The following is a 43,793-nucleotide window of genomic DNA, read 5'->3' as shown; positions in this document are numbered from 1 at the left end:
CACTCAAAGCTGACAGGAATATGAATCACTTCATAAACCTGACTTACTTTAGTGTGAGACTCTTGATACTTTTGCTATCTGATCCGAAGATCAGCTCGCTTCCATCAAGCGCCCACACTTATCGGCTGTTAATTTTTAAAGAGCAATCTGCGAGGAACTTCGCGTTTCTCAGCAGCGCTGCGTTTTCAGCAGCAGAGAAGCGAGATTATGAACCGTGTTTCGCAGCTCGTCAACAACTTTTTACACTACATCGTTGCGACTGCGGGGTCCAACTTCTAGGCCAGCCGCGCGCCCAAGACTGCAGCACACCACCAGCTTTGCTTCCCCTTCCGCGCCGCGTTTCCGTTAGCGCGAAAGAGGCGTGATTCTAAGCAACCTCTTCCAACTGCGCAAGGGGTTTCTCAAAAAATATAAGACCCCGCACGCTGTCGCGTGCGGGGTCTTATATAGAAGCAACTCAACCGGTCAGCCTGCGCGCACCTGGCGCGCGACGATCGCCATATAGTGATCGAGATCAGGCGTCACCTTGCCCTCTTCCTTTGCCGTATCGTCCCAGCGGCGCAGACGCAGCGCATCCTCCGCGAACGGACGCAGCAGGAACGCCGCCGTCTCCTCTTCACTGAAGATGCCGCCCTGCAGCGCGAGACTGCGCACCGAGTCCGGCGACAGGCTCTCGAAGTAGCCGGCGTCCGTGCGGCACAGGCAACGCTTTGCGTCGACGTGCAGCCGGATCGGCTCCAGCACCGCGTCGGAAAACAGCGGACGCAGGAACGGCAGCACGTAATACTGGTGCAGATCGTCGATCCCGCGCGCACTCGGCGTCTCGCCCTGACGATTCAGCAAATGCCCGAGATCGTGCAGGAACGCCGCCGCGACCAGCGTCTCATCAGCCCCCGCCTCTTCCGCCAGCAATCCGCTCTGCAATGCATGCTCGAGCTGCGTGACCGGTTCACCGCTATAGGCCACATGGCCATGCTCGCGATACAGCCCGTGGATATCTTCCACCGTCAATGCCATTCATTCACTCCCAAGGCAGCGAAAACGTCTTCAGGTTCGTGAAGCTCTTCATCGCCTCCTGAACGCCTTCCTTGTATCCGAGCCCCGAATCCTTGATCCCGCCGAACGGCGACAACTCGATCCTGTATCCGGGCACTTCCCATACATTCACCGTGCCGACGTTCAGCTCGTTCACGAACCGCACGACCGCCGCCGTGCTGTCCGTACAGACACCCGACGACAGCCCGAACGCCGTCCCGTTGCTGATCCGGATCGCGTCGTCGATCGTGTCGAACGCAATCACCGGCGATACCGGGCCGAAGGTCTCCTCGCGCACGATCGTCATCGACGGATCGACGTTGTCGAGCACGGTCGGCGCATACAGCGCGCCGCGCCGCACGTTGCCCGTCAACAGCCGCGCGCCCTGCGCGACCGCCTCCCCGACCCGCGCCTCGAACAGCCGCGCCGCTTGCTCGTCGATCACCGTGCCCATTTCGTTCGCGGGATCGAACGGATCGCCGTACTTCCATGCGCGCGTCTTCTCGACGAGCAATTCGGTGAAGGCGGGCGCGATCGAGCGCTGCACCAGCAGCCGCTTGACGGCCGTGCAACGCTGGCCCGAATTCCGATACGACCCGAGCACCGCCAGCGACGCCGCGCGTTCGAGATCGGCATCGTAGAGGACGATCAGCGGATCGTTGCCGCCCAGTTCCAGCACGATGCGGCGGTAGCCGGCCCGCGCGGCAATCGCCTTGCCGATCGCCACGCCGCCCGTGAAGGTGATCAGCGACGCATGCGGGTGCGTGACGAGCTCGTCCGCGATCTCGCGCGGATCGCCGGTCAGCACCTGCAGCATCGGCTCCGGAAGACCGGCTTCAACCAGCAGGTCGGCCAGATAGAGCGCCGACAGCGGCACCTTCTCCGACGGCTTCACGATCACGCGGTTGTTGGTCGCGATCGCCGGCGCGATCTTGTGCGCCACTTGGTTCATCGGATGATTGAACGGCGTGATCGCGACGATCACGCCGTCGAGCGGCTGCCGCTGCGAAAACACGCGGCGCGCCTTGCCATGGGGCGTCAGGTCGCACGAGAAACTCTGCGCGTCGTCGCGCAGCGCCTCGACCGCCGCGAACTTCAACACGTCGGCCACACGGCCGATCTCGTAGCGGGAGTCCTGTTTCGACAGCCCCGACTCGAGCGTGATCAGGTCGGACGCTTCCTCGGTACGCTCGCGCAGCAGCGCAGCCGCGCGTTCGAGGATCTCCGAACGCGCGTAACGCGTGAGCGTCGGCCGGTACGCCATCGCGTAGTCGAATGCCGCGCGCACGTCGTCGACGCTCGCGAGCGGCACCGTACCGACGCGCGTGCCCGTGTAAGGGTCCATGACGTCGAGCGTGCGTTCGCGCGTCGCGCGCGTGCCGCACCAGCGCAGCGCCTCCGCGCGAAACGCCGGGTGATCGTGTCGGGGGTGAGCCATCATGTCGCGACCCGGTTCAGCACGTAATCGAACACGTCGAAATTGCGCGGGCGACGCGCAGGATCGACCGGCTCGATACGGCGATTGAACAGCAGCGGTACTTCCTGCTCCGACACGCCGCCATGCGAACGCAGCGGCACCGTGAGGCCCGACAGATCGTGTTCGCGCTCGCGCGTGCCGAGCGTCATGTCGCGGCGGCCGATCACGACGAGATCGCCGATCCGGTCGGCCGGCAGCTCGAAACGTGCCGCGGCTTCCGCGTTGTCGAGCACGAGCTCGACGCCGTCGAGGCCGCCGACGCGCCACATCGCCTCGGCCCGGTCGACGCCCGGCGCCAGATAGACCGTGGCAAACGAGCCGAGCGCGCCGTGGTGCACGACATAAGGATCCGTGATCGGCAGGATCACGCGCGCAGCCTGCGCGCCGTACCACCCGTCGAAGGCATCCTGCAGATAGATGACGTTCGGCCGGCCCGTCGCAGGATCGTGCTTCGCGTTCATCCCGTGGTCGGCCGTCAGCCCGATCGCCCAGCCGAGCGCGTCGAGCTGCGCGAGATAACCGTCCATCATCGCGTAGAACGCGTTCGCGCCGGCACTGCCCGGCGCGCACTTGTGCTGCACGTAATCGGTGGTCGACAGGTACATCAGGTCGACCTGGCGCGTCTGCGCAAGCCGCACGCCGGCCGCGAACACGAATTCGGACAGCGCCGCGCTGTAGACGTCCGGCGACGGCAGGCCCACCCAGTCGAGCACGTCGACGATCCCGTTTTCGGCGAGATTCGCCTGCGCGGCCTTCTCGGCCGAAAAGCAGATGCCGTTCATCTGCCAGCCGAGCAGCCGGCGCAGCTTGTCCTTCGCCGTCACGACGGCCACCCGCGCACCGGCGTCGGACGCCGCCGCGAGCAGCGTGCCGGCCCGCAGGTAGGCCGGGTCGTTCATCATGACTTCGGCGCCACGCCCGCCGTCGGCGGCCGGGTCCCAGAAATAGTTGCCGCAGATTCCGTGGACCGACGGCGGCACGCCGCAGACGATCGACAGGTTGTTCGGGTTGGTGAAGGTCGGCACGACGCAATCGGCGCGCCAGGCCGTGCCTTCCGCGATCATCCGGCCGATGAACGGCGCGACACCCGCTTCCACCGCCCGTTCGAGATAGTCGTACTCGCAGCCGTCGACGCAGACGACGACGGTCGGCTCGACCGGCAGCCGGTAGTGCCGGCCGTTGACGTCGACCGAGCGACCCGCAAGCTCCGTCGAGATGCCGGCCGCCGACGCGTCGCCAGGTTGGCGCAATGCAAACGCGGCGTTCATGATGCCGCCCGCTTGCCGCGCGGCACGCGCGCGGCGATCAGCAGCAGCGCCGCGAGCGACGCGCCCAGCATCAGCAGCGACAGCGCCGACGCCGGAAGGTAATACCCCCGCTCCACCTGGCCGATCACGACGATCGGCACCGTCGCGAAGCCGGGCGGATAAACCGTCAGCGTCGCACCGAGCTCGCCGAGCGACAGCGCGAAGCCGAGTGCGAGGCTCGCGCGCAGCGCCGGCACCAGCTGCGGCAGCAGCACGCGGCGCAGCACCATCGCGGGCGGCGCGCCGAGGCTCGCCGCCGCTTCGCGCAGCACGGTCAGCTCCGGACGCAGCGCCGCGGCCGCGCAGCGATAGCAGAACGGCAAGATCAGCGCGAGCTGCACGAGCACGACGATCGCCGCCGAGCTCGACAGGTCGACCGGCTTCTGGTGATACGCGATCAGCACCGCGAGCCCGAGCACGACGCTCGGCACGCCGTTCGGCACCATCACGAGGGCATCGACCACCGCGCCGAGGCCGCGCCGGTCGCGCCCTTCGAGCGCCAGCGCGAGCCACAGCCCGAGGACCGTGCCGACCGCCGACACGCCGAAGCCGATTTCGAGGCTCGTCAGCAGCGCGTCGTATTCCGGCGACCCGAGCCGCTCGAACCAGCGCAGGCTGTAACCGGCCGGCAAGATCGTGCCCGACCACTGCGTCGACACGCTCGACAGCGCGACGACGATGACCGGCAACACGAACAACCAGAAGCACGCGAACGCGGCCAGCGCGAGCGCCGCGCGCGATGCATGCTTGAGCACCGTGTCGCCCCAGCCGATCTGGCGGCGCGGCACGGCTTGCCCGATACGGAATTCAGCGGACATCGTTCCCTCCCGTCGCGCGCCGGTTCACCCGGCGATAAACCGCATACAGCGCCAGCGACAACGCGAGCATCACCACCGCGCCGGCCGACGCGGTCGGCAGGTCGAGGTCGACGGTCGCGCTGCTGTAGATCGCGACCGGCAGCGTGACGAGCCGCGCGCTGCCGAGCACGAGCAGAATCCCGAATTCGTTCAGCGTCAGCAGGAAGCACAGCACGGTGCCGGCGGCGATGCCCGGCCACGCGATCGGCAGCACGACGCGGCGGGCGAGCATCCAGCCGGAAGCGCCGAGGCTGCGCGCGGCTTCGATCAGCCGCAAATCGAGCGTCGCGAACGATGCGAGCGTCGGCCGCACGACGAACGGCGTATAGAACACGGTCTGCGCGAGAATCACGCCGCCGATGCCGAACAGGAAATCGAGCGGCGCATTTTCGAGATGAAACAGGTGCTGCAGCGCGATGCTGATCGAGCCTTGCGAGCCGTACAGGAAGATCAGCGTGAACGCGACGAGGAACGACGGAAACGCGACGTACAGCTCCAGGAAGCGCGTGACGAGCGACGCGCCCGGAAACGGCTTGAAGAACAGCAGCGCGGCCAGCAGCACACCGAGCACCGACGCGGTGCCGGCGCTCGCGAACAGCACGCCGAGCGTGGTCAGCAGCACGTTGCGGGTGTCGGGGTTGCCGAAGAACGTCCGGTACGCGGCGAAACCCAGCCCGTGGTCGCCCGACACGCTCAGCAGCACGAGCCGCACCAGCGGGTAGACGACGAGCGGGCCCAGCACGACGATCGCGAGCGCGGCCAGGTGCAGGTCGCCCATGCGCTTGCGGCGCCGCGCGGCGGCGGCGTGCGCGGCGGCCGACGCGAGCACGTGCGGCGGCAGGCCGGCTTCAGGGCTCGATAAGGACGACATCGTCTGCCTCGCAATGCAGGGAAACGCGCGCACCGCGCTCGGGAGCCGCACCGCGGCCGCGTTGCATCGTGACGCGCACGGGCTCGTCGGGCGCCGCATCGATCGTGACCGCGATCGACAGGTCCGCGCCCTGCCATTCGACGGACGACACCGTGCCGTGCAGCCCGCCCGCGGCGGGCGGCATCATGGTCAGGCGCTCGGGGCGCACGCACGCCACCTTGCCACGCACTTCATGGCGGGGATCGCCGAGCGGAAAGATCACGTGCGGCGGCAGCAGGTTCGCCGGGCCGAGATAACGCGCGACGTAGCCGTCCTGCGGCGCGTCGTACAGCTGCTGCGGCGTGCCGAGCTGCGCGATGTGGCCGTCGCGCATCAGCAGCGCGCGGTCGGACAGCACGAGCGCGTCGTCGCGGTCGTGGGTCACGCAGACGACGGTCAGGTTCGGCAGGCGCTCGTGCAGCGCCTTCAGTTCGCTGCGCACCGACGCGCGCAGGTTGGCGTCGAGCGCCGACAGCGGCTCGTCGAGCAGCAGCACGTCCGGCTCGATCACGAGCGCGCGCGCCAGCGCGACGCGCTGCTGCATTCCGCCCGACAACTGCGCGGGCAGGTGGTGGCCCGCATCGCCGAGCTGCACGAGCTTCAGCGCATCGGCGACACGGCGCGTCACTTCCGACGACGCCATGCCGCGCGCGCGCAGCCCGAAGGCGACGTTCTCGAACACCGACAGGTGCGGGAACAGCGCGTAATTCTGGAACAGCAGACCGAGATTGCGCTTGTGCGGCGGCGCGTAGGTCAGGTCGCGTCCGGCGACGGTCAGCGTGCCGGTCAGGCCGTCGGCCTTCACGAACCCGGCGATGAAGCGCAGCAGCGTGGTCTTGCCGCAGCCGCTCTTGCCGAGCACGGTCAGAAATTCACCGGCACCGATCGACAGCGACAGATCTTCCAGCACCGTGCGCGCGCCGTAGCGCACGCTCAGGTGTTCGATCTGCACGCCGCCCGGCGCGCCGGACCGCAGCATTGCTCGCGGTTCGGCGGCGCCGAATGCGCCGGGATGGGTCAGGGTGGTTTCCACCGGGTTCATCCTCTTGCTCACGAATACAGGCGGCGGGCGCCGATCACTTCGGCTTGACGACGTCGAGCTGCTTGCCCGAGCTGCCGATCACGTCCTTCTTCCAGCGCTCGATCCACACCGGCTTCTTCGCCATCACCTGGGTCCAGTCGACCGGGATCAGCTTCACGCCCGCGATCGCCTTCTTGACCGCTTCGCCGTTCTTGCCGGCCAGCGGCACGTCCGTGCGGCCCGGAATGCCGTACATGTCCGGCACCTTCGACTGCACTTCCGTCGACATCAGGTAGTCGATCAGCTTCTTGCCGGCGTCCTGGTTCGGGCCGCTCTTGATCAGGCCGATGCCGTACGGGAGCTGGAACGTGGTCGGCTGGTCGCCGTCCTTCGCGGCCAGGAAGATCGGCTTGACGGACAGCGCGCCGTGTTCGGCATCGTCGAGGTCCATCTGCAGGTCGCCGTTCGCGACGCTGATCTCGTTACGCGACAGCAGCACGTTCAGGTAGCCCGTACCCTTCGTGTGGAACTTCACGCTCTGCGACAGTTTCGCGAGGTAGTCGAACGCCTTGTCCTCGCCCATCAGCGACGTCGTCAGGATCAGCACGGCCATCCCGTCGCCGGCCGTGGCCGGGTTCGAGTACGCGACCTTGCCGGCATAGGCCGGCGACAGCAGGTCGGCGAACGTCTTCGGCTGGCTCTTCACGACGTCCGGGTTGATCGCGAACGAGAAGTAGTTGTTCACGAACGTCGCCCACGTGCCGTCTTCCGCCTTCGCGATCGTCGGCACGTTCTTGTAGTTCACGCTCTGGTACGCCTGCAGCAGGCCCATCTGGCCGGCTTGCTGAATGAAAGGCGGCAGCGTGACGATCACGTCGGCCTTCGGGGAATTCTTCTCGATGTTCGCGCGGTTGACGACTTCGCCGCTGCCCGCCGTCACGATGTTGACCTTGACGCCTTCCTTCTTCTCGAACGCCGGCAGCACATCGCGATAGAGGTTCTCGAGACCGTCTGCCGTGTACAGCACGACCGCGCTCGCCGCATGCACGGGCAACGCGGCGCCCATCAGACCGGCGACGGCGGCGGCCAGTGCAAGCTTGCGGAACGCGCCGGCAGCGGCGCGCGAGGAATTCTGCAGTGTCATCTCACTTCTCCGTAGGCGGAACACCAAATGGCCGGGGCACGATCCGGCTCTCCTGTTATCTCCGGGCAAGGCCGATCAACGGCCTGCCTCGCCGCCGCGCCGAGGTCAGGTTTCTCGCGGCAAGCGAAGGATCACAGCGTTCGATGACAAACCCGTGACGAATGCCACAATTTCCAAAAAATGACACATTTTGCCAATATCATGCAAGTCATTCAGAAATGCCACCCGGCGTTTCTTTCCGACCTTTGCAAGGGAAAACCATGTCCGATCCGATTCTTCTTACGCCCGGCCCGCTCACCACGTCCGCCACAACCCGCCACGCAATGCAACATGACTGGGGCTCGTGGGATGCCGCTTTCAATCAACTGACGGCCAGCGTCTGCGCGGACCTCGTCGCCATTGCGCATGGCGGCGACGAGTACGTGTGCGTACCGATGCAGGGCAGCGGCACGTTCTCGGTCGAAGCCGCGCTCGGTACGCTGGTGCCGCGCGACGGCGTCGTGCTGGTGCCCGACAACGGCGCGTATTGCGCGCGCATCCTGAAGATCCTCGGCCGGCTCGGTATCGAAGCGATCGCTTTGCCGTTCGGCGAGGATGCGGCCGTCGATCCGGCCGCGATCGAAGCCGCGTTCGCGCGCGAGCCGCGCATCACGCACGTCGCGCAGGTGCATCTGGAAACGAGCGCCGGCATCCTGAACCCGCTCGACGACATCGCCGCCGTGTGCCGACGCCACGGCAAGCGGCTGATCGTCGACGCGATGAGCTCGTTCGGCGCGCTGCCGATCGCGCTGGCGGGCAGCGGCATCGATGCGCTGATCTCGGCAAGCGGCAAATGTCTCGAAGGCGTGCCGGGGATGGGGTTCGCGATCGTGCGGCGCGATGCGCTCGAGGCCGGCGAAGGCAATTCGCCGTCGCTCGCGCTCGATCTCCACGATCAGTACGCATACCTGCGCAAGACGGGCCAGTGGCGCTTCACGCCGCCGACGCACGTGATCGCCGCGCTGCGCGCCGCACTCGACCAGTATCTCGCCGAAGGCGGCCAGCCGGCGCGCGGTGCGCGCTACGCGGACAACTGCCGGGCGCTGGTCGAATCGATGCGCGCGCTCGGCTTCACGCCGTTCCTCGATGCGAACGTGCAGGCGCCGGTGATCGTCACGTTCCATGCGCCCGACCACCCGGCCTACGATTTCCGCCGCTTCTACGACGCCGTGCGCGATGCCGGCTTCATCCTGTACCCGGGCAAGCTCACGCAGCTGGAGACGTTCCGCGTCGGCTGCATCGGTGCGATCGACGCCAACGATATCCGGCGCGCGGTCGCGGCGATCGCGCAGGCGGTCGAATCGCTCGGTATCGCGGTGCAGCACGCATAAGGGTGCACGCAGCGCGTCGCGCCAACAAAAAAGCCCGGCGGCCTACCGGCCGCCGGGCGAACGCACAGGATGCGCGTGGAGGCGATGCTTACAGTTCGATCCGCTTGATGTCGCCGACGACGAAGATGTAAGACAGCGCACCGATCAGCGCGATCACGCCGATGAACACGAGCGCGCCGACGAACGAGCCGGTCGACGCGACGATGAAGCCGACGACGAGCGGCGTGATGATGCCGGCCAGGTTCGCCGCGAAGTTGAAGATGCCGCCGGTCACGCCGAGCAGGCCGTCCGGCGCGATGTCGGACACGAGCGTCCAGCCGAGCGCGGCCATCCCCTGCGCGAAGAATGCGACCGACATGATCGCGATCACGGCTTCGTTGCTCTGCACGTAGTTCGCGAGAATGATCGTCGACGCGAGCAGCAGGCCCGCGATGATCGGCAGCTTGCGCGCGAGGTTCGCGGACTTGCCGCGGCGCAGCAGCCAGTCGGAGAAGATCCCGCCGAACATCACGCCGACCGAAGCGGCGATGAACGGCATCACCGCGAAGAAGCCGATCTTCAGCCAGCCCATGTGGCGCTCGGTGGCGAGGTAGGTCGGGAACCAGGTCAGGAAGAACACCAGCGTCGAGTTGCCGGCGAACTGGCCGAGACAGATGCCCGCGAGCTGGCGCTTCTTCAGCAGCTTGCCGGCCATCGCCCAGCTGAACTTCTTCTGCGCGCCCTTGCCGCCTTTGTCGCCGTCCTTGCGTGCACTGTGCACGAGACCGCCGCCCGCCTCGATATACGCAAGTTCCTCGGAGTTGGCGCCCGGATGGTTGCGCGGCTCATGATAGAACTTCCACCAGACCAGGCCGAACGCGATGCCGATCGCGCCGACGACCCAGAACAGCGAGCGCCAGCCGAACGCGCCCATCAGCGCGAACAGCACCGGGCTGAAGAACGCGAGGCCGATGTACTCGCCGACCGTATACGTACCGGTCGCCATCGCGCGCTCGTTCTGCGGGAACCACGTCGCGACGACCCGGCTGTTGGTCGGGAAGCACGGCGCCTCCGTCACGCCGAGCCCGAGCCGGCATGCGAGCAGCGTCGCGATGCCCGGCACGAAGCCCTGCAGGAACGTGCACAGCGACCACAGCGTCATCGACCAGTAATAGGTGATCTTGCTGCCGAAGCGGTCGAGGAACAGGCCGCCGGGCACCTGCATCGCGACGTACGTCCACGAAAACGCGGAGAACATGATGCCCATCACGGCCGCATTGATGCCGAGCTCCTTGGTGAGCTGCGGTGCAGCCACCCCCAGCACGGTGCGGTCGAGATAGTTGATCATCGTGCCGATCGCGAGCAGCGCGAGAATCTTGTAGCGCGCCGAGGTGCGCCGGACCGTGCCGGCCGCCGCGGGCGCGGCGTTCGAGTGGGTGGTGTGCTGCATGATTGTCTCCTGATCTCTTTTTTCAGCTAGTCGGTAGAAGGGTCAGCGTGCGACCAGCGACTGAAAGTGTTCGAACATCCGTTCGTCGTCCGGCGTTCGTCCGGTGAAGATCTCGAACGCATCGACGGCCTGGTACACGGCCATCCCGCCTCCCGGCAGCGTCGCGCAGCCGGCCGCGCGCGCGGCGCGGACCAGTTCGGTTTCGAGCGGGAAATACACGATGTCGGCCACCCACATGCCCGCGTGGAGCAGCTCGGCCGGCAGCGGCAGGCCCGGATGCTTGGCCATGCCTGTCGGCGTTGCGTGGATCAGGCCCGTCGCGGTGCGCATCGCGTCCGCGAGATCACCGCCCTGCACAACCCGTGCCGCGGGGAAGCGTTGCTGCAGTTCAGCCGCGAGGGCGGCGGCTCGCGTGCCGTCGACATCGAAAATCGTCAGTTCGGCCGCGCCCATCTGCAGCGCGGCGTGCGCCACGGCCGCGCCCGCGCCGCCCGCGCCAAGCTGGACGACGCGTTCGAGCGACGCGTCGGGCAACCCGCGGCGGAACGATTTCGCGAAGCCCGACCAGTCGGTGTTGTGGCCGATCCGCTTGCCGTCCTTGAACAACACGGTGTTCACCGCGCCGAGCGCACGCGCATCGTCCGACAGCGCGTCGAGGTGCTCGATCACGCGCTGCTTGCACGGGTGCGTGATGTTCAGGCCGTTGTAGCCCATCCGCTGCGCGGCATCGAGCAGTTGCGGCAGTGCGTCGACGGTCACGCCGAGCACGTCGAGGTCGATCCGCCGGTAGACATAGCCGAACCCCTGGCGGAAACCTTCTTCCTCGTGCATCGCAGGCGACAGCGAACCGCCGATGCCCTGGCCGATCAGGCCGATCAGAAACGACGGGCGGCTCATCGTGCGGCTCCCTGCGCGAACAGCGTCGCCAGACGCTGCAGCGCGAACACGTAGCCTTCGGTGCCGCAGCCGCAGATCACGGCTTCGGCAATCGCCGACACATAGGAATGGTGACGGAACGCCTCGCGACGATGCACGTTCGAGATATGAACTTCGATCACCGGCTTCGCGATCGCGGAAAGCGCGTCGGCCAGCGCCACCGACGTATGCGTATAGGCAGCCGGGTTGATCACGATGCCGTGCGTGTCGTGACGCGCGGCGTGCAGCCAGTCGATCAGCTGATGCTCGGCGTTCGACTGGCGGAAGTCGATTTCCAGCCCGAGCGCTTCAGCGGCCGTTCGGCAGCGCTGCTCGACGTCGGCGAGCGTTTCCGCGCCGTAGATATGGGGCTCGCGCGTCCCCAGCAGATTCAGGTTCGGGCCGTTCAGCACCAGCACCTTGGGCTTGCTCATGGTGTTTCTGCTCCTAAAACGGGGGCGCATCGCTAGCCGACGTCGCCCCCTGACGTCAAGATTTGGCGCTAGTGTGCGCTTGCGAAAGCGCAATGTCTTTTCGGGTTTTCGCTAATTTGTACCACCTAGTTAGTTTGTACAATACGCAGCACTAACCCAGTAAATTCGGGATATGGCGTTCGTCGTTAATTCAACGACTGGTTCATTCAGGGTCGATTCGATCGGCGCCGTGCCCCGCTCATCCGCAGGATTCGCCCATGAAGCGCTCGATCGCCACCGTGTCACTGTCCGGCACGCTCGCCGGGAAGCTCGCCGCCATCAAGGCCGCCGGCTTCGACGGCGTCGAAATCTTCGAAAACGACCTCGTCTACTTCGACGGATCGCCGGCCGACGTCCGGCGCATGGCCGCCGATCTCGGCCTCGACATCGTGCTGTTCCAGCCGTTTCGTGACTTCGAGGGCGTGAGCGCAGCCCAGCTCGCCCGCAACCTCGATCGCATCAAGCGCAAGTTCGACGTCATGCATGCGCTCGGCACCGACCGCATCCTGGTGTGCAGCAACGTGTCGGCCGACACGATCGCCGACGACGGGCTGCTCGTCGACCAGCTCGGCGCGCTCGCGGAAGCCGCGCGGCAAGCCGGCGTGGTCGCCGCGTACGAAGCGCTCGCGTGGGGCCGAGTCGTGAAGCGGTACGGCCATGCGTGGAAACTCGTGAATGCCGTGAACAGCCCGCACCTCGGCCTTGCGCTCGACAGCTTCCATACGCTGTCGCTCGACGATTCTCCGGACGCGATCGCCGACATCCCCGGCGACCGGATCGCGTTCGTGCAGATCGCCGATGCGCCGAAGCTCGCGATGGACGTACTCGAATGGAGCCGCCACTTCCGCTCGTTCCCGGGCCAGGGCGACTTCGACCTCGCGCGCTTCACCGCGCGCGTGATCGAATCGGGCTACACGGGGCCGCTGTCGCTCGAGATCTTCAACGACGGCTTCCGCGCGGCGCCGACCGCGATCACGGCCGCCGACGGCCATCGCTCGCTGCTCTACCTGGAAGAACTGACACGCGAGCAGCTCGCGCGGGACGGCCGCGCGCCGGCCGCCAGCCAGCCGCTGTTCGCGCCGCCGGCGCCGCCCGCGCATGTCGGGTTCCAGTTCATCGAATTCGCGGTCGACGCACAGGCCGCGGCAACCGTCGGCGAATGGCTCGGCCGGATGCGCTTCCGGCTCGCGGGCCGGCATCGGTCGAAGGACGTGACGCTGTTCCAGCACGGCGCCGCGTCGATCGTGCTGAACGCGGAACGCGACTCGTTCGCCGATGCGTTCTTCCAGCAGCACGGGCTGTCGCTGTGCGCTTCGGCATTCCGCGTCGACGACGCGAAAGTGGCGTTCGAACGCGCGGCCGGTTTCGGCTACGCGCCGTTCTCCGGCCGCGTCGGGCCGAACGAACGCGTGCTGCCGAGCGTGCAGGCGCCGGACGGCAGCCTCGAGTATTTCGTCGACGAAGCGCCGAACGCGCCGACGCTGTATGAATCGGATTTCGTGCTGACCGACATCGACGGCCCGAGCGAGGTCGGCCCGCTGACGGGTATCGATCACGTGTGCCTGGCGCTGCCGGCCGACGCACTCGATACGTGGATCCTGTTCTTCAAGACGGCATTCGGCTTCGAGGCCGAACGCAGCTGGCTCGTGCCCGACCCGTACGGGCTGATGCGCAGCCGCGCGGTGCGCAGCGCCGACGGTTCGGTGCGGATCGCGCTGAACGCGTCGGTCGACCGGCACACGGCGGTCGCCGAATCGCTCGACCGCTACCACGGCACGGGGCTGAACCACGTCGCGTTCCGCACGGACGACATCGTGAAGACGATCGCCGCGTTCGCGGCCGACGGCATTCCGTTCCTGCGCATTCCGCCGAACTACTACGACGATCTCGCCGCACGCTACGCGCTGCCGGACGAGTTGATCGACACACTGAGCACGCATCACCTGCTGTACGACCGCGACGAGCACGGCGGCGAATTCCTGCACGCGTATACAGAACTGGTCGACAACCGCTTCTCGCTCGAGATCGTCGAGCGGCGCGGCGGATACGACGGCTACGGGGCGGCAAACGCAGCCGTGCGCCTGGCCGCGCAGGCGCAGCACAGGAAATAAGCGAAGGAGACGAATCTGGATTTCGGGGCCGAATCACATTCGCTGCCCCGCAGCTGACTCAAAGGGCCTCATCCCGCGCGCACCATCGCGGTGAATCGCGCGGCAGCGCACCCGCCCGCGCGGCTTGCCGCGATCGGGCCGGAAACCGCGCCCGTCTCACGTTACATCCGGTAACCCGTACCGCAGCGCAGCATACGGTCCGCGGCCGCAGTTTTAAGAATCGCTTAAGTCTTCGACGGCACCATCCGCAACCAGTACCCGATAGTTATCTCGAAAAGGAGGAAAGCGATGAGCGCCGTAGAAGCACCCGCGGGCCGCCCGGCCGCGCCCCCTGCAAAGAAGACGATGCTGCGCCGCCTGCTCAGTCATCATGAAATCGCGACGCTGCTCGTGCTGCTGCACGCACCGATCGGCGCGAACGCCAAACCCGAACTGCCTGCGCTGCAGGAAGCCGGCCTCGTCGAGATGGTCAAGCTCGACGCCGATACGGCCCCCAGCTTCCGGCTGACCGAAAACGGCACCGCCGTCCTGAAAGGGCTCGGCTACCGCTGAGCCGCGGTTTTCACCGCTTCACCGTTTCCCCGTATCGCCCCGATCCCTGCGACTCGCCGGCCCGTTCGACGTGTCGCGTCACCCCGCCCGCTCCTGCAGCATCAACCGGTATTCCGTCGGCGTCACGCCGACCGTCGCCTTGAACTGGCGCGTGAACGCGCTGTGATCCGTATAGCCGCATAGCGCCGCGACGTCGGTCACCTTGTCGTGCGTGACGAGCAGCGCGGTGGCCGCATCCAGCCGCGTCTTCAGCAGCACCTGGCGCGGCGTCAGGTGGAACACCTTGTGGAAGTAGCGCTCGAGCTGCGCGACCGACATCCCGGCCATCTGCGCGAGCTGCTTCAGGTTCAGCGGCTGTACGTAGTGATCCTGGATGTGCTGGACCACGTCGGCGAGCCGGCTGTACGCCGGGTGCGATCCCTCGTGTGCCTTCAGGTCGCGCGAGATGCCCGCGAGACCGACCACCCTGCCTGCGGCATCGCGCAGCGGCTCCTTGCAGGTCAGGCACCAGCCCGGCTGGCGGCCCGGATACAGGTGCAGCTCGAGCTGGTCCATCAGTTGCTGGCCTGCGTTGATCGTCGCCATGTCCTGCTCGAAATAGCTGCGGCCGAAGCGGCGCGGAAACACTTCGTCGGCCGTCTTGCCGAGCAGGTCACGCTTGTCCTTGTAGCCGCAGCGCATCGCCAGCGTGCGGTTGACGAGCGCGTAGCGGCCGTTTGAGTCCTTCACGAAGAACGCGACGTCCGGCAGCGCATCGAACACCGGTTCGAGCAGGCGGAAGTGCGCGAGCATCGCGCCGAGATCGGCGTTGTCGGGCTGGTGGCGCAACGTATCGGACAGGCTCATGGGCGGTACGGCTGGCAAGGTCGTCATCCCGGCAACCGCAATGCGAGTGGCAGATGGCGTCGATTATAGAAGCGCCCCTCCGATCGCGTCGCGCCGATCGCAAGGGCGGGCAAGTTGGCGGCAGCCGTCACGTCGCGCCGTCGCGCCGACCGGCTTCGACACGCAACATACGTTGCATGCACAACCACTGCGCCGCGCATGCAGCGGCCGGCCGCAAATCCGCATGCGCCGATGCCGACCTGCCGTGAGTGCACGGGCTCACCGGCGCACCGACACGGCGTGCTCGAACTCGCCAGCATAAAAATGCAACCGTACAGCGTCTTGGCGCGTTTGCGCATTCGGCATGACGATTTCGGCATATATCAGGGTTATCGACGATATGCCGATATCGTCGCCGGCCGCGCACCGAACGCGCAAGACGCACGCATTTTCGCTGTCTAGACTTCGCTTCACGGTCACGAGACGACCTTCCGCCGCGGCAGCGACCGGCGTGCAGGGCCTGCGGCATCGGCCACCACACGCGCCGATTCCGGCACAGCCCGGGCAGCACGCGGCACGCACGCACGGCCCTCGCATCGGCCTGCCGACCGAACCGTCTCGCCCGGTTTACCGGTGCCGGCCCGCCAGCCGGCGGCGGCCCAACCACGCCATCAAGGGGAAGTGAAAGTGAAGCTGAAGGTATCGCACGTCGCGCTGGCCGCTGCCTGCGCACTGTCGGGCGCGCACGCCATTGCCGCCGACGTCGTCAAGATCGGTTTCGCCGCACCGCTGACCGGCCCGCAGTCGAACTACGGCACGGACATGCAGAAGGGCGTGCAGCTCGCGATCGCCGATTTCAACGCGACGCGTCCGACGATCGGCGGCAAGCCCGTCACGTTCCAGCTCGATTCGCAGGACGACCAGGCCGACCCGCGCACGGGCACGACCGTCGCTCAGCGGCTGATCGACGACAACGTCCGCGGGATCATCGGGCACTTCAACTCGGGCACGAGCATTCCCGCGTCCGACCTGTACGATCGCGCGGGGCTGCCGCAGATCTCGATGGCCACGTCGCCGCAATACACCGCGCGCGGCTACAAGACGACCTACCGGCTGCTGACGAGCGATGCTCAAGCGGGCCGCATCGTCGGCACGTACGCGGTGAAGACGCTGCGCTTCAAGCGCATCGCGATCATCGACGACCGCACGGCCTACGGCCAGGGCATCGCCGACGAATTCGCGAAAGCCGTCGAGGCGGCGGGCGGCACGATCATCAAGCGCGACTTCACGAACGACAAGGCGCTCGATTTCTCCGCGATCCTGACCAACCTCAAGGGGATGAACCCGGACGCGATCTTCTACGGCGGCGGCGACGCGCAATCGTCGCCGATGATCCGCAAGATGCGCCAGCTCGGGATGAAGTCGGCGTTCGTGACGGGCGAGATGTCGCGCTCGCCGACGTTCCTGAAGGTCGGCGGCGACGCGGCCGAAGGCGCGATCGTCTACATGGGCGGGCTGCCGAAGGAGAAGATGCCGGGCTTCGCCGGCTACGCGGCACGCTACAAGGCCCGCTTCAACGAAGACGTGATCACCTACTCGCCGTACTCGTACGACGGCACGATCGCGCTGCTCACCGCGATGAAGGACGCGAACTCGACCGACCCGAAGGTGTACACGCCGTATCTCGGCAAGGTGTCGGTCAAGGGCGTGTCGGCCCCGAGCATCGCGTACGACGCGAAAGGCGACCTGAAGGATGCGCCGGTGACGATCTACAAGGTCGAGCGCGGCACGTTCAAGCCGGTCGATACGATCGCCGGCAACTGATACGCAACCCGGCCCCGCGCGGCGCGTCGGCGGCTCACCGGCCGCCCGCGCCGCGCGCGCTTTTGCCCCGGCCCCGGCCGCACGCTCCGAAGCCTTCCCCGTCGCCCACCCGCGCACGCATTTCGCGCTCCTGTAGAATCCTCCCACCCGCTTTGACGCTTCGTCCCTGCCGTGCCCCATCCCGGTGCGGCGGCGCGTGTTGCGCGCCTCACCCGGCACACGACACGCTTCGACGATGCAAGCCGCGCCTTGTCAGTCCATGCCGATAGCGGGCCCTGGAGACGCAGCACCGACAACAACATTCGAAAACCGATCGTCCTGACCATGCAAGCTTCCGAATTGAGCGGCGTGCCTCGCGCCGCCGAACGCGCGCTCACGCGCAGCGACTACAAGACCCTTGGCCTTGCCGCACTCGGCGGCGCCCTCGAGTTCTACGACTTCATCATCTTCGTGTTCTTCGCGCCGGCGATTGGGCAACTGTTCTTCCCGCACGACATTCCCGACTGGCTGCGCCAGTTGCAGACGTTCGGCATCTTCGCGGCCGGCTATCTCGCCCGCCCGCTCGGCGGCGTGATCATGGCGCACTTCGGCGACCTGTTCGGCCGCAAGCGGATGTTCACGCTGAGCGTGCTGATGATGTCCGTGCCGACGCTGCTGATGGGCCTGCTGCCGACCTACGACACGATCGGCATCCTCGCGCCGGTGTTGCTGCTGCTGTTCCGCGTGCTGCAGGGCGCGGCAGTCGGCGGCGAGGTGCCGGGCGCGTGGGTGTTCGTGTCCGAGCACGTGCCGTCGCGTCATATCGGCTATGCATGCGGCACGCTGACCGCGGGCCTGACGGCCGGCATTCTGCTCGGCTCGCTCGTCGCCGCCGGCATCAACAGCCGTTACTCGACCGCCGAAGTCGCCGCGTTCGCGTGGCGCATCCCGTTCCTGCTCGGCGGCGTGTTCGGCCTGTTCTCCGTGTACCTGCGCCGCTGGCTGCATGAAACGCCGGTGTTCGCCGAGATGAAGGCGAAGAAGGCGCTCGCGGCCGAGATTCCGCTGAAGGCCGTGCTGCGCGACCACGGCCGCGCGGTGATCGTGTCGATGCTGCTCACGTGGATGCTGTCGGCCGCGATCGTCGTCGTGATCCTGATGACGCCCGCGCTGCTGCAGAAGCAGTTTCACCTGACGCCCGCGACGACGCTGTTCGCGAACAGCGTCGCGACGCTGTGCCTGACCGCCGGCTGCATCACCGCGGGTTCGCTCGCGGGCTGGATCGGCGCGAAGCGCGTGCTCGGCATCGGCGGCATCGGGCTGGCCGCGTGCTACTACCTGCTGTTCGTGCAGGTCGCGGCCGATGCGTCGACGCTGCCGCTCTACTACGGGATCGCGGGCTTCATGGTCGGCACGATCGGCGCGGTGCCGTTCGTGATGGTCAAGAGCTTCCCGGCCGTCGTGCGCTTCTCGGGCATCTCGTTCTCGTACAACGTCGCGTATGCGATCTTCGGCGGCCTCACGCCGGTGATCGTGTCGCTGATGATGAAATCGAATCCGCTCGCGCCGGTCGTGTACGTCGCGGCGATCTGCGTGCTCGGCGCGATCGCCGTGCAGTTCTCGAAGGATGCGAAGGACGTGAAGGGCACGCACTGAACGCCGGCGCCCGCTTGATGAACGAAGGGCCGAATCCCGCGGCGTGCGGGATTCGGCCCTTTTGCCTTGCCTCGGCCTGGCGGCGCGAGTCAGCCCGGTTCAGCGCAGCACGCCGTACGACGAACTCGGCCGGCGCAGCGCGTCGATACTCGCGCCGCCGGCGCCGGTGACGAACAGCAGCAGGAACCCGCCGGCGATCGCGACGTTCTTCCAGAAGTGAATCACCATGTCGTGCTGGACGGCGGCGCTCGTCGCGTCCCAGAAATTGTGCCCGACCATCGCGGTCGCGATCGTGTAGACGGCCATCAGCAGCGCGAGCGGCCGCACCTTGTAGCCGACGATCAGCAGCAGGCCGCCGAGCCCCTCGATCGCGACGACGATCGGCGCGACGACCTGTTGATAGGGCACGTTCATTCCGTGCAGATACGCGATGAAATCGCTGTAGCCGAGCAGCTTCATGATGCCGCCCCACAAGAACAACGCCGCCAGCGCCAGGCGTGCGAAAAAAATGACGCCGGAATCGACGGTACGCGTCATGCCTCTCTCCTCGTATGCAATTCGGCCGCTTGCCCCGGGCGCGCCCGGGCGGTTCGACGCCGCGCGGCCCGGGAGGGGGCGCGGCAAATGGGCCAGCATAGAGGGTCTTTTCGCCGTGTCCAAGAAAAAGGTTGTAGCAAATCTTTACACTGCGGCGGCCGCGCCGGCGGCTCGACGCACTGAAAAACGCGTTTAGCCCGCGTCGCTCAACAACACGCCTTTCTTGAAGATGAAGCAGCCATAGCCGCGCAGTTCGCCGGTGACGATCACCGCGTAGGCCTGCTGCGCACGCTCGTAGAACGCGAAACGGTCGATGCCCGCGAGCGGCACCGCGCGCCCTTCCGCGCGGTCGATCTCGGCCTGCACCTCGCGCTGCACGGGCGGCACCGCGGCGGCGTCGCCGACGACTTCCATCCGCCATGCGGGCGTGTCGACGAACGTGTCGAGCGGCAGCACGGACAGCACCGCGCGCACGACGCGCGCCGAATCGGCGCCGTCGATGCGCAACGCGCGGCCGACCACCGTGTGCTCCGCGACGGATTCCGCCGGGAAATTCGCGTCGCAGATCGCGATTTCGTCACCGTGCCCCATCGCACGCAGCGTGTGCAGGATGTCGGCGTGCAGCAGCGGGTCGAGATTCTTCAGCATGTCGGCTAGTCTCCGGGATCAGGAACGAATCGCATAACGTTACCCGATCCCGTTGGCCGTTGCGCATGCATCGCTCGCGTCACGGCGCCGCGGCCGGCATCTCGTCGATGAAACCGGTGACCGTCGCGAGGCGGCCCGACGCGTCGACCGTGCCGAAGTCCGAACCCTTCACGATCGCCGCGCCGTCGGGCGACACGAGCGCCCACGAGAACCGCAGGTGCTGGCCGAACGCGTCGACGTCGGTCGTGCGGCGAAAGCGGAACGCGGGGAAACGCGCCTGCACGGCCGCGATCATCGCGTCGATGCCCGCGTGGCCGTCGCCGGCCATCAACGGATCGCGATAGGCCGCGTCGCTCGCGTAGGTCGCATCGATCAGCGCGCGGCGACGCGCGACGTCGGGTTCGTTCCATGCGTCGAAGTAGCGGTCGATCAGGTCGGCGTGAATGGACGAGGCGGACGAAGCGGATTGAGCAGTGTTCATGGCGAGGCTCCTGGTGTCGACGAGGGGACGAGGTCGCGAACGTTGCGTGTTTCGTATTCGCGTGCCGTCATCGTCGCCGGCCTCGCGCGGGCGGTCGATTACGTACGAGGTAAGGAAATCGCGCCCGCGCCGCCGCGATCAGCCGGCCGCGTAGTTGGCCGCGTAGTCGACCGCCAGGCTCCACGCCGGATCCTCGTGCTTCGCCCAGTACGCGTCGAACAGCCGGCGCGTCATCGGGCCCGGCCGGCCGTCGCCGATCGGTGCGCCGTTCAGCCGCGTGACGGGCATGATCCCGCCGGCCGTCGACGTGATGAACACCTCGTCGGCTTCGCGCAGTTGCGCATCGTCGACGCAGCCGGCCTGCGCGTCGATGCCCATCGACGCCGCCAGCTCGAACACGGTCTGCCGCGTGATGCCGTGCAGCACGCCGCGCTCGGGCGTCCGAAGCCGGCCGTCGCGCACGATGAAGACGTTGAACCCGGGCCCTTCGGCGATGCTGCCGTCCGTGCACTTCAGCACAACCGACTCCGCACCCGCGTCATACCCCTTCAGCAGCCCGGCGACGAGGTCGAGCCAGTGGTAGTTCTTGATCTGCGGATCGACCGATTCGGGCGGAATCCGCCGCACGTCGTCGACCAGATGCAGGTGCAGGCCCTCGCGCAACTGCCGCTCGTTCGCGACCGAGCCGTACGGCACCGCGAACGCGATGAACTGGTTCACCGCGTCGCGCGGGTCGCGGCTGAAGGTGGGCGATACGCCGCGCGTGCACAGCATTTCGACGTACGCGTTGCGCAGGCCCGAGCGGCGCACGCATTCGACGAGGATGTCGCGCAACGCGTCGTCGCCCAACGGCACGTCCAGCCGCAGCCTCGCCAGCGAGCGCCTGAACCGCGCGATGTGCCGGTCGAGGCGGAAGAAGCGGCCGTTCCACACGTGCACGGTGTCGTACGTGACGTCCGAATGCAGGAAACCCCAGTCGAGCACCGACACGCGCGCGTCGGCGATCGGAACGAAGCGGCCATTCATGTACGCGGCGCCCGGCGGATACGCGGATGCATCGGCGGACTGAATGCTCTCCGGCGCCGTACGTTTCACGTCGGGCGCGTGCGGCGCGTAGTCGACCTGCGCGACAAACGACGCGCGATCGGCGTCGAACACGCTGCGATGCACGACCGCATTCGGCCCCGCCGCGCGATCGAACGACAGCTTGCCGTCGAGATGGTCGATCTCGTGCTGCATCAGCTCCGACACATCGGGCGACAGCGCGTCGCGCCGATGCAGCTCGCCGTCGAGCGTCGTGTACTGCACGCTCACCGACGCGTGGCGCTCGACACGCACGAACAGGTCGGGAAAGCACATGCAGTCGTCCCACAGCGTCATCCGCGCGTCGCTGCGCCACACGATTTCGGGGTTCACGATCACGTCGGGCCAGCCGTCCAGCGCGAGCGCGATCATCCGTTGCCCGACGCCGATCTGCGGCGCGGCGACCGCGCGGCCGAAACCGTGTTCGTCGCGAAACGCGCGCAGCGCGGCGCGCAGTGCGCCGGCGGCTTCGCGCACGGCGGGATCGGTAACGTCGCCGACCGGCCGCGCGACGTCGCGCAGCGATGCGGTGCCCACCGGAAGAATCCGCGTATTCATTTCACTACCTCCGACAAAGTCACCTTGTTGCCTCCCTTGAACGTCGAAATCGTTGCCGCCGGATTGCGCAGCTCGCCGTTCGCGTCGAACGCGATCCGGCCGGTCACGCCCTGGAAGTCGACGCGATGCAGCGCGTCGACAATCTTTGCCGGATCGGTGGACTGCGCGAGCATCACCGCGTGGTAGACGGCCATCATCGCGTCGTAGGCGTACGGTGCGTAGAGCTGCACGGGGGCGCCGTACTTCCGCATGAAGCGCGCCGCGAACGCGGGGCCGCCCGGCATCTTCGCGAGGCTTCGGCCGCCGTCTGCGCACACGAGGTTGCCGTCGAGCGCATCGCCGGCCAGTTTCAGGATCTCGTGCGTGCACAGGCCGTCGCCGCCCAGCAGCGGCACGGCGATCCGCAGCTTCTTCATCTGCCTGAGCATCGGCCCGCCCTGCGTGTCCATGCCGCCGAAGAAGATCGCGTCGGGCGCACGGCCCTTGAGCAGCGTCAGCGGCGCGCCGAAGTCGAACGCCTTGTCGGTCGTGTATTCGCGTGCGACCACGGCGGCGCCCGTGTTCCCGAGCCCGCCGGCGAACACGTCCGCGATGCCCTGCCCGTAGGCCGTGCGATCGTCGACGACACCGATGCGGCGCGCGTGCAACTGCTCGACCGCATAACGCGCGACTGCCTGCCCGAGAAAGTCGTCGTTCGCGAGCATCCGGAACGTGGTGCGATAGCCGAGACGCGTGAACGCCGGATTGGTGGCCGACGGCGTCAGCTCCGCGATGTTCGCCGTCGCGTAGAGCCGCGCGACGGCGATCGACGTCCCCGAATTCTGGTGGCCGATCACGGCGCTGACGTGCGTATCGACGAAGCGCTGCGCGACCGTCGTCGCGACCTTCGGGTCGGCCTGGTCGTCTTGCGCGTCGAGCGCGAACGTGACCGGATGCCCGGCGACGCCTGGATGCGCCGCGTTGATTTCGTCGATCGCGAGCCGAATGCCGCGCGCGCTGTCCTCGCCGAAATGCGCCTGCGCACCCGTGAGCGCGCCGGCAAAACCCACGACGACCGTATCCGCGCCGAACGCGGGAACGGCCGGTACAAGCGACACAAGTGGCACCAGCAGCACGAGCGGCGCCAGCAGCAGATGTCGGAAACGCATGATGTTTTCCTCGCGGCTTCATCGTTGACGGGTGCTACGATTATCGGCAGCCGTCGCGAAATCCGATAAACATCGGGCGGCATCATTCGCGAGTTTGTTTCGTTTTTTCTCTCCGAAGGAAATCCGATGAATCCCGCCGCCACACCGCTCGACGATTTCGACCTGCGGATCCTCGCCCGCCTCCAGCACGACAACCAGATCACCAACCAGGCGCTCGCCGCCGAGATCGGCCTGAGCCCGCCCGCATGCCTGCGCCGCGTGAAGCGGCTGCGCGACGAGCGCTATATCCAGCAGGACGTTTCCGTCGTCGATCCGGCCAAGGTCGGCCTCCCGTTGACGATGCTCGTCCTCGTGCAGGTCGAGCGCGAACGGGTCGACCTGCTCGACGAATTCAAGCGGTTCCTGAAGTCGCTGCCGGAAGTCATGCAGTGTTATGTGGTGACGGGGCGCGCCGATTTCGTGCTGATGATCGCGATGCGCGACATCGACCACTACGAGGAGTTTTCCACGCGCGTATTCCGGCAGCACCACAACATTCGTCACTTCGAAACGATGGTCGTGATGTCGCGCGTCAAGGTCGGGCTGTCGCTGCCGATCGACATCGCATAACGATCGCCCGTCGCGGCCACGCGCGCCGCAATGAAAACGGGCGCCGTCGGGCGCCCGCATCGTCCGGCGGCATCAGCCGCTTGCGTCAGGTCACCGGCGCCGGATTGAACAGCGTCAGCGCATTCGCGAGCTTCCACTGCTCGGCCCACGTGCGGCGCTTGCCGCTCGCGACGTCGAGCATCAGCCGGAACAGTTCCCAGCCGGTGTCCTCGATCGTCGCCGCGCCGGTCGCGATCCGCCCCGCGTCGAGATCCATCAGGTCGTGCCAGCGGCGCGCGAGATCGCTGCGCGTCGCGACCTTGATCACCGGCACCTGCGCGAGGCCGTACGGCGTGCCGCGGCCGGTCGTGAAAACGTGCAGGTTCATCCCGGCCGCGAGCTGCAGCGTGCCGCAGATGAAGTCGCTCGCGGGCGTCGCCGCATAAAGCAGCCCCTTCTGCTTCGCGCGATCGCCGGGACGCACGACACCGGCGATCGGCGCGCTGCCCGACTTCACGATCGAGCCCATCGCCTTCTCGACGATGTTCGACAGGCCGCCCTTCTTGTTGCCGGGCGTCGTGTTCGCGCTGCGGTCGACGCGGCCGCGCTGCAGGTAACGGTCGTACCAGTCCATCTCGCGAATGATCTCGCGCGCAACGTCCTCGTTCGCCGCACGCGACGTGAGCTGCGCGACACCGTCACGCACTTCCGTCACCTCGGAGAACATGATCGTCGCGCCCGCGCGCACCAGCAGGTCGGCCGCGAAGCCGACGGCCGGATTCGCGGTGAGCCCCGAGAACGCGTCGCTGCCGCCGCACTGCACGCCGACGACGAGATCCGACGCGGGGCACGTCTCGCGGCGGCGGCGGTTCAGCCGCTCGAGATGCGATTCGGCCATCGTCATGATCGAGTCGATCATCGAGTTGAAGCCGACGTGCGCGGCGTCCTGCAGGCACACGACCCCGCCGTTGTCGCCGGCGCCGTCGGCCGCCACCGGAATCGCGCCGGGCGGCAGCAGGCGCTCGGGCTGAAGCTTCTCGCAGCCGAGGCTCACGGTCATCACCTCGCCGCCGAAGTTCGGATTCAGGCTGATGTTGCGCAGCGTGCGGATCGGGATGTCGGCGTCGGGCGCGTCGATCGCGACGCCGCAGCCGTAGGTGTGCTCGAGCCCGACCACGTCGTCGACGTTCGGGTAGCGCGGCAGCAGCTCGGCCTTGATCCGCCGCACCGCATGCTCGACGACGCCCGACACGCACTGCACGGTCGTCGTGATCGCGAGGATGTTGCGCGTGCCGACCGAGCCGTCGGCATTGCGGAAGCCCTCGAACGTATAGCCTTCGAGCGGCGGCAGCGGCGGCGCGGCACGCGTCGCGAGCGGCAGGTTGTCGAGCCCCGGCGGCTCGGGCATGCGCATCGTGCGCTCGTTGACCCAGCTGCCGCGTCGCAGCTCGGCCAGCGCATAACCGATCACCACGTTGTAGCGGACGATCGGGTCGCCGGCCGCGAGATCGACCAGCGCGACCTTGTGCCCCTGCGGCACGCCTTCGCGCAGCGTCAGCCCGTCGGCGAACGTCGCGCCCTCGGGCAGGCCGCCGTCGTTGACGACGATCGCGACGTTGTCGTCCGGATGCACGCGGATGTAGAGCGGGGAAGCAGTCATCGGAAATCCTGGAGGCTGTCGGCCATATTGTTAGTCATCATACGACATTCAACTCTGGCCGGCGATGCTGCGTAAACCCTTATCCGGAAAGACCCTATCATTTACCCGCCAGCAAACCGCTTGCGTGGCCCTTTCCCTCGTTGTACGATGACATACAACGACATCGCCAATTTGGCTCGTATGCCGTTCCCGACGAACCAGCACTCGCGCTAGACGGACGACCCAACCATGACTTCACCGCAAGAACTCAAACAGATCATCTCCCACGGCCTGCTGTCCTTTCCGCTGACGGACTTCGACGCCGACGGCAGCTTCCGCCCGTCCACCTATGCCGAGCGCCTGGAATGGCTCGCGCCGTACGGTGCGAGCGCGCTGTTCGCGGCCGGCGGCACCGGTGAATTCTTCTCGCTCACGCAGCGCGAGTATTCGGACGTGATCCGCGTCGCGACGGAAACCTGCAAGGGCAAGGTGCCGATCCTCGCCGGCGCGGGCGGCGCGACGCGCGTCGCGATCGAATATGCACAGGAGGCCGAGCGCCTCGGCGCGAGCGGCGTGCTGCTGATGCCGCATTACCTGACCGAAGCCAGCCAGGAAGGGATCGCCGAGCACGTCGAGCAGGTGTGCCGCGCACTGAAGATCGGCGTCGTGGTGTACAACCGTGCGAATTCGAAGCTGAACGCCGACATGCTCGAGCGCCTCGCCGATCGTTGCCCGAACCTGATCGGCTTCAAGGACGGCGTCGGCGAAATCGAAAGCATGGTGACGATCCGCCGCCGCCTCGGCGACCGCTTCGCGTATCTCGGCGGCCTGCCGACGGCCGAAGTCTATGCCGCCGCGTACAAGGCGCTCGGCGTGCCGGTGTATTCGTCGGCCGTGTTCAACTTCATCCCGAAGACGGCGATGGAGTTCTACGAAGCGATCGCGAAGGACGACCACGCAACGGTCGGTCGCCTGCTCGACACGTTCTTCCTGCCGTACCTGAAGATCCGCAACCGCCGCGCGGGTTATGCGGTCAGCATCGTGAAGGCGGGCGCGAAGCTCGTCGGCCACGACGCGGGCCCCGTGCGGGCGCCGCTCGTCGACCTCACCGAGGCCGAAGCGGCCGAACTCGACGTGCTGATCAAGAAGATGGGCCCGCAGTAAGCGGGTACGGCCTGCGCGGCGCCTTGATCGGCGCCGCAGGCCGGTTGTCGCGTCGCGTGCCGGTTCGACGGTATCGCGACCGTTCGCAGCAGTATCCGCGCCCGCATCCGCCGCGACGGGTGCCGCCTCCGGCGCGGCGCCTCGCGTGACGCCACCCCGCCTCGCAGGCCGTCCGGCCGCGTCACATCTGCGCGATGATTCCGACGATCCGGTGGCGCACGTTCGCGAGCCTGACCCGCGTCGCCTCGATCTGCCCCTGTGTGCCCGCCCGCGCGCGTGCATTCGATTCGCCGTCGAGGATCTGCCCGAGCACGTCGCGGTCGACGACCGCATCGAAGAACCGGCCGACCGTGATCGTCGCCGACTGCTTCGCGGTCGCGAGCTGGCTGTTCGCCTGCAGCAGCGCTTCGGTGCGCAGGCCCGGGTCGCGTTCGTCGATGCCGCGCCGGTACTGGAGCGCGAACACCAGCGCTTCCATGTCCTGCCGGAAACGGCGCACGGCTTGCCCGAACACGAGCGAATGCGCGTCGGCGCCCGTGACGACGCGCCCCTGGTTGATCGTCACGTCGAATTCGCTGCCGCCCAGGTCGCGCTGGAATTCCAGCAGCGCGTTCGCGAGCACGCGCCCTTCGCTGTACTGGCCGACCTGGGTGCGCACGGATTTCGCGACGTCGCCGATCGCTTTCCACAATCCGGCCGCGAACAGGTGATCGCCACGCTTGTTGATGTTCATCGGGGGTTCCCTCGTTGTCTTTTGTCGGTCTCTCAGGCTTGCCTGCGGGCCGGCTGGCCCGAGGCTTCGCTACTGTAGGAGAAAACCGGGTGACGGGGAAGACGGCAAGATCCACGGCAGTCACGTACCCCGAGGCCGCTGCTCCGACCGCCGACTTCCATGCTGCCCCGACATGATTCTTGTCGACACTTCGAACAAACCCGTCAGCACCGAAACCCGCCATGCAAAAAAGGCGGACGCGGCCCACCGGCCACATCCGCCTTTTGGTTTCCGCGTGCCGGCACCGACCCCAACGCACCGGCCGCCGGAAATCACACGCTCAATCGTCGCCGCCCGTCACTCCGCCTTCCCGTCCCGCAGCCGCGGAATCGCGAGCGGATTCTTCTCCTGCAGCCCTTCCGGCAGCAGATCGTCCGGGAAATCCTGGTAGCACACCGGACGCAGGAAACGCTCGATCGCCGTCGCGCCGACCGACGTGACGGACGGGTTCGACGTCGCGGGGAACGGCCCGCCGTGCACCATCGCGTCACACACCTCGACGCCGGTCGGGTAACCGTTCACGAGCAGGCGCCCGGCCTTGCGTTCGAGGATCGGCAGCAGCCGGCGGGCCAGCGGCTTGTCGTCGGCGTCCATCTGCAGCGTCGCCGTGAGCTGGCCCTCGAGCGCGTCGAGCACGCGCGCGACTTCGTCGAGATCGCGGCAGCGCACGATCAGCGACGCCGGCCCGAACACTTCGTGGCTGAACGCCGGCTCGGACAGGAACGCCTGCGCGCCGACTTCGTACAACGCGCCGCCGGCCTGGCAGTCGGTCTGCGCAGTCTCGCCCGCGCCGATTTCGCGCACGCCCGGCAGTTCGGCCAGCTTGCCGCGGCCATGGCGATACGCATCGGCGATCCCGGGCGTGAGCATCACGCCGGCCGGCTTCTTCGCGAGCGCCTGCGCGGCGACGGATTCGAAGCGGTCGAGATCGGGGCCGTCGATCGCGAGCACGAGGCCCGGATTGGTACAGAACTGGCCGACGCCGAGCGTCAGCGAATCGACGAAACCCGTCGCGATCGCGTCGCCGCGCGCGGCGAGCGCCGCCGGGAACAGCACGACGGGGTTGATGCTGCTCATTTCCGCGTAGACGGGAATCGGCTGCGGGCGGGCATTCGCGATCTGCACGAGCGCCATGCCGCCCTGCCGCGACCCCGTGAAGCCGACGGCCTGGACCGCCGGATGGCCGACGAGCGCCGCGCCGATCACGCGGCCGGGGCCGATCAGCAGCGAGAACACGCCGGCCGGCATCCCGGTTTTCGCGACGGCGGCGCGAATCGCGCGGCCGACCAGTTCGGACGTGCCGAGGTGCGCCTCGTGCGCCTTCACGATCACCGGGCAGCCGGCCGCGAGCGCCGACGCCGTATCGCCGCCGGCCACCGAGAACGCGAGCGGGAAATTGCTCGCACCGAACACGACGACCGGCCCGAGCCCGACTTTCTGCAGCCGCAGGTCCGAGCGCGGCAGCGGCGTGCGGGCAGGCTGCGCGGGATCGATCGACGCGGCGAGGAAGCGGCCGTCGCGCACGACACGCGCGAACAGCCGGAGCTGGCCGACGGTGCGGCCGCGCTCACCCTGCAGCCGCGCGACGGGCAGGCCCGTTTCAGCGTGCGCGCGCTCGATCAGCGCGTCGCCGAGCGCGACGATTTCATCCGCGATCGCGTCGAGAAACGCCGCGCGGGCCGCGAGCGGCTGCGCGCGGTACGCGTCGAACGCGTCGCGCGCGAGTTCGCATGCACGCTCGATGTCGGCCTGCGCCGCGACGCCGAATGCCGGCGCATCGATCGGTGCGCCCTTCGACGGGTCGAACGCGCGCAAGGTACCGGCCGAGCCGGCGACCGCTTCGGCGCCGATCAGCATCTCTCCTGTCAGTTGCATGGGTGTGCTCCGTGGTTCGGGAATGATGGGCTCATTGTAGCCCAACAGATACGATGTCTGCCGACATGATTTTGCGATTCACGCGGGTCGTCGATCTTGCCACACAATGCGCGAATCCCTTATTTATTCGGCCCATGCCCAAATGGTGGACGTTTTGCGTCGTACCCAACGGGAAAACCCGAGGTTTCCGGGGTCGACCAACCCACATAAACTCCACACGATGTCATACGACGACGTACATTAAAGTGCCGAATCAGACCACCCCTCGCGATCTTCCGCTCGACCTCGCGCACACCGCGCGCCGGACCGTCGTGCGCTACTGGATCCTGGCGATGCTGTTCGTCGTCACGACGCTCAACTATGCGGATCGCGCGACGCTGTCGATCACCGGCACGCCGATCCGCAAGGCGTTCGGCATCGACCCGGTGACGATGGGCTACATCTTCTCGGCGTTCAGCTGGGCGTATGTGCTCGCGCAACTGCCGAGCGGCTGGCTGCTCGACCGCTTCGGCGCGCGCCGCGTGTATGCGGCCAGCATCTTCCTGTGGTCGGCGTTCACGCTGCTGCAGGGCACGATCGGGCTCGGCGGCAGCGCCGCGTTCGCGGTGGCCGCGCTGTTCGCGATGCGCTTCGCGGTCGGCATCGCCGAAGCACCCGCCTTTCCCGCGAACGCGAAAGTCGTCGCGAGCTGGTTCCCGACCGCCGAGCGCGGCACGGCGTCCGCGATCTTCAACGCCGCGCAATACTTCGCGGCCGTGGTGTTCTCGCCGCTGATGGCGTGGCTCACGCATGCGTACGGCTGGCACCAGGTGTATCTGTGGCTCGGCCTCGCGGGCATCGCGCTCGCGTTCCTGTGGCTGCGGGTCGTGAAGGATCCGGCCGACCATCCGGCCGTGAACCGCGCGGAACTCGAGCATATCGAGCAGGGCGGCGGCCTCGTGCGCACGACCGTGCGCGGCACCGACGGCCTGCGCTCGGAAGGCCGCCGCGTGGCGGGCTGGTACTACGTGCGCCAGCTGCTGTCGAACCGGATGCTGATCGGCGTGTATCTCGGCCAGTACTGCGTGAACGTGCTCACCTATTTCTTCCTCACGTGGTTCCCGATCTACCTCGTGCAGGCGCGCGGGATGTCGCTGCTGAAGGCCGGCTTCATGACGTCGCTGCCCGCGATCTGCGGGTTCCTCGGCGGAGTGCTCGGCGGGATGCTGTCGGACGGGCTGATCCGCCGCGGCGTGTCGCTCACGCTCGCGCGCAAGATTCCGATCGTCGGCGGGATGGCGCTGTCGATGGTCGTCATCGGCTGCAACTACGTCGACAGCGAAGCGCTCGTGATCGTGCTGATGGCCGTGTCGTTCTTCGGCAAGGGCATCGGCTCGCTCGGCTGGGCCGTCGTCGCCGATACCGCGCCGAAGGAAGCGATCGGCCTGTCGGGCAGTCTGTTCAACATGTTCGGCAACACGGCCGGCATCGTCGCGCCGATCGCGATCGGCTACCTCGTCGGCGCGAGCGGCTCGTTCAACGGCGCACTCGTGTTCGTCGGGCTGAACGCGCTCGTCACCGTGTTCAGCTATCTCGTGATCGTGAAGGAGATCAGGCGCGTCGAGCTGCAGCATCGCGACGCGTGAGATTCGGCGAAAAGGGAAGAAAAACGACGGCGGCCGCGAAAACGGCCGCCGTTTTGGCGTCAGGCCGCGGAATGCGCGACGCGCAGCATGTCGTGCACGCCGGACGTCATCAGCGCGAGGAATGCGAGCAGGCCGACGTAGCAGAGCGCGTACGTCGTCTTCGTCTCGATCGACGTCGCGTAGTACACGCGATTCTCCGGCGCGTCGGGATCGTAGCGCCACGCGCGCTTGAGCTGCGGCAGCGCGAGGATCGCCATCACGATCAGCAGCGGGCTCGGCCGATACACGAACAGCGCGATCAGCACGGGCACGCCCGCGAACCAGATGCGCGGCGACAGCACCGCGGTGATCCGCCCGCCGTCGAACGGCGACAGCGGAATCATGTTGAACAGGTTCAGGAAGAAGCCCGTGTACGACAGCGCGAGCAGCAGGTTGCTGTCGTAGTGGCGCGCGGCCGCGTAGCAGGCCAGCGCACCGAGCGTGCCGACGAACGGCCCGGCGAGCCCGACGTACGCCTCGGTTTCCGCGTCGTGCGGCATCTCCTTCAGCTGGATCCACGCGCCGACGAACGGGATGAAGGTCGGCAGCCCGACGTCGAGCCCGCGCCGCTGCGCGGCCACGTAGTGGCCGGCCTCGTGCACCAGCAGCAGTGCCACGAAACCGGCCGCGAACCGCCAGCCGTAGAACAGCGCGTAGACCGCGATCGACGCGAGCATGGTGCCCGCCGACACGAGCACCTTGCCGAGCTTGAGGCCGCCGAAGATCAGCAGCAACAGCTTCGTCATTCCTTGCGCTCCGTGGCGGATGCATCGGACATGCCGGACGCGCCGGACGCATCGGCGACGGCCGGCACCGCGGCCGGCTTCGGCTTGCGCCCGAAGAAACGTTTCAGCGCGGCGCCGCCGGCCAGCAGCGCAACCGCGCCGACCTTGAAGAACTTCACCGCGAACGCGCCGATCAGCGCGAGCAGGCCGAGCTTCTTCGCGCCGACGCCGACGATCAGCGCCGCGAGGCCATACTCGGCCACGTGGTCGGTCGACTTGTTGAAATCGGCGTAGCGCTTGCCGTCGTTGAAGCTGATGTTCGACAGCAGTTCGTCGGCCGACGCCTTGTATTTCGGCAGATCGGCGAGCGTCGACGCCATCGTCAGCGACAGGTAGCCGTCGCGGCCGAGCACGAGCGTCCGGTAGTTCACGCCGTCGTTTTCGGCGTTCGGGGCCGCGCCCTTGTCGCGGATGATCGCGGACCACACGAGCCGGTGCGTGGCCGCGTCGTACGCGGGCGCCTTCGCCCAGCCGACCACCTCGGTTTCGGGCAGGCCGCGCTCCTTGCGCCCGGGGTTGTCTTCCTCGGTGCCGGCCTGCAGGCTCTTCAGCAGCTCGTCGGGTTTCCAGTCCTTCGCGTCGTCGTCGCGGATATAGCCGCTCGGCTCGAACGACACGACCGAGATCCAGTCGGCGTCGGGATCGTCGGGCAGCACGAGGCCGACCAGCCTGGTTTCGTCGATCGAGTTGCCCATCGAACGCAGGTAGCGGCCGGCTTCGGCGGCCGGCACGAACGATTCGCCGGCTTTCAGCTTCAGCACGGCTTCGTGTTTCACATCGATGTCGGTCGGGCCCTTCACGACCGCGTCGTTGGCGGCGGCGGCCGCGGCCCTCATTTCCACCTGCGCGGCTTCGGTCTGCGCGTGGCCGCTGATCGCGGTGAATGCAAGCGTCGCCACGCAGGCGAGCCGGACGGCAAGTTTTTTCATTGTTGGATTCCCCTGGAATGCCTTGTCGTAAATATGCACGGCGTCGGCCCTTGCGTTTTCAATCGCGGGTCCGGCGTCGTCTCTCAGTTGGCACGGGGGCTATGGTAACGCAGCGCCGCGACACGCCCGGGGAGGCGCGATGCTTACGTCGCAGGTAATGCCCAAGGCACTCTGGATTGCCTATCATCTGCTGCATGAACCCGACCGCCGCCCTCCACTCGCCCTCCCCGTCCGCCGGCCGCGCGTCCGGCATCGGCCCGCTGCTGCGCACGTGGCGGCAACGCCGGCGCCTGAGCCAGATGGCGCTCGCGCTCGACGCGGACGTTTCCGCGCGCCACCTGAGCTTCGTCGAATCGGGCCGCGCGCAGCCGAGCCGCGAGATGGTGCTGCATCTCGCGGAGCGTCTCGACGTGCCGCTGCGCGAACGCAATGCGCTGCTCGTCGCGGCCGGCTTCGCGCCGCTGTTCCGCGAACGGCCGTTTTCGGATCCGCAGCTCGATGCCGCGCGCCATGCGGTGGAAGCCGTGCTGCGTGGCCACGAGCCCTACCCGGCGCTCGCCGTGGATCGTCACTGGACACTGCTCGCCGCGAACCGGATGCTCGGCGCGCTGGTCGCGCAGGCCGATCCGTCGCTGCTGCAACCGCCCGTCAACGTGCTGCGGCTGAGCCTGCATCCGGACGGCCTCGCGTCGCAGATCGTCAACTGGCACGAGTGGCGCGCGCACATCCTGCATCGGCTGCAGCGGCAGATCGATGCGAGCGGCGACCGCACGCTGCACACGCTACGCGACGAACTCGCCGCGTATCCGGCACCGGCCGGCCAGCCCGACGACACGCATGCGCGCACCGACTTCGCGGATATCGCCGTGCCGTTGCGGCTGCGCACGGCGGCCGGCGAACTGACGTTCTTCAGCACGACGACGGTGTTCGGCACGCCGGTCGACGTGACGCTGTCGGAACTCGCGATCGAGGCGTTTTTCCCCGCGAATCCGGAGACGGTGGAAGCAATGCGGGCGCTGGCGGACGCGTTGCCCGCGCAATAACGCGTGCACAACGGAGCGTGAAGGAAAGCGGCGCACGAACGCCGGCTTTCAGGCCAACGCCGGTGCTGCCGATGCAGTTGCGCTCGGCATCGACAGCTCGGCATCCGCGACCGGCAGCGTCGCGATCGCCCGCGCGACGGCCTCCGCGGTGAATGCGGTCGCCATCCGCGAAGGCGCGAATGCGGCCGACGCGAATTCCGTGGTGCCAGGTTCGAATGCGGCCACGCGCGCGACGACACGCGCACGAGCGCCCCACCATCAGCGGCGCTCGAGCGCCAGCTTCACCCCGAGCCCCAGCAGCACCACCCCGCTGACGCGGTGCATGCGCGTCAATATCCGCGGGTTGCGGCGGATCGATGCGGACAGCAGGCCGGCGAACACCGCAACCGGCCCCTTGACGAGAAACGTCAGGCCCGCGAAGGTCGCGCCCAGCACGAACAGCGACAGCATCGGATGCGCGGCGCCCGCCGGCACGAACTGCGGCAGGAACGCCAGATAGAACAGCGCGACCTTCGGATTCGACACGTTGGACAGCGCGCCTTGCGCGAACGTGCGCAGCCGCGATGCCTGCGCGCCGTCGCCGCTCGCGAGCGTCAGTTCGCCCGACGAGCGCAACAGCGTGATGCCGAGATACAGCAGGTACAACGCGCCGACCACCTTCAGCGCCGTGAACAGCCATTCGGACGCCTGCAGCAGCGCGCCCAGCCCGAGCGTCGCGAGCATCGTGTGCACGAGCAGCCCGACGCTGACGCCCGCGGCGGTCACGAGGCCCGCGCGCGTGCCGTCGGACAGCGTACGCGACATCACGAGCACCATGTCCTGGCCCGGTGTGACGATGATCAGCAGCGACGTTGCGATGAACGGCAGCCAGGATAGATGCGACATGGGAAAGCTCCTGAACGGGATTGCCGGCGGACGGGAATCGCCCGGCCTGTCGTCGGATTATCGGCGCCTTCCCATGGAAATTGGATGCGTATTCAGCTACTTTGACTATCGATTTTGGCGCTATTCTCTAGCATTCACCGCACGGGTAGTCAAAAATGCCAATCAAACTGGATGCAATCGACCGGCGCATTCTGCGTGCGTTGCAACGGAATTCGAACCAGACGAATGCCGAACTCGCGCAACAGGCCGGACTGTCCGCCACGCCCTGCCTGCGCCGCGTTCACCTGCTCGAGGAACAGGGCGTGATCGACGCGTATGTCGCGCTGCTGAACCCGGCCGCCGTCGACCTGCGATTCACGGCGTTCGTGCGCGTCACGCTGGAGCGCCAGGACAAGACAACGGTCGAACGCTTCGCGCGCGAGATGGAGCAGGCGCCCGAAGTGCTCGAATGCCACCTGATGGCCGGCAGCTACGACTATCTGCTGCGCGTGATCGCCCGCGATCTCGACGACTACCAGCGCTTCCAGATGGAAACGCTCACGCAGATCGAAGGCGTTCGCAACGTCGAAACCGAGATTCCGCTGAAGCGCATCAAGCAGACGGTTCGCCTGCCGATCTAGGCGTCCAGGAACGTGACGGCCTGCCCCTGCGGCTCCCCGTTCAGCGCGCCGTCTCGCACCACGACCTGCCCGCGCACGACCGTATGCACGGGCCAGCCCGTGACCGCGCACCCGTCGTACGGCGTCCAGCCGCTGACGCTGGCGATCCATTCGTCGCGGATGATCCGCCGCGCGCGCAGGTCGACGATGCTGAAATCGGCGTCGTAGCCCACCGCGATGCGCCCTTTGCCCGCGATGCCGAAGACGCGCGCCGGCCCGGCGCTGGTCAGGTCGACCAGTCGTTCGAGGCTCACGCGGCCCGCGTGCACGTGATCGAGCATCAGCGGCAGCAGCGTCTGTACGCCGGTCATCCCGCTCGGCGACTGCGGATAAGGGCGGCGTTTTTCGTCGCGCGTATGCGGCGCGTGATCGCTGCCGATCACGTCGACCAAGCCGTCGCGAACGGCCTGCCACAGCGCGTCCCGATGATGCCGTTCACGCACCGGCGGATTCATCTGCGCGAACGTGCCGAGCCGTTCGTAGCAATCGGGTGCATGCAGGCTCAGGTGATGCGGCGTGACCTCGACGGTCACGCGCTGCCGGTGCCGCGCGAGCAACGCCATTTCCTCGGCGGTGGACACGTGCAGCACATGCAGCCGGCGGCCCGTCTCGGCGGCCAGCGCGACGATGCGCCGCGTCGCCTCCAGCGCGCTTTGCACGTCGCGCCAGCGCGGATGGTCGCGCACGTCGCCGCTCGCTTCGACGAGCGCCCGACGTGCGCGCAGCCGCGCTTCGTCCTCCGCGTGCACGGCCATGCGCCGCCGCCCGTTGCGCACGATCCGGCGCAACACGGCTTCGTCGTCGGCCAGCAGGTCGCCGAACGAACTGCCCATGAAGACCTTCACGCCCGCGCAGCCCGGCAGCGCTTCAAGCGCCGGCAACCGTTCGGCGTTCGCGGCCGAGCCGCCGATGTAGAACGCGTGGTCGCACCACGCGCGGCCGCGCGCGCGTTCCAGCTTGGCCTGCAGATCCTGCGCGGTCAGCGTCAGCGGATGCGTGTTGGGCATCTCGAAGATCGTCGTGACGCCGCCGAGCACCGCGCCGCGCGTGCCGGCCTCGATGGTCTCCTTGTGCGTCAGGCCCGGTTCGCGGAAATGCACCTGGCTGTCGACGACGCCCGGCAGCACATGCAGGCCGCCGGCATCCAGGAGAACGTCGGCGCTCCACATGCCATGCAACGCACCCAGCGCGACGACACGGCCATCCACGCACGCGACGTCGACCTGCTCGGCGCCGTTGGGTGTCATCGCCGTGCCGCCGTGCACGAGCAGGTCGACATGGCGTCGCTTCAGCGCGTCGCGCGCGCCCTCTTCACGTCGAACGGGTTCGTCCATGGCTCAGAACTCGTTCTGGATGTGCTTGTAGCCCAGCACCAGCGCATTGTTCGTGCGCGCGACGTCCTCGGAGAAGTCGCTCGCGTCGGCCGTCACCTGCGGCAACGCGGCGAGATCGGTTTCCGGCCCGATGCGCTCGGTCGAGCGCACGTAGAAGCCCGGCGGCAGGTGGCAGCCGTCGACGACCGCGTTGTAGCGCACCACACAGCCGTCGTCGATGGTGCAGTTGAACAGCACGCTGTTGAAGCCGACGAACACGCCGTTGCCGACCTTGCACGGCCCGTGGACGATCGCGCGATGCGCGATCGACGTGTGCTGGCCGATGGTGACGCTCGCGCCCGACTTCGAATGGATCACCACGCCGTCCTGGATGTTCGAATGCGCACCGATCACGATCGGCGCGATCCGGCCGTCGCCATCCGTTTCGTCGGCGCGGATCACCGCGTACGGGCCGATGAACACGTTCTCCTCGACGATCACGAGCCCGCACAGAATGGCGGTCGGATCGACGAATGCACTCGGATGAATTTGCGGCAGGTCGCCGCGCGGGTTCTTTCTGATCATCAGGATTCCTGTCTTGACATCGAACGGCCGCGCTTGATCCGCTCGAACAGGCCCGGATCGCGCCACTGTCCGGCGATGGCCGGCGCGAACACGATGTCGTCCAGATCGATGCGGCCCATGCGCGGGTTGAACGCATCGTCGCGAAAACACTGCGCGTAACCGGTCTCGGTTTCGTGAACGATGATCGAATGCAGCCGCACGCCGGCTTCGCCGTTCGACATGCGCGTGCAGGACAGCGCCGCATCGACGAGGCGAAAGAACACGCGCGAGAACTGCTCGGCGCTCGGCGACACCGGCAGCAGCACCCAGCGCTCGGAATGCCGGCGCATGCTCTCGACATAGCAGGGATCGTCGTCCGACCACAGCGTCACCGCGTGGTCGAACGCGTCGATCAGGTCGCGCACGTCGCCCTTGAGGAGCCCGAAGTCGTAGATCATCTGCCCGTGGTCCAGCGCATGCGCCTCGAGCAGCAGCTCGACGCGATACGAATGGCCGTGGATCGAATGCGAACAGCGCCGCGTGCTGCAGCCGCGCACCACGTGCGCGTTCTCGAACCGGAACAGCTTGCGGATCAGCATGCGTCGGCGCCTTCGCGAACCGGCGCGGCCCAGGCCACCGCATCGTGCGGGTGCAGGCTTTCCAGATGGCGCACGTGCACGCGCGAGTGCGCATGGCGGCCGTCCAGCGCGGCCTGGACCCGGCGCGCGGCATCCTCGACGAACATCAGGTTGCCGCCGTTCAGCACCGCGAACGCCTGCTCGTCCGCGCGCTTGACGGCCGTCTGCACCGGCGTGCCGAGCGCGTGCTCGATGCGATCGATCAGGTCGATCAGCCCGAGCGTCGCGCCATCAGCCGGCAGCCCCACGCTGACGACGGCTTCGCTACGCTGGCTGTGCGGCGTGGCCGCCGTCGCATGCCGTTTCAGCCACGCGGCGACCGCTGCCGGTTCCACGCGATCGTCGCGGCCGAACGCCGCCAGGATCGCCTGTTCGACCCAGTGCCGCGACAGCGCGGCAGAGCACGGGCACGTCGACGAATAGACGACCGTCACCTGTGCGCGCAGCTCGAACCCGACGTCGGTCAGCGTCGCGTCGATCCGGACCGGATAGGCCTTCCACCCGGCAAGCCCGTCGGTCACCAGCGCGGTGCGGCGCGCCAGCAGGTCGAAGTGCAGCCGTAGCCGAGCACGGCGCGTGTCGCAGTCGCGATGGCTGTCGACCATCGCCTGCAGCACCGGCCGAAGGCCGGCCGGCGACAGCGCGGCGCCATCGCCGAGCCCGTCGAGCAGCCTGTACAGCCGCGACATGTGGATGCCCTTCACGTGCGGTGCGGGAAGGTCGACCTGCACGTCGGCGCGCGCATGCACGTCGCGCCGGCAGCCGGGCTCGGCCACCGCAACGGGCAGGTCGATGCCCTGCATGCCGACCCATTCGAGCGGGCGGCGGCCCGGCGCGGCATCGGTCAGGGAGATATCGGGAAGGGGGGCATTCATGCTCGGGATCCGGTGGAGCGCCTTCTCCATCCGGATCGATGCAGGAAGCGCGTTCAGGTCAGGGCCAGTCGCGAAACGGGTTGTCCCACGTGGTCCAGTGTTCGGGGCCGGTGGCCATCTCGGCGTCGGTCAGCAGACACGCGTCGAAGCGCGCGCGCAGCGCGGGCTCGTCCATGTCCATGCCGATCAGCACGAGTTCCTGCCGCGCGTCGCCGACGCGCTCGTCCCAGCGGGCGCGGATCTGCGCGACGGCTTCCGCGTCCTGCGGCCAGCGCTCGGGCGGCACGGCCGCCCACCAGTGGCCGGCCGGCCCGTGCCGCGCGACCGCGCCGGCCTGCGACCACGAACCGGCGACGGTCGGATGGGTGGCCAGCCAGTAGAACCCCTTCGAGCGGACGACGCCCGGCCATTCGCTTTCGACGAGCGCGAAGAAGCGCTGCGGATGGAACGGCCGCCGCGCGCGGTAGACGAAACTGCGGATGCCGTATGCGTCGGTTTCCGGCGTGTGCGTGCCGCGCAGCTCCTGCAGCCAGCCCGGCGCGCGCGATGCTGCGTCGAAATCGAACAGGCCCGTGTCGAGCACGCGCTCGAGCGGCACCTTGCCGAATTCGGCGATCTCGATCCTTGCCCGCGGATTCAGCCCGCGCAGCAGCGCGACCAGCCGCTCGCGTGCGCTGTCGTCGATCAGGTCGATCTTGTTGATCACGATCACGTCGCAGAACTCGATCTGGTCGATCAGCAGATCGACCACCGTGCGCGCATCCTCGTCGCCCATCGATTCGCCGCGCGACTGCAGGCTGTCGCGCGACGCGTAGTCGCGCAGGAAATTGAACGCATCGACCACGGTCACCATCGTGTCGAGCCGCGCGACTTCACCGAGGCTGCGGCCGTCCTCGCCTTCGAACGTGAACGTCTCGGCCACCGGCAGCGGCTCCGAGATGCCGGTCGATTCGATCACGAGCTGGTCGAAGCGCCCTTCGCGCGCGAGCCGGTCGACCTCGATCAGCAGATCCTCGCGCAGCGTGCAGCAGATGCAGCCGTTGCTCATCTCGACCAGCTTCTCGTCGGTGCGCGACAGCCCTGCGCCGCCGTCGCGAACGAGCGCGGCGTCGATGTTGACCTCGGACATGTCGTTGACGATCACCGCGACGCGCCGGCCCTCGCGATTGTTCAGGATGTGGTTGAGCAGCGTCGTCTTGCCGGCGCCGAGAAAGCCGGACAGGACGGTCACGGGAAGCCGCGTGGACGGAGGGAGGGCGGTGCTCATCGGGCGATTCCGGAAGAGGACGTTGAGGAACGAATGATATATTGTATCGCAACGATATAACATATCATTTTGAACGTCCAGCAGATCGACCACGGTGCAGCGCTTCGGCACCGCGCGTGGCATGCCGATTGAAAGGTGTGGTTGATAAGCTTGCCGGCGAGACCGTTGGCCGACTACCTACACGATGAACAAGAAAATACTGACCGCGTTGTCACTCTGCGCCGCGCTGCCCGGCGTCGCCCTCGCCCAATCGATCGCCGCGCCGACACTGAAGCCCGGCGATACCTGGACCTACATCAACACCGTCGAAATCGGCCCGAACGGCTGGCGCCAGTCGCGCGACGAGGTTACCGTGCAGCGGACGACACCCGGGCACATCTACATCGAAACCCGGCAAAGCGGCACGACGCAAGCGCCGCACGAATTGATCGTCGACGCGGACTGGAGCCGCGCGCGCAGCGTCAACGGCACGGAAACCGTGGTGAACCGCCCGTTCGCGTTTCCGCTGACGGTCGGCAAGACCTGGGCGATCAGTTATGCCGAGACGAACCCGAATCCGCAGCATGCGTCGGAAGCGTACGACACGCATTACAAGGTCGTCGGCCGCGACACGGTCACGGTGCAGGGCGGGAAATTCGATGCGATCAAGATCGAGGCCGAAGGCACGTGGAAGGCGCAAAACGCGCCCGGGCAGTCGATCACGTCCGGCTTGTCCCGCACCGTGAACGGCTCGACGATCCTGATGCAAAGCCACAACAACAGCACGGCGGAACAGACCGGCAAGACCTACAAGGCGTTCTGGTACGTGCCGGCGGTCGGACGCTGGGTGAAGTCGGTCGAGGAGTACTACGACTCGAACAGCATGCGCACCGCACGCTATACGAACGAACTGGTGTCGTACCGGCGCGCGGGAACGGAAGGCGGCGCGCCGCTGCCCGCTCAGCCCGCGCCCGCCCCGATGGCGCCGGAAGGCACGCCTCCCGGCGATCAATGACCCGGCGCGCGCCCGCTTACGTATAGAGCGACGCCGGCGGCAATTCCCCGGTCAACGCGAACCGGCCGACGTCACGCAGCCGATAGTCGAGCGGATCGTGCAGCGTATGCGTACGCGCGTTGCGCCAGAAGCGGTCGAGGCCGAGCGACGCGGCCGTGGCGCGCGCGCCGCATGCGTCGAACAGCGCCTCGCCGTTGTCGAGCGCCGCGCGCTGCGCGACGATCTTCGCCTCCGATACCGCGAGCGCCACCTCGGCGCGCTCGTCCGCCGTCAGCGTATCCTGCCGCGCCCACGCGCGCTGCAACGCGGCCGCCGCGCGATCGGCCAGCGCCGCCGCGGCGATCGCCCGCACGCGCATGTCGCCGAAGCGCTGCAGCGTATACGGATCGTCGCTCGCCTGCGCGACCTCCGACTGTATCCATGGGCGGCCATGCTTCAGCACGTAGTCGCGCGCTTCCGCCAGCGCACCTTCCGCGAGCCCGACGAACAGGTTCGTCAGCACGAGCTGAGACACGAGCGTGCGCAGCGTCGCGCGCGGTGTCGGCGGCGCCTCGGAGCGGTGCAGCACCTCGTCCGGCGCGAGCGTCACGCCGTCGAAGCTCACGCTGCCGCTGTCGGTCTGGCGCTGGCCGATCGGGTCCCAGTCTTCGTTGACCGTGATCCCCGCGCGATCGGTCGGCACCACGCCGAACACGGTGCGGCCCGCTTGCGGATCGTGCGCGGACACCGTCATGCGCTGCGAGCCGCGCGTGCCCGAACAGAAGCCCTTCACGCCGTCGAGCCGGTAGCCGCCGTCGGGCGTCGCGGTCGCCGCCAGCCGCGTGTCGAGCGGGTTGACCGCATTGCCCCACCACCAGCGATGCTCGACCGTGCCGCGCAGATAGCGTTCGCGCTGTGCCGCGCTGCCCCACACGTCGACGCTCACCACCTGCAGGATCTGGAACCCGACCAGATGCGCGAGCGCGCTGTCGACGCGCGCGATCCGCCGGATCGTGTCGTAGATCGCCGGCCACCCGGCTTCCTGCCCGCCGAATTCGCGCGGCACCGCGAGCGTCAGCAGACCCGCGTCGGCGAGCCATTGCTTTTCCTGCGCGGCGTGGCCGCCCGCGCGATCGCGCGCGGCGGCGGTTTCGCGCAGCGTTTCGATGACGCGCGCCAGTGCGTCCGGATCGACGGCTGACACATCCGTTGCAGCGGCGAGCGTCGCCGGGCCGCGGGGATCGTTCATGCGACGGCTTCCTGTTCCTGGGTCGAGACAGCTTCCGACAACGGCACGAGTTTCCCGAGTTCGCGCCTGCCGGTCAACCGCGCGAGGATCTCGCGCCGCCAGTCGTCGTAGATCGCGCGGTATTCGGCGATATCCGCGCCGAACACGTGCGCGGTGTGCGCGTACTCGTCGTGCAGATAACCGTCGAGCCGCGCCTGCGTTTCCTCGTCGGCCGCGATCACGCGATCGATCAGCGCGTCGCGTTCGGCCGCCGGCAGCGCCTTCAACGTGTCGAACCACCACTGGACGATCTGCACGCGATGCCACTCCTCGTCCGGCCGGATCCGGTTCTCGCCGTGTTCGCGCATCGCGCTGTCGCCGATACGGCCAGTCTTGCGCTGGATCCACAGCTTCGCGAGGATGTGCAGCTCGTAATGCCACTCGAACGCGAGAAAGCCCGCGACGTCGCGCACCGCGATGTCGCCGATGCGCGCCCAGTGCGCGGCGACGAGCCGGTCGATTTCCGGCAGCGGATCGCGCCCCGTCAGTTCGGTCACGCGCTCACGGCCGATCACCGCGTGCGCGCCGTCGTCGCCGAGCTGGCGCGACAGGATCAGCTGGAAATGCGGGTCGTCGCGGAACAGCGTGTCGATCGCCTTCGCGACGACCTGCACGATGAACAGGTCGTGCGACGCCATCTTCGTGTAGTAGTCGGCGACGGCGGCCAGTTCGTCTTCGCCGCGCGGCTCGCGCGGCGGTGTCGCCAGCTTGTCCGGGAAGCCGGGACGATGGCGTCGTGCGACGTCCAGGAACAGTGCTTCCTCGAATTGTCCGTTCCATTCACGCGGCGCGCCGATGGGTAAGGTCATGGGTATCGTTCTCTCAGGGTCTTCAATGAAAAGAGCCGGCGCTTGTGGCGCCGCTCAGGTACGCCGGGTCACGCGTCGGACCAGGCGGTCGCCCGTGATTTGCACGGCCGAAACGAGTGCGATCAGGATCACGATCACGGTCGCCATGACGGTCGTGTCGAAACGCTGATAGCCGTAGCGGATCGCGAGATCGCCGAGCCCGCCCGCGCCGACGGCACCCGCCATCGCGGTCGAGCCGATCAGCGCGACGACGGTGATCGTGAAGCCGCCGAGCATGCCGGGCAGCGCCTCGGGCAGCAGCACGTGCCAGACGATGTGACGGCGCTTCGCGCCCATCGCGAGCGCGGCCTCGATCAGCCCGCGATCGACTTCGCGCAGGCTCACCTCGGCGATCCGCGCGAAGAACGGGATCGCGGCGATCGACAGCGGCACGACGGCCGCCCATACGCCGATCGTCGTGCCGATCAGCACGCGCGTGAACGGCAGCAGCGCGACGAGCAGGATGATGAACGGCGTCGAGCGGAACACGTTGACGAGCGCGCCGAGCACCGCGTTCACGCCGCGCCGCTCGTAGATGCCGCCGGGCGCGGTCGTCACGAGGATCACCGCGAGCGGGACGCCGAGCAGCGCCGCGACCGCGGCCGACGCGGCGACCATCGACAGCGTGTCGCGGATCGCGTCGAGCAGTTCGGGCCACCAGAGGTCAAACATAGCCGAGCACCT

The 43,793-nt window shown here is 67.6% G+C and carries 42 protein-coding genes; 12 read left to right on the top strand and 30 right to left on the bottom strand.

Features of this window, described 5'->3' with window-relative positions; translation table 11 throughout:
* On the top strand, nt 1–365 hold a 365-nt coding region (locus tag ABY44_RS25155), incomplete at its 5' end, for a hypothetical protein (protein WP_431642535.1).
* Nucleotides 366–465: 100 nt separating this feature from the next.
* Here ABY44_RS25155 and ABY44_RS25150 read toward each other — a convergent pair.
* Genes ABY44_RS25150 through phnS form a run of 7 tightly spaced genes read right to left on the bottom strand, consistent with a single transcriptional unit; the run spans nt 466 to nt 7,751 of the window.
* Nucleotides 466–1,017: a phosphonate degradation HD-domain oxygenase gene (locus ABY44_RS25150; RefSeq protein ID WP_060173938.1), complete on the bottom strand. Its 552-nt coding sequence runs from the start codon at nt 1,015–1,017 to the stop codon at nt 466–468.
* Nucleotides 1,018–1,021: 4 nt separating this feature from the next.
* Nucleotides 1,022–2,476, bottom strand: a complete 1,455-nt coding sequence (phnY, locus tag ABY44_RS25145) for a phosphonoacetaldehyde dehydrogenase (RefSeq protein WP_431642533.1) — start codon at nt 2,474–2,476, stop codon at nt 1,022–1,024.
* The gene (gene phnA / locus ABY44_RS25140) at nt 2,473–3,780 is read right to left on the bottom strand and encodes a phosphonoacetate hydrolase (RefSeq protein WP_060173940.1); all 1,308 of its coding nucleotides are present in this window, start codon (nt 3,778–3,780) and stop codon (nt 2,473–2,475) included. The genes phnY and phnA overlap by 4 nt, the downstream gene beginning before the upstream one ends.
* Nucleotides 3,777–4,637, bottom strand: a complete 861-nt coding sequence (phnV, locus tag ABY44_RS25135) for a 2-aminoethylphosphonate ABC transport system, membrane component PhnV (RefSeq protein WP_060173941.1) — start codon at nt 4,635–4,637, stop codon at nt 3,777–3,779. Before phnV ends, phnA begins: the two co-directional genes overlap by 4 nt.
* Nucleotides 4,627–5,547 (bottom strand): 2-aminoethylphosphonate ABC transporter permease subunit, encoded by a 921-nt coding sequence (phnU, locus tag ABY44_RS25130; RefSeq protein WP_060173942.1) that lies wholly within the window; start codon nt 5,545–5,547, stop codon nt 4,627–4,629. The genes phnV and phnU overlap by 11 nt, the downstream gene beginning before the upstream one ends.
* Nucleotides 5,525–6,628: a 2-aminoethylphosphonate ABC transport system ATP-binding subunit PhnT gene (gene phnT, locus ABY44_RS25125; protein ID WP_060173943.1), complete on the bottom strand. Its 1,104-nt coding sequence runs from the start codon at nt 6,626–6,628 to the stop codon at nt 5,525–5,527. Before phnT ends, phnU begins: the two co-directional genes overlap by 23 nt.
* A gap of 34 nt (nt 6,629–6,662) precedes the next feature.
* Nucleotides 6,663–7,751: a 2-aminoethylphosphonate ABC transporter substrate-binding protein gene (gene phnS / locus ABY44_RS25120; RefSeq protein ID WP_059695341.1), complete on the bottom strand. Its 1,089-nt coding sequence runs from the start codon at nt 7,749–7,751 to the stop codon at nt 6,663–6,665.
* Between the two features lie 260 nt (nt 7,752–8,011).
* On the opposite strand from phnS, the gene ABY44_RS25115 reads away from it, so the two are divergent.
* Entirely contained in the window at nt 8,012–9,121 is a 1,110-nt protein-coding gene (locus ABY44_RS25115; RefSeq protein WP_060173944.1) for a 2-aminoethylphosphonate--pyruvate transaminase, read from the top strand.
* An 88-nt stretch (nt 9,122–9,209) separates the two neighbouring features.
* Here the strand turns inward: ABY44_RS25115 and ABY44_RS25110 are convergent, their stop codons facing one another.
* From ABY44_RS25110 to aroQ, 3 genes are read right to left on the bottom strand one after another with little or no spacing between them, the layout of a single operon-like run.
* The gene (locus ABY44_RS25110; protein WP_027790512.1) at nt 9,210–10,550 is read right to left on the bottom strand and encodes an MFS transporter; all 1,341 of its coding nucleotides are present in this window, start codon (nt 10,548–10,550) and stop codon (nt 9,210–9,212) included.
* Between the two features lie 42 nt (nt 10,551–10,592).
* Nucleotides 10,593–11,447: a shikimate dehydrogenase gene (locus ABY44_RS25105; protein WP_060173945.1), complete on the bottom strand. Its 855-nt coding sequence runs from the start codon at nt 11,445–11,447 to the stop codon at nt 10,593–10,595.
* On the bottom strand, nt 11,444–11,899 hold the full coding sequence (gene aroQ, locus ABY44_RS25100) for a type II 3-dehydroquinate dehydratase (RefSeq protein ID WP_059695347.1): 456 nt from the start codon (nt 11,897–11,899) through the stop codon (nt 11,444–11,446). The genes ABY44_RS25105 and aroQ overlap by 4 nt, the downstream gene beginning before the upstream one ends.
* Nucleotides 11,900–12,156: 257 nt before the next feature.
* Between aroQ and ABY44_RS25095 the strand changes: the two genes are divergently transcribed.
* Nucleotides 12,157–14,049, top strand: a complete 1,893-nt coding sequence (locus ABY44_RS25095; protein ID WP_060173946.1) for a bifunctional sugar phosphate isomerase/epimerase/4-hydroxyphenylpyruvate dioxygenase family protein — start codon at nt 12,157–12,159, stop codon at nt 14,047–14,049.
* A 288-nt stretch (nt 14,050–14,337) separates the two neighbouring features.
* Nucleotides 14,338–14,601: a hypothetical protein gene (locus tag ABY44_RS25090; RefSeq protein WP_021159311.1), complete on the top strand. Its 264-nt coding sequence runs from the start codon at nt 14,338–14,340 to the stop codon at nt 14,599–14,601.
* A 78-nt stretch (nt 14,602–14,679) separates the two neighbouring features.
* Here the strand turns inward: ABY44_RS25090 and ABY44_RS25085 are convergent, their stop codons facing one another.
* Nucleotides 14,680–15,474 (bottom strand): AraC family transcriptional regulator, encoded by a 795-nt coding sequence (locus tag ABY44_RS25085; RefSeq protein WP_027790508.1) that lies wholly within the window; start codon nt 15,472–15,474, stop codon nt 14,680–14,682.
* Nucleotides 15,475–16,113: 639 nt separating this feature from the next.
* Between ABY44_RS25085 and ABY44_RS25080 the strand changes: the two genes are divergently transcribed.
* Together ABY44_RS25080 and ABY44_RS25075 are read left to right on the top strand one after the other, a co-directional pair.
* Entirely contained in the window at nt 16,114–17,250 is a 1,137-nt protein-coding gene (locus ABY44_RS25080) for a branched-chain amino acid ABC transporter substrate-binding protein (RefSeq protein ID WP_021159308.1), read from the top strand.
* A gap of 324 nt (nt 17,251–17,574) precedes the next feature.
* Nucleotides 17,575–18,885, top strand: coding sequence for an MFS transporter (locus tag ABY44_RS25075; RefSeq protein ID WP_060173947.1), 1,311 nt, complete (start codon nt 17,575–17,577; stop codon nt 18,883–18,885).
* Between the two features lie 99 nt (nt 18,886–18,984).
* Here ABY44_RS25075 and ABY44_RS25070 read toward each other — a convergent pair whose 3' ends face one another.
* The 5 genes from ABY44_RS25070 to ABY44_RS25050 all read right to left on the bottom strand — a co-directional run bounded on the left by ABY44_RS25070 (nt 18,985) and on the right by ABY44_RS25050 (nt 23,340).
* The gene (locus tag ABY44_RS25070; RefSeq protein ID WP_021159306.1) at nt 18,985–19,422 is read right to left on the bottom strand and encodes a DoxX family protein; all 438 of its coding nucleotides are present in this window, start codon (nt 19,420–19,422) and stop codon (nt 18,985–18,987) included.
* A 192-nt stretch (nt 19,423–19,614) separates the two neighbouring features.
* Nucleotides 19,615–20,070 (bottom strand): RbsD/FucU family protein, encoded by a 456-nt coding sequence (locus ABY44_RS25065; protein WP_021159305.1) that lies wholly within the window; start codon nt 20,068–20,070, stop codon nt 19,615–19,617.
* Nucleotides 20,071–20,149: 79 nt separating this feature from the next.
* Complete coding sequence (locus ABY44_RS25060; protein WP_060083747.1) at nt 20,150–20,551, bottom strand: nuclear transport factor 2 family protein; 402 nt, start codon at nt 20,549–20,551, stop codon at nt 20,150–20,152.
* A 138-nt stretch (nt 20,552–20,689) separates the two neighbouring features.
* On the bottom strand, nt 20,690–22,192 hold the full coding sequence (locus tag ABY44_RS25055; protein WP_081072777.1) for an aminotransferase class IV: 1,503 nt from the start codon (nt 22,190–22,192) through the stop codon (nt 20,690–20,692).
* On the bottom strand, nt 22,189–23,340 hold the full coding sequence (locus ABY44_RS25050) for a branched-chain amino acid ABC transporter substrate-binding protein (RefSeq protein ID WP_060173948.1): 1,152 nt from the start codon (nt 23,338–23,340) through the stop codon (nt 22,189–22,191). Before ABY44_RS25050 ends, ABY44_RS25055 begins: the two co-directional genes overlap by 4 nt.
* A gap of 126 nt (nt 23,341–23,466) precedes the next feature.
* Here ABY44_RS25050 and ABY44_RS25045 point away from each other — a divergent pair, with 126 nt between their 5' ends.
* The gene (locus ABY44_RS25045; RefSeq protein WP_060173949.1) at nt 23,467–23,949 is read left to right on the top strand and encodes an Lrp/AsnC family transcriptional regulator; all 483 of its coding nucleotides are present in this window, start codon (nt 23,467–23,469) and stop codon (nt 23,947–23,949) included.
* A gap of 85 nt (nt 23,950–24,034) precedes the next feature.
* Here the strand turns inward: ABY44_RS25045 and garD are convergent, their stop codons facing one another.
* The gene (gene garD, locus ABY44_RS25040) at nt 24,035–25,588 is read right to left on the bottom strand and encodes a galactarate dehydratase (RefSeq protein WP_060173950.1); all 1,554 of its coding nucleotides are present in this window, start codon (nt 25,586–25,588) and stop codon (nt 24,035–24,037) included.
* Between the two features lie 228 nt (nt 25,589–25,816).
* Between garD and kdgD the strand changes: the two genes are divergently transcribed.
* The gene (gene kdgD, locus ABY44_RS25035) at nt 25,817–26,731 is read left to right on the top strand and encodes a 5-dehydro-4-deoxyglucarate dehydratase (protein ID WP_027790500.1); all 915 of its coding nucleotides are present in this window, start codon (nt 25,817–25,819) and stop codon (nt 26,729–26,731) included.
* 181 nt (nt 26,732–26,912) lie between these two features.
* Here the strand turns inward: kdgD and ABY44_RS25030 are convergent, their stop codons facing one another.
* Together ABY44_RS25030 and ABY44_RS25025 are read right to left on the bottom strand one after the other, a co-directional pair.
* A complete protein-coding gene (locus ABY44_RS25030; protein WP_021159300.1) occupies nt 26,913–27,464 on the bottom strand; it encodes a hypothetical protein in 552 nt (183 codons plus the stop codon).
* Nucleotides 27,465–27,800: 336 nt separating this feature from the next.
* A complete protein-coding gene (locus ABY44_RS25025) occupies nt 27,801–29,378 on the bottom strand; it encodes an aldehyde dehydrogenase (NADP(+)) (protein WP_060173951.1) in 1,578 nt (525 codons plus the stop codon).
* Nucleotides 29,379–29,623: 245 nt separating this feature from the next.
* Here ABY44_RS25025 and ABY44_RS25020 point away from each other — a divergent pair, with 245 nt between their 5' ends.
* Nucleotides 29,624–31,003: an MFS transporter gene (locus ABY44_RS25020; RefSeq protein WP_060173952.1), complete on the top strand. Its 1,380-nt coding sequence runs from the start codon at nt 29,624–29,626 to the stop codon at nt 31,001–31,003.
* A gap of 59 nt (nt 31,004–31,062) precedes the next feature.
* Here the strand turns inward: ABY44_RS25020 and ABY44_RS25015 are convergent, their stop codons facing one another.
* Both ABY44_RS25015 and ABY44_RS25010 read right to left on the bottom strand, forming a co-directional pair.
* Entirely contained in the window at nt 31,063–31,788 is a 726-nt protein-coding gene (locus ABY44_RS25015) for a site-2 protease family protein (RefSeq protein ID WP_021159298.1), read from the bottom strand.
* Nucleotides 31,785–32,756 carry a DUF2167 domain-containing protein gene (locus tag ABY44_RS25010; RefSeq protein ID WP_060173953.1) on the bottom strand — a complete coding sequence of 324 codons (972 nt, stop codon included), beginning with the start codon at nt 32,754–32,756 and terminating at the stop codon, nt 31,785–31,787. The genes ABY44_RS25015 and ABY44_RS25010 overlap by 4 nt, the downstream gene beginning before the upstream one ends.
* Nucleotides 32,757–32,950: 194 nt before the next feature.
* Between ABY44_RS25010 and ABY44_RS25005 the strand changes: the two genes are divergently transcribed.
* A complete protein-coding gene (locus ABY44_RS25005; RefSeq protein ID WP_060173954.1) occupies nt 32,951–33,799 on the top strand; it encodes a helix-turn-helix domain-containing protein in 849 nt (282 codons plus the stop codon).
* A 258-nt stretch (nt 33,800–34,057) separates the two neighbouring features.
* On the opposite strand, the gene ABY44_RS25000 is transcribed toward ABY44_RS25005, so the two are convergent.
* Complete coding sequence (locus ABY44_RS25000; RefSeq protein WP_059684161.1) at nt 34,058–34,684, bottom strand: LysE family translocator; 627 nt, start codon at nt 34,682–34,684, stop codon at nt 34,058–34,060.
* 155 nt (nt 34,685–34,839) lie between these two features.
* Here ABY44_RS25000 and ABY44_RS24995 point away from each other — a divergent pair, with 155 nt between their 5' ends.
* Nucleotides 34,840–35,304, top strand: coding sequence for an Lrp/AsnC family transcriptional regulator (locus ABY44_RS24995; RefSeq protein WP_011353935.1), 465 nt, complete (start codon nt 34,840–34,842; stop codon nt 35,302–35,304).
* On the opposite strand, the gene ABY44_RS24990 is transcribed toward ABY44_RS24995, so the two are convergent.
* The 5 genes from ABY44_RS24990 to zigA are packed head-to-tail and all read right to left on the bottom strand — an operon-like array spanning nt 35,301 to nt 40,000.
* Nucleotides 35,301–36,677 (bottom strand): dihydroorotase, encoded by a 1,377-nt coding sequence (locus ABY44_RS24990; RefSeq protein WP_060173955.1) that lies wholly within the window; start codon nt 36,675–36,677, stop codon nt 35,301–35,303. The two genes, ABY44_RS24995 and ABY44_RS24990, sit on opposite strands and share 4 nt — an antisense overlap.
* Nucleotides 36,678–36,680: 3 nt before the next feature.
* Complete coding sequence (locus tag ABY44_RS24985; protein ID WP_021159293.1) at nt 36,681–37,241, bottom strand: carbonic anhydrase; 561 nt, start codon at nt 37,239–37,241, stop codon at nt 36,681–36,683.
* The gene (locus ABY44_RS24980; protein ID WP_021159292.1) at nt 37,241–37,819 is read right to left on the bottom strand and encodes a 6-pyruvoyl trahydropterin synthase family protein; all 579 of its coding nucleotides are present in this window, start codon (nt 37,817–37,819) and stop codon (nt 37,241–37,243) included. The genes ABY44_RS24985 and ABY44_RS24980 overlap by 1 nt, the downstream gene beginning before the upstream one ends.
* Nucleotides 37,813–38,733 (bottom strand): GTP cyclohydrolase FolE2, encoded by a 921-nt coding sequence (gene folE2 / locus ABY44_RS24975; protein ID WP_060174108.1) that lies wholly within the window; start codon nt 38,731–38,733, stop codon nt 37,813–37,815. Before folE2 ends, ABY44_RS24980 begins: the two co-directional genes overlap by 7 nt.
* A 58-nt stretch (nt 38,734–38,791) precedes the next feature.
* Nucleotides 38,792–40,000, bottom strand: a complete 1,209-nt coding sequence (gene zigA, locus ABY44_RS24970) for a zinc metallochaperone GTPase ZigA (RefSeq protein WP_060194046.1) — start codon at nt 39,998–40,000, stop codon at nt 38,792–38,794.
* A gap of 184 nt (nt 40,001–40,184) precedes the next feature.
* Here zigA and ABY44_RS24965 point away from each other — a divergent pair, with 184 nt between their 5' ends.
* The gene (locus tag ABY44_RS24965; RefSeq protein WP_060173956.1) at nt 40,185–40,994 is read left to right on the top strand and encodes a hypothetical protein; all 810 of its coding nucleotides are present in this window, start codon (nt 40,185–40,187) and stop codon (nt 40,992–40,994) included.
* Nucleotides 40,995–41,010: 16 nt separating this feature from the next.
* Here ABY44_RS24965 and ABY44_RS24960 read toward each other — a convergent pair whose 3' ends face one another.
* Genes ABY44_RS24960 through ABY44_RS24950 form a run of 3 tightly spaced genes read right to left on the bottom strand, consistent with a single transcriptional unit; the run spans nt 41,011 to nt 43,781 of the window.
* On the bottom strand, nt 41,011–42,222 hold the full coding sequence (locus ABY44_RS24960) for an acyl-CoA dehydrogenase family protein (protein WP_060173957.1): 1,212 nt from the start codon (nt 42,220–42,222) through the stop codon (nt 41,011–41,013).
* Nucleotides 42,219–43,070 carry a hypothetical protein gene (locus ABY44_RS24955; RefSeq protein WP_021159288.1) on the bottom strand — a complete coding sequence of 284 codons (852 nt, stop codon included), beginning with the start codon at nt 43,068–43,070 and terminating at the stop codon, nt 42,219–42,221. The genes ABY44_RS24960 and ABY44_RS24955 overlap by 4 nt, the downstream gene beginning before the upstream one ends.
* Before the next feature lie 54 nt (nt 43,071–43,124).
* On the bottom strand, nt 43,125–43,781 hold the full coding sequence (locus ABY44_RS24950; protein WP_060083759.1) for a methionine ABC transporter permease: 657 nt from the start codon (nt 43,779–43,781) through the stop codon (nt 43,125–43,127).
* Nucleotides 43,782–43,793 lie beyond the last annotated feature (12 nt).

It is taken from the genome of Burkholderia sp. ZZQ-2, from assembly GCF_050768715.1.
GTDB classification, from domain to species: Bacteria; Pseudomonadota; Gammaproteobacteria; order Burkholderiales; family Burkholderiaceae; genus Burkholderia; species Burkholderia cepacia.
This window is presented reverse-complemented; position numbering and strand designations above follow the sequence as displayed.

Bases quoted from the DNA above. Each gene is read 5' to 3' on its own strand.
- ABY44_RS25150 (WP_060173938.1), bottom strand. From the start codon at position 1,017: ATGGCATTGACGGTGGAAGATATCCACGGGCTGTATCGCGAGCATGGC.
- phnY (WP_431642533.1), bottom strand. From the start codon at position 2,476: ATGATGGCTCACCCCCGACACGATCACCCGGCGTTTCGCGCGGAGGCG.
- phnA (WP_060173940.1), bottom strand. From the start codon at position 3,780: ATGAACGCCGCGTTTGCATTGCGCCAACCTGGCGACGCGTCGGCGGCC.
- phnV (WP_060173941.1), bottom strand. From the start codon at position 4,637: ATGTCCGCTGAATTCCGTATCGGGCAAGCCGTGCCGCGCCGCCAGATC.
- phnU (WP_060173942.1), bottom strand. From the start codon at position 5,547: ATGTCGTCCTTATCGAGCCCTGAAGCCGGCCTGCCGCCGCACGTGCTC.
- phnT (WP_060173943.1), bottom strand. From the start codon at position 6,628: ATGAACCCGGTGGAAACCACCCTGACCCATCCCGGCGCATTCGGCGCC.
- phnS (WP_059695341.1), bottom strand. From the start codon at position 7,751: ATGACACTGCAGAATTCCTCGCGCGCCGCTGCCGGCGCGTTCCGCAAG.
- ABY44_RS25115 (WP_060173944.1), top strand. From the start codon at position 8,012: ATGTCCGATCCGATTCTTCTTACGCCCGGCCCGCTCACCACGTCCGCC.
- ABY44_RS25110 (WP_027790512.1), bottom strand. From the start codon at position 10,550: ATGCAGCACACCACCCACTCGAACGCCGCGCCCGCGGCGGCCGGCACG.
- ABY44_RS25105 (WP_060173945.1), bottom strand. From the start codon at position 11,447: ATGAGCCGCCCGTCGTTTCTGATCGGCCTGATCGGCCAGGGCATCGGC.
- aroQ (WP_059695347.1), bottom strand. From the start codon at position 11,899: ATGAGCAAGCCCAAGGTGCTGGTGCTGAACGGCCCGAACCTGAATCTG.
- ABY44_RS25095 (WP_060173946.1), top strand. From the start codon at position 12,157: ATGAAGCGCTCGATCGCCACCGTGTCACTGTCCGGCACGCTCGCCGGG.
- ABY44_RS25090 (WP_021159311.1), top strand. From the start codon at position 14,338: ATGAGCGCCGTAGAAGCACCCGCGGGCCGCCCGGCCGCGCCCCCTGCA.
- ABY44_RS25085 (WP_027790508.1), bottom strand. From the start codon at position 15,474: ATGACGACCTTGCCAGCCGTACCGCCCATGAGCCTGTCCGATACGTTG.
- ABY44_RS25075 (WP_060173947.1), top strand. From the start codon at position 17,575: ATGCAAGCTTCCGAATTGAGCGGCGTGCCTCGCGCCGCCGAACGCGCG.
- ABY44_RS25070 (WP_021159306.1), bottom strand. From the start codon at position 19,422: ATGACGCGTACCGTCGATTCCGGCGTCATTTTTTTCGCACGCCTGGCG.
- ABY44_RS25065 (WP_021159305.1), bottom strand. From the start codon at position 20,070: ATGCTGAAGAATCTCGACCCGCTGCTGCACGCCGACATCCTGCACACG.
- ABY44_RS25060 (WP_060083747.1), bottom strand. From the start codon at position 20,551: ATGAACACTGCTCAATCCGCTTCGTCCGCCTCGTCCATTCACGCCGAC.
- ABY44_RS25055 (WP_081072777.1), bottom strand. From the start codon at position 22,192: ATGAATACGCGGATTCTTCCGGTGGGCACCGCATCGCTGCGCGACGTC.
- ABY44_RS25050 (WP_060173948.1), bottom strand. From the start codon at position 23,340: ATGCGTTTCCGACATCTGCTGCTGGCGCCGCTCGTGCTGCTGGTGCCA.
- ABY44_RS25045 (WP_060173949.1), top strand. From the start codon at position 23,467: ATGAATCCCGCCGCCACACCGCTCGACGATTTCGACCTGCGGATCCTC.
- garD (WP_060173950.1), bottom strand. From the start codon at position 25,588: ATGACTGCTTCCCCGCTCTACATCCGCGTGCATCCGGACGACAACGTC.
- kdgD (WP_027790500.1), top strand. From the start codon at position 25,817: ATGACTTCACCGCAAGAACTCAAACAGATCATCTCCCACGGCCTGCTG.
- ABY44_RS25030 (WP_021159300.1), bottom strand. From the start codon at position 27,464: ATGAACATCAACAAGCGTGGCGATCACCTGTTCGCGGCCGGATTGTGG.
- ABY44_RS25025 (WP_060173951.1), bottom strand. From the start codon at position 29,378: ATGCAACTGACAGGAGAGATGCTGATCGGCGCCGAAGCGGTCGCCGGC.
- ABY44_RS25015 (WP_021159298.1), bottom strand. From the start codon at position 31,788: ATGACGAAGCTGTTGCTGCTGATCTTCGGCGGCCTCAAGCTCGGCAAG.
- ABY44_RS25010 (WP_060173953.1), bottom strand. From the start codon at position 32,756: ATGAAAAAACTTGCCGTCCGGCTCGCCTGCGTGGCGACGCTTGCATTC.
- ABY44_RS25005 (WP_060173954.1), top strand. From the start codon at position 32,951: ATGAACCCGACCGCCGCCCTCCACTCGCCCTCCCCGTCCGCCGGCCGC.
- ABY44_RS25000 (WP_059684161.1), bottom strand. From the start codon at position 34,684: ATGTCGCATCTATCCTGGCTGCCGTTCATCGCAACGTCGCTGCTGATC.
- ABY44_RS24995 (WP_011353935.1), top strand. From the start codon at position 34,840: ATGCCAATCAAACTGGATGCAATCGACCGGCGCATTCTGCGTGCGTTG.
- ABY44_RS24990 (WP_060173955.1), bottom strand. From the start codon at position 36,677: ATGGACGAACCCGTTCGACGTGAAGAGGGCGCGCGCGACGCGCTGAAG.
- ABY44_RS24985 (WP_021159293.1), bottom strand. From the start codon at position 37,241: ATGATCAGAAAGAACCCGCGCGGCGACCTGCCGCAAATTCATCCGAGT.
- ABY44_RS24980 (WP_021159292.1), bottom strand. From the start codon at position 37,819: ATGCTGATCCGCAAGCTGTTCCGGTTCGAGAACGCGCACGTGGTGCGC.
- folE2 (WP_060174108.1), bottom strand. From the start codon at position 38,733: ATGAATGCCCCCCTTCCCGATATCTCCCTGACCGATGCCGCGCCGGGC.
- zigA (WP_060194046.1), bottom strand. From the start codon at position 40,000: ATGAGCACCGCCCTCCCTCCGTCCACGCGGCTTCCCGTGACCGTCCTG.
- ABY44_RS24965 (WP_060173956.1), top strand. From the start codon at position 40,185: ATGAACAAGAAAATACTGACCGCGTTGTCACTCTGCGCCGCGCTGCCC.
- ABY44_RS24960 (WP_060173957.1), bottom strand. From the start codon at position 42,222: ATGAACGATCCCCGCGGCCCGGCGACGCTCGCCGCTGCAACGGATGTG.
- ABY44_RS24955 (WP_021159288.1), bottom strand. From the start codon at position 43,070: ATGACCTTACCCATCGGCGCGCCGCGTGAATGGAACGGACAATTCGAG.
- ABY44_RS24950 (WP_060083759.1), bottom strand. From the start codon at position 43,781: ATGTTTGACCTCTGGTGGCCCGAACTGCTCGACGCGATCCGCGACACG.